The organism is Campylobacter portucalensis (assembly GCF_009690845.1).
In the GTDB taxonomy this organism is placed as follows: Bacteria; Campylobacterota; Campylobacteria; order Campylobacterales; family Campylobacteraceae; genus Campylobacter_B; species Campylobacter_B portucalensis.
Genome location: NZ_VWSJ01000027.1, coordinates 1 through 57,671, shown reverse-complemented (window position 1 = coordinate 57,671; position 57,671 = coordinate 1). Strand labels below are relative to the sequence as shown.

The window sequence follows — 57,671 nt, the reverse complement described above, 5'->3', positions numbered from 1 at the left end:
GATTTTTACTAAGTGCTTCATATGCAAAAATAGCTCCGTTATTTTTATTACTACTTTGTTTTTGCCTATCTCTTTGCATATGAAAAAAACTCTCTATTTTAGGTGATTTAATATAAATTTCTTCATTGTTTATACTAAAAAATTCACCTAAGCTTCTTTTTTTATTCTCATCACCTTGCATAAAACTATCAAAAACAAGGCTTTTTTCTTCTTCATTTTTAGGATATTTATACTTTTCTAAATTTTTAGGCACAGGGTAGTAAATTTTAGAATTTTCAAACAAATATCCATTTTTTACTATCGCTTTTTTTGCAAATTCATCTCTCAACTCTCCACTAAGTTTAGATAAAATCGCCCCTTTTAAGGTAGTAGCTGGGATATATTTATAACTTTTTATATTAAAATTATCTCCCTTTTTTAAAGTTATAGCAGTTGGTTCTTTTAATTTTATAACAATACCATCATCTAAAATATCATCTTCTTGCACATTTTTTTCTTCACAAATTTTACACTCTATTTCGCCAAGTCCTCTATTTCTACTGCTTCCTATTCGCCTTAAATTCCTAAAACTAAGTTCTATTAAGTCTTTAAATTTTCATCTTTTAAAATAATTTTCATCTCAAAAACAAGACCGCTTTTTATAACTCTAAGTTTTCTTAAATATCCATCTTTTGCAACTCCATTATCATCTAATGAAGTTTGATTTAAAATAAGTGAGTTTAAATTTAAAATACTATTTCGACCAAATTCAAGGCTTAATTTTTTATAAAAATCAAAATTTTCTAAATGTGCATCAAAAAGCTCTATTAAGCCATCATTTTTAGCCGTACCAAAAAGAGTATTTATTTGCCTTTCTATCTCGTCGCTAGCTAAATTTTGCATTTCCAAAATTTCAGTTGCACTCTCTCTTAATGCACCTTTTATCCTTTTTGATGGGATATAAAAAATACCAAATTCATCACTAATACTATCTAAATCTATAAGCCCATCTCCGCTTGCATTACTAAATAAAGCATTGCTTAAAAGTTTAATTTTAACTAATTTTGTCATATTTTTCTCCTAATAAAGGGTAAAAATTTAATAGCTCAATAGCTTCAAGCAGCATCTTTTCATTTTCTATTTCGCCATTATTTAAAAGCTTTGAATCACAATAAATTTCAAGATATTTTTGAGTATTTTCTCTACTTTGAAGAAGTAAATCTCTTAATTTCATAATTTTTGTTTTTGAAATTTGTTTTAAATCATTCATTAAATTTAAAAGCTTATTAAAATCATCATCGCTAAAACCTTCATTAAAAAGCTTCGTATCATTTCTAGTGTAATATTTTTCTCTTAAAAAGTCTAAATCACCTAAAATATTGGATGAAGTGATGATAAAATCTAAGCTTGTTTTTATTTTTTCATCTTTTCTTGTGATCTTTTTAGCGCTCGTAGCTAACTCTTCAGCTATCTCATAAGCTCTAAAAAATGGTGTTTTTCCCTTAACGATAGCAACTCCACCACTTGCATATAAAGGCTCATTTTCTTTTCCAAATTTAATTCTTGAAAGCTCATTTATAAAAGTTTTTGCTATCCAAACTCCAAGCCTTCCTTCGCTTACAAAAGTAAAGTCATCACCACTTAAAACAATAGGGCGAAATGGAAGAATCTTATCTTTTATTTCTAAATTTTTAATATCTGCAAAACTAAATTTATCTAAATTTTCTATTAGCTTTCTTACGGTTTCTTTTAAAGCTATTTGCATACCATTATCAATATTTTTTGAAAACTCTTTATAGTCATCTCTTGTTTTTAAATTTTTAACCTTTTTACCTAAATCATTTGCGTCTATATGCCCTACAGCGATAAATGATTTATCATTATGGATGATTTTATCAAGCTCTGTTGAGAATTTATAATCACCCAAAACTTCACTTAATAATTTTGAAAAATTCTTATTACTATCATCTGCCATTTTTTGTTTGATATATGTAGCTTTGCTTATGTGAGAATTTCTTAGCTCATCAAATTTGCCCGTCGCTGGAAAATCACTATTTGGGCAAAGCTCTTCAAGCCCTAACGATAAACCTTGAGATAGTGGATAAAAGCTATTTTTAATATCTTCTAAAATTTGATGAGTTTTACTATTACTTTCTTTAAAGTTACTTTCTTCAAAAACTGGATTTAGCCCAAAATAAACAACCAAAGATGGATAGTTTTTAAGTAGAAATTTAGAATATCTATTTATAAACTCTTTTGCTTCTTTTTCGTTATCAAAGAAAATTAGTGCATTTCCGCCACCAAAATTTCCATCAATTTTATCTAAACTCATTTTTTCTTTTATATAATCTTTATCGGTAACCCTCCTAATAATCTCACTAGCTCCTGCTATATCCCTAAGCTTATTTGAGCTAAAAATATAATTTTGCTTACCAGCGATATCAACTAAAACTGCTGCTTTCATATCTCTCCTTTAAATATAGTCAATCTCTATGCTTCCAAGCCCAAAAGTCGTGCTTTTTCCAGCTCCTATTATTTTGCTAAGTTCAAGTAATTTAATACCCTCATCATCCAAATCAAAAATCTTAAACTCCCCAACAACACCACCAAATTCATATTTTTTTCTTTGCCTGTTGCTATATCTATTTAAATTTACAAATTTTAATCTTTGAGTAAATTCACGAAATTTAGGTATATAATCAACTTTTTCATCTATGTTTTTAATTAAATTATAATGCCTTTTTATGCCCCTTAAAAACTTTGCAATATTTAAATTTTTAGTGATTATTTTACCGTCTTGTTTGATTCTTAGCGGAGTTTTTAAATTTACCTTTATGTTATTTTCCTTAAATTCAGGCATATAATTTAAACTCCTAAACTCTTTTGTTAATAAAACTCTATCTTCATAAATTAACTTTCCATTTAGCAAAATTCTTTTAAACTCAAATTTATCTTTTCTATATCCAAGTCCGATATTTTGCATATTTTCAAAAGCAACTATAAAATATGGTATAAATTCATTCATATCTTCAAATAGATAAAATTTAAAATCGTAAGAATCTTGCGAAATTTCAAGCCTTAAATTTGGTGTTTGATTTGGGGGTTTCGTAAATTTTATAAAAAAGACATTTATAAGCCATATAGCAATTTTGACATTTTGAGTCTATAAAAGGACAAACCACAGCCCTTAAGGCATAACCAAAACACCCTCTAATGGCAGAGCCAGTAAAGATATTTTTGGGTTTTAAATTTATCCCTTCTACACTTAAAAATGCATATCTTAGCATCTTAATTCCTTAAATTTACCTGTATATAAAATTGCAAAATTATTTTAAAACTTTCATTTATTATAAACTTCTCTTATTTTAATATTTTTTTAATAAATTTTATATTAAAAACTGATAAAATATATCATTTTTTAATTATAAACTAAATTTTCAAAACAGTTTTTATCTTTTTGATCAAATTAAGCTCACAAAGAGTCTCTAAATCTCTTTTTGAGACAAATTTTATGCGAGATTTCGGTTAAATTTATTGGCTTATTTAATATTTTATAATCTTTTTTCTCTTCTTTTTAAAGCTCTGTTTTTCTTACCAAGCAAACTTTTTTTAAATTTTAATTTTGATTTTTAAACTCTATTTTTTAGTCATTAAAGCCAAATTTATATCATCAAATGTTGAATTTCTTAAAGCCAAAAACTAGCTTTAAAAATATTATTTAAATCCTTGCAAAACTGGCATATTTTATAAGTTTTAATACACCTAATTTATTTGATTTTTTATCATAAAGCTTAGACCCGCCATCACTCATCAAACAAACCAAGGCTGATAATAATCAACTCCTTTGTCTTTATACTCATTTTTTCTATTTTATAAAAGATCTAAAGCTAAATTTACAGCCTCACCCATCGGAGTTCTGTCATATGCATTTAAATTTGGATGGCTATCATCGATATTAAGCCCTTTAAAATCTCTATTTTGTTGTGCAAAACCACCAAATGTAACAATAAAAATTTCAGCAAAATACAAAGCCATCTCATCTTCTTTTATCGCATTAAAGAAAATCTCTATCCCTTTATTTAACTCATCTATAGGAGCACCTTCCATGGAACTACTTATATCTAAAAACGAGTAAACAAGAGCTCTTGGTGTTGGATTTTCTACTAAATCTACTAATGATTCATTTATTTTTTCTCCTTTTTATTGTTAAATTATAATTCATTTTTCATACATATAATGTCTTTTTACTTTTTAAATATTTTTATTATAGTTATTAAATTTACTTTTTTTGTTTATTTTTCTTATGTTTATGCCAAAATTTATCATTTTTATAAAAGCGTTTTAATCTAGTTGGATAAATTTCATAACTCATATTATCTTTCATATATCCATTTTCTAAGGCAACATATAACACTTTTAAAGATGTTTAGTGATGGTAAAAAGGTGAATTTTATATTCTTAAAATACCCCATATGAAATGAAGTTAGCACTAAAACGATAGAAAGATATATAAAAAGTTCTTTTGATTTTTTAGAAAATAACGGTATAAAAACCATAAAACAAAAAAATTCTAATGGTTATATAGAGAATGAAATTTTTAAACTTAATGAAGCAGATAAAAAACATTTGAAAAAATTTCAGATGATATAAAAACAAGCTATATTTTTTTAAACAAACCCTAAGAAGAGATAAAAATACAAATTTACTAACCAAACTAGAGATCTATAAAAAACAGACAAAAAATTTTGATAAAATACTACAAAAATGACGCCTTTAACGAAAGAATACTGCAACCATACTATATAATATTTATGAATGAAAACTTCTACTTAGACTGCTATTTTCAGAAGAAGAAAATTATCTTAAATGTAGATAAGGATGTAAAGAGATATTTTAAAGCAAAGAAGTTTGTTAATTCAAAAAGAATTTTAAATGAAAAATTTGATGATGGTTCTATAAAAGCAAAATACAATGTTTCTCAAGAATTAGAATTACTCTATTTTACCCTTAATTGGTCAAGTGATCGAAGTTTTAGAGCCAATTAGTCTAAGAAATAAAGTAAAAAGTATTTTACAAGAAACACTCAAAGATATAAATAAAATTTTGCTTTTATTGAAATATTATAAGAAATATAAAGGCTTTTTAACTTACATTGAGCTACGATAGTAAATTAATTAAATCTTAAATTTTGCTATGTTTAAATACAAAAAATTAATTTGCTTAGTCGTTGCTCCACTTGTTTCAATCCCCTTAACTCGGGGCTTTGCTTTTAAATAAAAGATGAGAATTCTAAGCATAAACTTATATGTTTCAATCCCCTTAACTCGGGGCTTTGCTTTTAAATATACATCAGAGTAAGAAGTCTATACAATGGGGTAGATTTGTTTCAATCCCCTTAACTCGGGGCTTTGCTTTTAAATACAAATAGTTCAATATGGTGGAAAATTAAACAAGGAGGTTTCAATCCCCTTAACTCGGGGCTTTGCTTTTAAATTCAGTACCTTACTACATAGGTACTGATAAAACAATGTTTCAATCCCCTTAACTCGGGGCTTTGCTTTTAAATTTCGCGAACTAATCCTAGCAGGAGGCGTCGATGCAAGCGGTTTCAATCCCCTTAACTCGGGGCTTTGCTTTTAAATTTAGAAGCAACTAAAGTATTAAAGGAATTACTAAAGCATTTAATAAAGTTTCAATCCCCTTAACTCGGGGCTTTGCTTTTAAATATATTTTGCCGTGCTAGGTCCATCTAGCGGATATGCGTTTCAATCCCCTTAACTCGGGGCTTTGCTTTTAAATCCAAAATACATAGTCTGCAGCACGACGAGGTAAATGGTTTCAATCCCCTTAACTCGGGGCTTTGCTTTTAAATTTAGAAACTAGTACCGTAATGGTCTCAAATCTTCAGTTACTTTGTTTCAATCCCCTTAACTCGGGGCTTTGCTTTTAAATAGATAATATGGCTGAGGAATTATTCAAACAAATAGGGTTTCAATCCCCTTAACTCGGGGCTTTGCTTTTAAATTAGCATATTCCAAACCAGAATTAGGAAACGTATACTTGTTTCAATCCCCTTAACTCGGGGCTTTGCTTTTAAATTAAGTAGAAATTACTACTAATTAATTAAAATTATAAATTTTGTTTCAATCCCCTTAACTCGGGGCTTTGCTTTTAAATAAAAGCTATGGGATGACTTGTGGATAGGGGTGAAAGGGTTTCAATCCCCTTAACTCGGGGCTTTGCTTTTAAATAGCCTAAATTTCACACCCTAAATCTAAAAGCATTTGGAATTATACTAAAATTTACTTATTGAACCCTTAATATACGGCAATTTAATAAAAAAGTTCGCAAATATAGCAAATTTGAAAAAATGCAACTTAAGGCTTTTTATAAATTTTAACAAACTATGCCCTAAATTTAGGCGTTTTCGTTTATAAAAAAGTTCGCAAATCAAATTTAAAAAAGATAAAATTTCAAAGTTTGCGAATTTTATCAAAATTGATTAATTTTTGAATCCCTTAAAATGGGCATTTGAAAATTAATATAAAATAAAAGTTCGCAAATCATTTTACAAAAAATTACAAATTTATGATTTGCAAATTTTTTATAAACATATAAATTTTAAGCTTTAAGGCTTTAAATTTTACATACAATACCTTAAAATCGCACCTTGTAGCTTTAAAAAATAGAGCCTAAATATTTCAAAAAAAGTTAGCAAATCAAAATAAATAGATTTTGATAAGCTAAATTTAAACATATAAATCTATGCTTTCAAAAATTTCTTCTCTATCACAAATCTCAAAACTCTTATTAAGACAATTTTCACAAATTCTATAAAATCTTATGCTGTCTGTTTTGGGGTTTGCTAAATCGCTAAGCTTTTTTGCAAGTTGATTTAATTTAGTTTGATTTAGCTCACACTCAAAAACGCTTAAATTTACTCTAATGCCGATACCTTCAAGGATATCGGATACTTTTTTGCGAGATTTATTTTTGCAAATGTCATAAGTAACTAGATATTTCATTAAAATTTTCCTATGAATGGTTTGTATGTTTTAGACTTTTCATTAATATAATTAGCCAATGCATAACACTGAGATGATATGATATTTTCTATCTTTTTAGTCTCTTTTTTGTGGGTTATGTAGCTACCAAGCTTTTCATTTATGTTTTGGGCGATTAAATTTCTAGATTTTATAGTTAAAAGACCATCTTTATTTAATGATAGCGGTTCATTTTTATTAAACATAGAGATTATAACTCTATCAACGATAAAGGTTCTAAATTCTTCTATCATATCGTAACTTAAAGTTGGTTTTTGTCCATTTAAAGAGTGCAAAAATGAGATATGCAGGCTAAGTCCTGATAACATTAAATGATAACAAATTTTGCCATATAGTATCGCATAGGCGTAGTTTAGAGATGAATTTACAATATCTTTTGCACCAAATGTAACTCTTGACTCAAAAGGAACATTTAATATAGCTTTTAAACTATCCCAATAAATAACAGACATACTACCTTCAAATCCCATAAGCTCAGATATGGTATTTGCTTTTTTAATCTTGTAGGATATGTCTTGAAATTTAGAAATATTTAAATCAAGATTTTTGTGATATTTATTAAGGTATTTCATATAATTTAACTGATTTTTTGACTTTGAGTATATAAAAGCCCTAGCAAGATAGAGTTGTTTTTGAGTCCCTAAAATCATAGCTTGCTTGTGTATGATTTGAGTTTGGCTAGATTTATAAGTAGTAAAAGTTGCGTAAGGATTAGCAAATTTATCTATAAAATCTATATGGATATTTTCATTCGCACATCTTTTAATAAACTGGGTTGAAAGTGAAATTGAGTCGGAATTTATAATAACTCTTTTAATCTTTAAAATAGGAAATGTTTTGTAAATTTTGCCATACTGCTTTATAGTTATCGTATTTTTGCTAACTCCTAAATAAAGTGATTTTTCATTTATGATAAGAGTTTGATTGAGAGCAAATTTTTTAGCATAAGTGTTTCTTTTGTCGTTGATTTTAGATTTTGTTTGCTTAGCTTCTTTATTAACTAGAACTTTTTCATAAGCTTTATTTAGGATTAGTTTTATAGTGTTATTTATGATTTGCTCGTCAAAAATCAAGTCAAGTTTTATTTGGCTGATGAAATTTATAAGCTCTTTTTTGTTTTTTATATGTTTTTTGTTTTTTTCTAAAAATACTTTATGAGAAATGCTTTTAATCACTTCTTCTTGCAAAAGTAGATGCTGGGGTGAGCTTTTATTTATAACTTTTAAATAGTAGTTTTTTATACCAATAAGTGTGGCGTTAAATTCATCTATAAAGGTTATAAATTTAGTGTTTTTTAAAGATAGTTTTTCTATTTCTTTTATAGCGTTTTCAAATTTAACACTGTTGATTAGGCGATTTTTACCCATAAAATCAATACCTAAAAATGTAAAGCCTTCATTTATATGAATTATTTTAGTTTTTTCTAAATTTAATGATAGATCAAGGCTTTTTAGCATATTTATGAGGCGTGGTTTGAAATTTATAGCTTTTTGTTTATCGTCAAAAAACATAGCAAAATCATCAGCAAAACGAATAAAATTTATAGAGTTTTTGCTTAGAAATTTATCCATTAAATCAAGATAAATATTAGAAAGTAGCGGTGAAATAATATCTCCTTGGTGGATGCCTTTTTCATGTGAAATAAAATCATCTTTTTTAAAGCCACCCGTTTTTAAAAAAAGAGTTATTAGGTTTAAAATATTTTCATCTTTTATGTGGTAATTTAGGATTTTTAAAAGTTTGGTGTGATTTATGTTTTCAAAAAAGTCCTTTATATCAGTTTTAAAGATCCAGACATTTCCCCTATTTATATAATCACTACTTCTATTTATGGCTTGGCTTGTAGATTTGTTTGGGCGATAAGCATAAGAGTTTGATACAAAAAACTTATCAAAATAAAAAAGCAGTTCGCTATAAAGAGTTTTTTGTATGATTTTATCTTTTATGCTTGCTAGAGCTATGGGGCGAGTTTTGCTGTTATCTTTTTTGATATCAATTTTTTTAATAGGCTCTGGCGTGTAGGTATGGTTTAAAACTTCATCTTTTAAAGCGTTTAAATTTTCATCTAAATTTTTTCTAAATTCATCATAGTTTATCTCATCAAGACCTTTTGATGTCGATGAGATAGAGTTAAAGGCTAGTTTTAAATTTGAGATAGTAAAGATTTCATTTAAATTTTTATAAAACATTTTTATCTTTTTTGTCAAAATCACTACTTATAAATTTGCCAAAGCTTTCTAAAAAAGAGTTTAGTTTTTCATAAGGATCTTCTATAATCTCACCGCTATTTGCATGGGCAAGGTTGTTTCTAAAACTATCTAAGTCTTTATAAAATCTTTTTAGTTTTTTGTAGTTTGGCTTTAAATTCAAATAGTCTCTAATTGCTTTGTCAAATTTATAGCTTAAGACTTTTTCAATTCGTTTATTTTTTCTATTAACTTGACCATTTTTTATGAAGCTATAACAAAAATTTGAAAGTAGGTAGTCTTTGTTTCTTGTCTCGCTTTTATAAAATTTTTGTAAAAGCCTCTTAACTTCACTGGATGAATTTGATACAACTTGTATGCTATAAATTCCTGCTGCTTCGTAAAAAATAGTAGTTGCATTTAAAATATAACCTTTACTTGCTAAATCTTTTGAAAATTTATAGAGTCTAATATAAGTAGGATCTTTTTCTAGACTTAAAAGATAGTTTAAATGGTTGATTGTGTTATCAATATTAGAAGAAAAGCAATCAAAAAGCTCATTTTTTGAAATTTGCTCAAGTGAGTTTAGGGTTGATTTTAAAAGCTTTTCTTTGTATAAATTTTGGATTGAGTTTGATAAAATGTTGTGAGATAAATTTTCAAGTCCTTTAGCTAATGCATTATAGGCTTCGTTTTTAAACTCAATTTTAGTTAAAGTATAGTTTTGGTTGAAATTTTCTAAGATAAAAGATAAATTTGCAATATCAAGAAATTCTTTTAAATCTATAATCTCATACTCTTTAAATTTAATTATCTCTTTTGCGAAAAAAATATGTTTAATCTTTATAGAATTTTGTAAATTTTGAGAAAGTATGGAGATAATAGCAAGAATAGGCAAATGTCTAAAACCATGAGATAAATCAACGATAAAATCTTCGTTTGATTCATCAATTGCTCTGTTTATAACCTTAAATGCCATATCAAAATCGTTTTCATTAGATATAAAATATTTTGAATTAAATTTATAAGTTAAGCCTTCATTTTTTATAACTTCTTCTTGTTTGTTTTTAGCTTCTTTTGTATAAATAGCCACAACTTCATCAAAATTTTCTAACAAAAGTGGGAACATATTTGACTTTTTAATTTATAATTTTTAGCTAAATCTAGGCTATAGTAATACTTAGCTTTATTTGTCGATAGCATCCCTAAAATCGTGATTACTTTCATTTAAATCCTTTATCAACATATCATTTTCATTAAAATCAAATTTATCATACTCTTTTATTTCAATAACCAAAACATCTTTTTTGCCTTTTTGTATCAAAAAAATATCATTTAAAAATTCAGGACTTTTAAGATAGCTTATAGTAAAGTTGTGATCTTTTTCAAAATCACTCACAATGCCTTTAATTTCAGCTCTTGTGATATTTTTTCTAAGAATTCTTATAGGGAGTTTTATCTTTTTATCTTTATTAATGATAAAAATTTCTATCTCCTCCATATCTTTTCTTCTAGAAAATAGGTTATAACCAGATGCAAACATTGCACAAAAAGCAAATATAATAGTTATGTAATCAAGATATGTGATAATATTATTAAAATTAAACATTTTTTTCCTTATAAATTTATTCGTATGATAATAAAAAGCATTATAATAAAATAAAAACTAAAAATCTATAAATTTAAATGCTCTTATAATACTCTTTTTTAAATTCTTTTTTAACTTTTTTTATTATACAGCTTTTAGTTTTAAAAATAGCTGTATTTAGCTTAATCTCGCCTCTTTGTGACATCAATACATTAAAATCTCTTTTTTTATTTTGATATTTTTATAAATTTATAATAATTATATCTATAGCTAAAGACATCTTTTGTCTTTTTAAAAATATATATGAAAATTTTATTTTAGTAGAATTTTTTAAGTATTTATTGAAGCAATCTAAATTTTATAAAATCTCTTTATATTTTTCATAATCAACTCCATAAAGCTTAGAGATGTTTTGTGGATTTAAAATTTCATTTTTGCCAAATTCTAAAATTTTGCCATTTTTTAGCATCAAAACATCAAATCCTAAATATTTAATGTGTCTTGGATGATGAGAAGTTAGTATGAAGTTTTTATCTCGTAAATTTTTGATTAAATTTAAAAATTTAATCTGATTTCCAAAATCAAGTGCACTAACTGGCTCATCCATAAAGATTATTTTAGCATTTGTACTTAAAGCTCTAGCTAAATATACAAGTGCTTTTTCTCCACCGCTTAAATTTTTAAAAATTCTATTTTTAAGATGATTGATTCCTAACATTTCTAAATTTAAAGTGCAAATTTCATAATCATCCTTAGAGTAATTCTCAAAAAATTTTTTATGATTAAGCCTTGATAAAAGCACGATATCTAAAACTTCATAATCAAAATTTACATCATAAAATTGAGGAATATAGGCAAAATTTAGTGCTAAATTTGTCCTTGAAAATTTAGTTATATCTTTTTTGTTAAATAAAATCTCGCCTTTAAATTTAACCAAATTTAGCATACATTTCAAAAGCGTGCTTTTACCGCAACCATTTTCACCCAAAATAGCTAAACTATTTTTAAAATCAAAATTTATATCTTGTAAAACCGCTTTTTTATGATATGAAAATTCTAAATTCTTAACACTTATCAAAATTTAACCTTTGATTTAAAAAGAGCTAATATAAAAATAGGAATTCCAAAAAATGAAGTTATGAGTCCTATTGGAACTTCATAAGTGTGTATGCTTTTTGCTATTAAATCGCAAAATAGTAAAAAAATAGCTCCAAAAATAGCCGAAGAAATTATCACATAGCCATTATCGCTTCCATAAATAAATCTACAAATATGAGGAATTACAAGTCCTATCCACCCAATAACGCCTGCTAAAAGCACAGAGATTGAGCTGATTAAAGTCGTAAGAGAGATGAGGATAAATTTTAAAAGAGTTGTATTTATACCTAAACTTTTTGCTTCATCTTCTCCTAAACTTAGAGCATTAAGTTTTTTTGATAGTAAAATTAAAGTGATTGTAGATATTATCATTAAAGGCATAGTTGCTAAAACGCTTGATTTTGTGGCATAACTTAAACTGCCCATCAAAAAATATGTAATATTTGGTAACACATCATTTGGATCGGCTAAATATTTTATGACTGAATTTAGAGATGAAAAAATAGCTCCACTTATGATCCCGCCTAAAACTAGCATTAATATTTTTGAATGATTGTTTATGAGGGATATTAAAACTGAAATCAAAACAGCTATAATGCCAAAAATGAATGTTAAAATTTGCATATAAAATATATTAAGCCCTAAAATCATCGCTAATCCAGCACCAAAACTAGCACCACTTAAAACACCTAAAATACTAGGACTTACTAATGGATTTACAAACATAGCCTGATATGTAGCTCCACTTATAGAAAGAGCAGCACCGATTAAAACAGCAGCCATCACACGAGGGAAGCGAATTTCTGCAATAATCACATTTGCTAAAATATTATCTCCACTAAAAGCTTTTATATAATCGCCAAATTCAAGACTATACTTTCCCACAAAAAGAGCAAAAAAAGATAAAAAAATTAAAATTAAAAATAGTATAAAAATGCTAATTTTTTTCATTTAAAATATCGCTTAAGTCATTGTTGTTTAAATTTAAATATAAGAAAAGTTTATAGAATTCTTTTGCTTCTTGATGAATGTCTAAATTTGCAATTTTGGGATGAAAAATTTGCAAAAGCCATCTAATGCCTAAATATCTCATAAATGAAGCTGGTTTTCCTGCCCAAGAAAACGGCTTTCTAGGGATTAAATAGACCTCTTTATTTTTTACAGCATCCAAAAGTTGCCACTTTTTATCATCAAAAATTTTATCGTAAAATGATTTGTGATAAACTATAATCTTATCTGGATTATAATCTAAAATTTTTTCAAAGCTAATATTGACTCTGCTATTTTGTTTTAAATTTTCACATTTATGGATAAGCTTTCCACCTGCAATTTTTACAAGCACTCCAAAACTGCTTTTATCGCACTCTGTTTGTAAGCCATTATCCCCGTAAGCATAATAAATTTTTGGTTTATTTTTAGCTTTGCTTGAAATTTCTTTAGCTAATTCTAGAGTTTCAAGACCGTATTTATGTAGCTCTTTGCTTCTTTCATTTGCTCCTAAAATTTCACCTAAAATTTGAAAAGAGTTTAAATTTTCTTCTAGCGTTAAAGCATTTATGTATAAGATGGGAATTTTGCTTTTAGAAAAAATATCTTTATAAAGCTCGGTAGTATTTGTGGATGAGATGATTAAATCTGGTTTTAAATTTAAAACTTGCTCTATATTTGGCGTCTTTCCTTGTCCAAAAAATCCACCAACTACTGGCAAAGATGTAACGTTTTTATCTAAATATTTTTTTTCAAGATCCCAAAATTCAAAAACAAGCCCTGCAATTTTGCTTTTATCGATCGCATAAAGTTGATATAAAAGAGCTGGATTTGAAGCATAAACTTTTTTAATGTTTTGTGGTTTTAAATTTTCACAATTTATGCAAAAATGGCTTTTATCTAACTCTCTTGAAGCTACTAAATTTAAAAACAGTAAAAATAAAGCTAAAATTTTCAAATTATATCCTTTAGAAAATTATTCGTTATTATAGGTTTTTTAGTTAAATTTAATGCAAATTTATGCTAGTTATTTTAAATCATATCTTGAATTTAGGAGAAATTTTTTGTCATTATCTTTACAGCTTTTTTATAAGAATAGTGTTTATTCAAGATATTATTAATTTCTAAGTCAAATTTAAAGCGTCATTTAGTTCATAAGATAGCTTTAATTTATAATCATAAATTTAAATCGTATTTTCTATTCAAATATCTAGCCATTACTTTTTACAAGAGTATTTACATATTTTTTAGCAAAGCTATATCTTAAAAATGTTTAATAGTTAAATGCTTTATTATCGTTTTTTAGATACTTATAAATTTATCCTTTTTATTTAAGTGCTGAATTTTTCTAGCATATTGTGTCATAAGAAGCACCTAAAAATCGCTAAAATTATATGTATTGCCTAATGCAAAATACAAAGTGTTATATTTCGCTTCTTGAATTGGATGCCATTTATAAACATCTTTTTATAATTTGATACAATTTAAGCGTGTTGTTACTTTCAATATTCCAAACAAACAATCATTATAAATACCGCCAAATCTTTCCAACATCAAAACTCATCATCTTAAAAATAGAATTTTTAAAATTTAAGTGGCGGAGAAAAAAGCACTTGTATATTTAAAGCACAAATACTAAAATAATCTTTATGAAAGAGCCAGATTTTGGAAATCAGATTAAATTTTTAAATTTAATCAAAAAAATGCAAGAAAGAAATTTTAAAATCATCCTAACTTCTCATCATCCAAGGCATATTAAATATTTAGGATTTGATGTTTTGATGCTAAGAAATGGCAAAATTTTAGAATTTGGCAAAAATGAAATTTTAAATCCACAAAACATCTCTAAGCTTTATGGAGTCGATTATGAAAAATATAAAGAGATTTTATAAAATAAAATTATTTTCAAAACAAATCACACATGTTTGTAGCTTTTATTGGTATTTAAACATATTTAAAGCAGGTATAAATCGATGTTTTAAATAATTTTATGCTTGAAATTAATAGAATAAATTCCAGGCTTAAAGCCTAGAATTTACAACAAGAAAAAGTATGCAAACAACGCTATCACCAAAGTTGAAAATATATTTAAAACTATTCCAGCTTTTACCATATCTTTTTGTTCAAATTTACCAGTACCAAAAACAATAGCGTTTGGAGGGGTTGCAACAGGAAGCATAAACGCACAACTTGCACCAATTCCAATAACTATAACCAACACTTCTTTTGGCATTCCTATTTGAGAAGCAACCCCAGCAAAAACAGGAACCAAAAGTGCTGCAGATGCTGTATTGCTAGTAAATTCGGTCAAAATAATGATAAAAATCGTAACTATAAATATAATCGTAATAGGCGATGAACTTGCAAAAATATTTGCAACCTCTTGCCCAATTACAAGAGAAGCTCCAGTATCTTTTAAAATAGCACTAAGAGTCAATCCCCCACCAAAAAGCAACAAAACTCCCCACTCTGTATTTTTTACTATATCATTCCAAGTACAAAGTCCAAGAACCACAACCAAAATAGCAGCTAAAATCGCAATCAAACCATCGCTAAACACCACACCAGTTAAATTAGTAAGTGGTTTTGCAAATATCCAACAAAAAGCTGTCACGCAAAAAACTGCAATAGTTAAAATTCTTTTTATATTCCAAGGAATTTCTGCTTCATTGTCTAAATTTATTGTTTTACTCAAATTTGGCTTAAATACAAAATACAAAACCATCATCATTAAAGGCCATAAAATAATCACCATAGGCATCCCGACCTTCATCCAATCCCAAAAAGTATATTTAAGCTCGGCTGAAACTATTGCATTTGGAGGAGATCCAACCATCGTTCCAAGCCCGCCAATACTTGCAGAATAGGCAATTCCAAGTAAAACAAAAACAATAGTTCCTTTATCTTTTTGTTTATCAAGCCCCAAAAGCATTCCAATAGCAAGCGGTAGCATCATAGCAGCTGTTGCTGTATTTGAAATCCACATAGACAAAAGTGCTGTAACACCGCATATCGCAAAAGTAACATAACCAAGATTAGAGCCAGAAAGCTTAATAAGTTTCATGGCTATTTTTTTATCAAGTTTTTGAATATGTAAAGCTGTAGCTAAAGCAAAACCGCCAAAAAATAAAAATATCGTAGGGTCTGCAAATTTTTGCAAAAAATACTTTATGGTAGATGGTTTAAAAGTTTCCCCGCTTCCACTTCCAATACCTATTAAAATTCCAATTACAGGTATCATCAATGCTGTAATGGTTATATGAACTGCTTCTGTTAGCCAAAGTATAGCTATAAAAAGCAATAAAGATAGTCCTTTATTTACATTTGACTCATAAGGTAAAAATAAATATAAGCCAAATGATAAAAAAGCAGCAATTAAAATAACAATCAATCCTTTTTTTGTAACAGAATCGATTTCATCATAAGTTTTAGTATCCAACTTCTCTCCTCAGATTAAATTTCAAACTCAGTATAGCAAAATTAAAAAATTTAACAATTAAAATATGGAAATTAAATTAATTTAAATCAATTATGTTACCAAAAGTAAAAAATTATCTCAAAATTTTAAACCAACCATAAAAATTATCTGAAATTTTATCCATAAATAGCAACTTTAAATTTAAATTTATAGATAAATTTTCTAAATTTATAAATTTTTCTGAAAAGAAAATAAGTATATGTGTTACAAATGGTGGCAAATTTTTGATTAAATTTTCACCACCTTCAAACATACAAAATTTATAATTTTTTACTAAATTTATATCGCTTTGTATTAAAATTTTTCTATCTCTTACTTCAAAAAGCGGTATTGTTTTATCAAAATTTTTACTTTTTGAATATATAAATATATCTGGATTTTTAGTGCCATTTATAAGTCTAGTATCCAGTCTTGGTCTATCGATTCTAACGGTATTTCCACCTATTACAAGCAAATCAATTAAGCTTCTAAATTTATGCGTCATTTGTCTTGATTCTAGATTAGTTATAACTCCACCTTTTAACACACCATTTAAGCTAGCGCCTAATTTTAAAAAACTAAAATTTCCATTTTGCCAAGATAAAAATGGCTCTATTAGCTCCTTGCATTTATCTTCTAAAACTCCAAATTTTACACAAATATTACTTCTTTTTAAAATTTCAGCGCCACCTTTAGCGATTTTATTTTCATCCTTATAACCTATAATAACTTCGCTAAATTTCAAAGCAACTAAAAGTTTTGCACAAGGCGGGGTTTTACCTATATGAGAACAAGGCTCTAGTGTAACAAATGCTTTTGAACCTTTTAATAAATTATTATGATTTTCTAAAATAAAGTTATAAATTTCATTGGGGTTTTTTGGGAATATTAAATTTGGATTGATTTTTTTTAAAGCTAAAGCCACACCATTTAGTTCAGCATGCCCACATCCTGCTTTTTGATGAGCAGCTATGCTTAAAATTTTACCAAATTTATCTAAAATAACGCAACCAACAGCTGGATTTGGATATGTAAGTCCTTGAAATTTCCAAGCCTCATTTAAAGCTAAACTCATATAAAATTCATCACTCATAATCTTGCCTTTTTTGTAAATATTTTTTATAAATTTATATAAAATTATTACTTTTCTCTACATGAAAAAATAAAAATCACATAGAACTTGCAATTTTACCAAATTTTAAGTTAAAAATTAAGAAAATGAATTTTAAATTTAAAATATAAGGAGGTTTGCATGAAAAGTAAAATTTTATGGACTTTTGTAGCAATATTGGGAGCGTGGTGCTTTGGAGTTCTTGCACTCCATAAAGGCGAAAGCATTAGTGCTATTTGGCTGGTTGTCGCAAGCGTGTGTATTTACATGATAGGCTACCGCTTTTATGGGCGTTTTATAGCATATAAAGTTTTAGAATTTGATGATAAGCGTGCAACTCCTGCTGTTGTGTTAAATGATGGGCGAGACTATGTCCCAACTAATAAATATGTCTTATTTGGGCATCATTTTGCAGCCATTGCTGGAGCTGGTCCGTTAGTGGGACCTGTTGTTGCTGCACAAATGGGATATTTACCATCAATGATATGGTTATTGGTAGGAGTTGTTATTGCTGGTGCTGTGCATGATTTTGTGGTGCTTTTTATCTCTGTTAGGCGAGGCGGAAAAAGCTTAGGCGAAATAATAAAAGATGAAATGGGAAAAACTACAGGAGCAATTGCTATGATAGGTATATTTTTTATTATGCTTATCATTGTTGCAATTTTAGCAATGGTTGTCGTAAATGCTTTAGCCAACTCGCCGTGGGGATTTTTTACTATTGCAATGACAATTCCAATAGCAATTTTTATGGGTCTTTATATGAGATTTATTAGACCTGGTAGGGTAATAGAGGCTTCAATTATCGGCTTTGTGCTTTTAATTTTAGCTTTAATATATGGAAATCAAGTAGCAGCAGATCCGATTTTATCGACTTATTTTAGCTTTTCAAAAACTAGTTTGGCATATATAATAATAGCATATGGCTTTATAGCTTCTGTTCTTCCTGTGTGGTTTTTACTTGCTCCAAGAGATTATCTCTCAACTTTTTTAAAAATAGGCGTAATTGTTGGTATGGCAATTGCAATTTTAATTGTAGCACCTGATCTTAAAATGCCTGCAATTACAGAATTTACAAATGGAACTGGTCCTGTTTTTGCTGGAAAACTTTTTCCATTTCTTTTTGTAACTATTGCTTGTGGAGCAATTTCTGGTTTTCACGCCTTAATTTCAAGCGGAACGACTCCAAAAATGGTAGAAAAAGAAAGCCAAACTTTATTTATAGGATATGGATCAATGTTGATGGAAAGTTTGGTTGGGGTAATGGCTTTGATTACTGCTTGTATATTGACTCCTGAGATATATTTTGCTATAAATACTCCTGCTTCGCTTCTTGGTTCTACTGCACAAAGTGCAGCTGATTATATAAATGGTCCTCTAGCAGAACTTGCAAAAATAGGTTTTCATATAACACCACAAGATATAACTACTCTTGCAAATAATATAGGTGAAAATACCATTTTAAGCCGAACTGGAGGTGCTCCAACATTTGCTATAGGTCTAACTATGCTCTTGCATGAAATAATAGGCGGAGAGAAAATGATGGGGTTTTGGTATCATTTTGCTATTTTGTTTGAAGCATTATTTATATTAACCGCTGTAGATGCAGGAACAAGAACTGGTCGTTTTATGGTGCAAGATATTTTAGGAAATATATACAAACCTATGGCTGATACATCAAATATGTTTTATGGAATAATAGCTACCTTAATATGCATATCTGGCTGGGGATATTTGCTTTATGCAGGAGTTACTGATCCAATGGGAGGAATTTATACCCTATGGCCGCTATTTGGTGCTTCAAATCAAATGCTAGCAGGTATGGCTCTACTTTTAGCAACTGTTGTTATTTATAAAATGGGTAAATCAAACTATGCTTATGTTACTATAATCCCTGCTATTTGGGTGCTAATAACAACCATGTATGCAGCAGTTCAAAAACTTCTGCCTGCAAATGGAGATAAAATTCACGATGCAGTTAGTCATGTAGCAACTGCACAAAATGCAGTATCCAAACTAGCAACGCTTAGCGATCCAACACTAATAGCAAAAACAGAGGCTATTATTAGAAATAATATTATAGACTCTGTGCTTTGTGCTTTATTTATGTTTGTAACTGTTGTTGTGATAATTCAAACTTTTAGAATCTGCAAAAAGATAAAAGATGGAAATAATCAAGAGTATCCATTAATGGAGGGCAAATACATAGATGCAAATAAATTTAGTATGGGTTAAAATAAAAAATGGCTATAAGAATTTAGATAAAGCCCTATATCCGCTTATAGGGCTTCCAAGTTATGAGAAGTATTTAGAGCATTTTAAAAAGAATCATCCAGATAAAACACCCCTTGATAGAGGGGAATTTATCAGACAAGCACAAATGGATAGGGCTAAAAATATTAAGTGCTGATAAGCTCAAATAGCGTAGGTTACGCTTTACAATTTGTTGAGTTTATTATTATAAAAATTAACTTGTTAAATTACTAACTTCAAGCTAAATTTGTTTTACTGGCTTTAGTGGTGCTTATGCAAATTTTCTTTGCTGATTTTTGCATTTAAATTTAAACAAAAGTGGCTAAATTTATGATGTTTGAAAGAGGCTATAGAAAATTATAAAAATTTAACGACGAGTGAAATTTAACAATGATATTCATCTAGCTAATAGAATTTATAATAGCATATAAAATACGCTTTTATACTCAAATGATTTAGGAGTCTATTAAATATGAGAATAAATTTAAATCGTATAAATAAGATTTTTAAAAACATACTTAAATTTAAAGACATAAAAATAGATAAGAAAATTTTATTTAATTGAGTCTAAAAAATTATTTAATAAGTAACAGTCTTAATCTATTTAAACGCTAATTTTAGGCATCTTTTAATTCATCATTAATTTAATATCTATATCAAACTATCCCTAAGATTCTAATAATTTAAATATTTTAATAGCTTCAATAATCAATTAAAATCATCTCTAAATTTAGTTTTTGAAATTTTTAAGAAAAGCTATTTTTTTTAGAATTTGAATTAAATTTAATTAAGTAAGGATCTAGGCTATCAACTTTTTCTTTTATATCATTTTTCATCCCTTTAAATTTTCAATCTTTAAATGTAATTCAAAATTTATTTAAAAATTTTTATATTTATGATTGCAAGCAAAATGAAATTTTAGTTTTTTAATGGCCCTCAAATAGCTTTTATCTAACTCTATATATATCTCTAAAATAGAAAAATATTTGTTTATAATACTATGATTAATTTGTTTGCAGTATTGATACTAAGAATAAAGCATTTCTATAAACATTTAAAGCATGATTTTTTTAATAAGCGTTATTTTATTATAATGCTAGTTAGGTACTTAATAAATCTAATCTTATTTAATACTCTAAAGTTTGTGATATTTTAATCATTGCAATGACAATATTTTGAGGATACATTCAATTTTATCAAATCATAAATACAAATTTTGCCACTTGAATTACTTTTTATTGTTTGATTTATCTCAAAAGCTTTATAATATCTAAAAATATTTAATAATTTTAAATAAAGCATAAATTGATTAATCATAAAATAGCAAAAACTCATTTAATTTTATTTTGTAAGTTTAAATTTATTTAAAAGATACTAAAATCAGCGAAAAATTTTTAAAAAAGTTAAAAAAAATGATGAGAACAAAATCTCACCATTTTATAGCATAAATCAAGCTAAAGTTTGTTTTAACATCCAAATTGATTTTTCATATTTAGCTATATTTTCATCGCAAATTCCAGCTGTTGCTCTATCATCGGCTTCGTCTGCTAATTCAGCAAGTTTTTTAAATTCTTTTAGTAAATATTCAAAATCAGTTTTGATTAATTCCACAACTTCCATACACTCAAAACAATCTTTTTCTACTTTTGGTGCTTTTGCTTTTTCTAAAATTGCTTGTGGGCATACTAAAGCTTTACCGCCTAGTTGTATTGCTCTTTCTGCAACATCATCAAAAAGTTTAGCCATATCTTCATAAGCCTCTTCTGTATAGTTGTGTATAGAAAAAAATTGCTTTCCTTTTACATTCCAATGATAATTGTGAAATTTAACACTTAATGCAAGTGCATCTGCTTGAAGTTGGTTTAATTGTTCTACTACTTTTGACATTTTGTCTCCTTTAATTAATTTATCAGATTTTAGCATAAAATAATTAATAAAAATTATTATTTATAAACATTTTTGCTAATTTTTTATTATATCATAAATTTATAAAACCGCTATAAAGATGAATTTACCCTCTAATCAAAAGAGTCTTTAATAATCTTTTTCCGATTTCAACTCCTGGCTGGTTGTATGTGTTTATATTTAGCATAATTCCTGTAACGCTAGTTAAGAGCATATAATAATATAATAAATACCCAATATGCCATTCATCAAGACATTCTAATTCTAAAGAATCGACACTGATTCCTTCATTTATAATAGCTTGCATTGTTGCATCGCATTGTAAATTTAAAATTTCACTCATATTAAAACCGTTTACAAAATCGCAACTTTCTAAATATTTAAATGATAAATTTGAAGCTGATTTTTCCTTTGTATCTGCTTTTACTTTAATAAAAGTAACTGTTTTATCCTTAACGCCGTCCATTATAAGTTGCAAAAATGAGTGTTGATCTTTACTTCCAATCAAAGCAACTGGCGTTAGACCAAGCCTCTTATACTCTCTTTTTTTTCCTAAACTTTCAGCCCAAAGCTGAATATACCACTCATTAAAATATTCAAATTTACTACCATAGCTAAAAATTACATTAATTTTTGCACTTTTATGAGTTGTATAGTGATAAGCTTTTTGCAAAATATTATCATTTTTTTCTATAAAAAATTCTCTAGCACAAGCATTAGCTCCATCCAAAATTTCTTTCACATCAAAACCAAAACAAGTAAAAGGCACAAGACCAGCCGCACTTAAAACACTAAATCTTCCACCAACATTTTTTGGGATATTAAATGTTTTTATACCGTGTTCTAAACCAAATTTTTCCAAATTTGAGTCGCCATCTGTAATAAAAATAAAATTTTTAGAAAAATCTTTAACACTAAATTTATCGATTATAAATTTAAAAATAGTGATTGTTTCTATAGTTGTGCCTGATTTTGAGATTATAAAAAAGAGGGTTTTTTTAAAATTTATAGAATTTAATACTTTTTCACACAAACATATATCTAAATTATCCAAAAAATGCACTTTTTTATCATTTTCTAATAAGCCAAAAACAGCCTTTATACCAAGAGAAGAACCGCCCATTCCAACCACAACAAATTCGCTAAATTTTTTACTAAATTCACTCAATTCATTTAAATTTGATAAATCGCTTTTTGGAAGATGAAAATACCCAATCTTTCCATCTTTAAATTCGCTATTTATGCGTTTTGAGTATTCATCTATTAAATTTAAATTAACTTTATTAAATTTAAGTTTATTTGTTACCATCTTTTAGCTTCTCATAAAAATATTTTGTAGCCTCTACAAATCCATCAATCGAGCCACAATCAAATCTTTTGCCTTTAAATTTATAAGCTAGCACTATACCATCTTTTGCCTGTTTAAGTAAAGCGTCAGTTATTTGAATCTCACCATTTTTACCAGGAGTTGTATTATCAAGATGAGTAAAGATATTTGGCGTTAAAATATATCGCCCAATAATAGCAAGATTGCTTTTTGCTTCATCTGGATTTGGTTTTTCAACCATATTGCTTACTATCATTAAATCATCTTCTATATATCTTCCCTCAACTATTCCGTATTTATCAGTATCTTTTCTATCTACTTCCATAACTGCAACTATTGATGAGCGGTATTTTTCATAAATATGAAGCATTTGAGTCATAACTCCATCTCCGCTCTCATTTATACATAAATCATCTGCCAAAACCACTCCAAAAGCTTCATCTCCTGTTAAAACTCTACCTTTATTTATAGCATCGCCTAAGCCTTTCATTTCGCGCTGCCTGGTAAATGAAAACTTGCACGAGTTCATCAAATTTCTAATATCTTTTAATAAATGCTCTTTATTTGTTCCTAAAATTTGATGCTCTAACTCATAACTTGTATCAAAATAATCTTCCAAAGCCCTTTTTCCGCGCCCCGTAACAAAAGCCATATGTTTCATACCAGCTTCTAAAGCTTCATCAACACCGTAGTGAATCAAGGGCTTTGTAAGGATTGGTAACATCTCTTTTGGTAAGCTTTTTGTAGCAGGTAAAAATCTAGTTCCATAGCCAGCTGCAGGAAATAAACAAGTTTGTATCATAAATTTGCCTTTTAATTAAAGTTTTAGATTATATCAAATTTAGTGTTAAAGAACTCTTATCCAATTTTAGCTAAAATACTATTTTATAAAATAACTTAGGATAAAAAATGTTAAAAGTTTATAGTTTTTTATATAATTTGATTTTATGTATTTTAATAATCACTATTTTTTTACTGATTTTATCTATTATAAAATATTTTACTAATATAATTTTTAATTTAAATTTAATCTCTTTTGATGTATCAAAGACCTATTTTTTATTTGATAAATTGATTTTAGCTATTTTAATTGTCTCAGCTTTCTTACTGATTTTAAATTTAAAAAGAAAAATTACCTATAATCTTGCTATTTGCCTACTTTTTATGACATTTTGCTATATTCCTATTTTAATATCTACAGATAGTGGATTTTATAGAGTTTATCTGACTTGCCACGTGGTATTTTTGATATTTGCTTTAGCATTTTTTGATCTGTTTAAAAAAAATAGTTAAAAATTTTTATTTAAATATAATATTTTTTAAAATATCTAACTTGCAACTATTCATAAATTACCACCTAAATTTACTCTACCCCCACATAAGCACTCTCATCTATTTTAAAGTAAATTTCATCACCAACGCTAAATTTTTCATCACTATCTTTTAAAATAAGCTTGATTAAGTAATCTCCATATTTAATTTTGAGCAAAATTTTTTCACCATAAACGCTTGAGATTGAGTGAGCAAGTCCTTTTAAAAATCCATCTTGTTTGAGTTTTGATACTTCTATTAAATTTAAATTTATCGCCACTTCGCTAAAATTAGCTAAATTTGATGGTAAATTTATATCCAAACCTTTTCCAAATTTTATCTTGCCATCACTGATTTTAAAGATATTTTTATACTCAAATTTAGCCAACCTGCCCCCATATAGAAATATGCTCTCATCGGCTATTGCTGAGAGCCATTTTTCATCGTGGCTTGATATGATAAATCCACATTTATAATTATCATTCATATATTTTATAGCTTTTGAGAAATTTTTTGCGGTTGATAAATCAACACTATTTGTAGGCTCATCAAGGATAATTAATTTACTTCTTAAACTCAAAACTATACCAAATGCTACTCTTTGCGTTTGTCCACTACTTAACTCATAATATTTTTTATTTAAAAAACTTTTATCTAAGCCTACAAAATTTAAAGCCTCATAAACTCTATCATTAAATTCATTTAAAGCACCAATACAACCTAAAGCAAATTCAAAATTCTTTTTAACACTTCTTTTTAAAAGAACTGGCTCTGGTAATAAAATAGAGATCTCTTTTGACTTTAAATTTGATTTTATTTCACCTGAAAATGGCTTTTCTATTCCAGAAATAACTCTTAAAAGCGTGCTTTTTCCACTTCCGTTTGCACCCATTAAGGCTGTGATTTTTGAAGTATCAAATTCCAAATTTTCAATATCTAAAATCAAATTTGAATTATATAAATATTTTAAATTTTCAATTTTCATCTATCAAGCCTTTTTAATTCATATATAGACAAATTTACCAAAAAAGCTATACAAACAAGAACTAAAGCAAGTGCGATTCCCATTGCAAATTCGCCCTTATTTGTCTCAAGAGAAATTGCAGTTGTTATAGTTCTTGTGTGCCATTTGATATTTCCACCTATCATCATAGCAACCCCAACTTCAGCCACAATTCTACCATAAGCAGTAGCAATAACAACTAGCAAAGAGTAGCGATTTTCAAATAAAACCGTAAAAATTTGTTTAAAACCTTGCAAATGATAGCTTTTTAAAAGTCTTAAATGCCTGATATCCATATTTTCTATAACGCTCGCTGTAAGAGATATTATAATAGGAAGCGATAAGCAAATTTGACCGATAATTACTGCTTTTAAAGTAAATAAAAGTTCAAGATTACCTAAAGGCCCTCTAGCAGAAAGCAAAGCATATAAAATAAGCCCAATAGCAACAGTTGGTATAGCAAGACCAGTATCGCTAATGAGTCTTAAAAATTTTTTACCTCTAAATTTAAAGTATCCCAAGCAAAATCCAAGAGGCATTCCAATAATTAAAGCAATGATTATAGAAAAACTGGATGAATAAAGTGTAGTTTTGATAGCAAAATACGTCTCTTCATCAAAATTTATCAACAATCTAAACGCTTCAAAAATTCCATCAATTACAAAATCCAAGCTAAACCTTTTTATTGTTTTTAAAATTCTATTTAAATAATATAAAAATGTGCTGAATTTTCATATAAAATAAGCAAATTTAGAATATTTAAAAATTTAATTTGCTATAATGCGACTAATTTTTTAAAAAGGGTAAAAAATGAATAAAAAATTAACTTTTTTAGCATTAAGTTTTATAGTGGCTTTAAATTTAAATGCAAAAGATGCAGATTTAATGATGGCTACAACCACAAGCACAGATAATACTGGTTTATTAGATGCTTTAGCTCCTGTTTATAAAGCAAAAACAGGTGTTGAGCTAAAATGGGTTGCAGTTGGGACTGGTCAAGCTCTTGAAATGGGCAAAAACTGCGATGCAGATGTGCTTTTTGTGCATTCTCCTGCTGTTGAGAAAAAATTTGTACAAGAGGGAAATGGTATAGATAGAACTGCTGTTATGTATAATGATTATATTCTAGTTGGCGATAAAGGTCTAGCTTCTAAATTTAAAAATAAAAATTTAGGTGAAGTTTTTAAAACCATAAAAGATGAAAAAATCAAATTCTTTAGTCGTGGCGATAAAAGCGGAACGCACAATAAAGAAGTAACTGTTTGGAAAAAGGTAACCGGTCAAGCACCTGAAAAAGAGAGTTGGTATAACCAAACAGGACAAGGAATGATATCTACTATCAATATAGCGGCTGAACAAAAAGGCGTAACTTTAACTGATAGAGGAACTTTTATAAAATATGAAGACACAAAAAAAGGTAAATCACCGCTTGCAATAATTAGTCAAGGCGATGAAAATCTTAAAAATTTCTATTCAGTAATAGCTGTAAATCCTAAAAAATGCCAAAATGCTGATTACGAAAATACAAAAGAATTTATCTCTTGGATAACTAGCGATGAGGGACAAAAATTTATAGCAGATTTCAAACTTATGGGAAAACCGCTATTTACTCCAGATGCAAAAGAAAGAATGTCTAAATAAAATCATTTAACCAAATTTAAGGGGATAATTTCCCCTTAAATTTAAATCGCCCAAAAACTTTTAAATTTACCAAATTTAGATAAAATTTAACCAAAATTTAACATAAAAGAAAAGCTAAATGCAAGATTTTAAAAATTATGATTTACATGTAAAATCTAATCAGAAAAAAGATAGATTGTTTTGGACTCTTTTTATTTGTAACGTGCTTTGTTTTTTTATGCTTTTAATTATTTTTAGACAAGCAGATGTGATAAAAGGTGATGGTCCTGGTGGTTTTTTTGAAGGAATAATTAGAATATTTATTGCTATTATTATCTTGGCAAGTTTTATTCTTATGGTCCTTTTTTCAAGTATTGGATATTTTCGTTATATAAAAAAACAAAAAGGCAAAATGTGTCTTATTTTGAGTGCTTTACTTATGCTAGTTATAATAAATTGTGCTTTTGTTATGATATATGATGCTTGCAGTGACGAACTAGGACATTGTAGGCAGTGGAAAATTTATATACATTAAATTTGTTTTAGTTTATTTTATTAGCAAAAGTCTAAATTTACCAAATTTAGCTAATATTTATCAAATTTTAAAAAGGATAAATTTGAAAACAATAAATTTTCATTATTTTGCAAAACAAGAGATTAAAAAATCAAATTTTTTAACATATTTAGTACCATTTGATAAATTTGATGAAACTCATGAAAAACTAAAGCTTGAGCATCCAAAAGCTGTTCATATAGTTTGGGCTTATCGTCACTACAATAAATATTTTCAAATAGTAGAAAATCAAAGCGATGATGGAGAACCAAAAGGAACTAGCGGACCTCCTGCATTAAATGCTTTAAGAGGAGCTGATTTAATAAATGTAGGAGTTTTTATAGTAAGGTACTTTGGTGGCATCAAGCTAGGAACTGGCGGACTTGTAAGGGCGTATAGTAGCAGTGTAAATTTAGCAATAAATGAAGCAAATTTAATAGAATTTGAGATAAGAGATGAGTTAATTTTTTTTGTGCCTTTTGCCTTAATTTCAAGATTTGAACATTTTTTAGAAAAAGAAAATTTTAAAAGTAAGAATAAATTTAACGAATACGGCGTTAATATATCATTAAATATAAATGAGAATGAATTTATTAATTTATATAAATTTGCTAAACCTTTTAAAATAGAAGGAGTAAAATTTCTCTATATTCCTCTTTTTGCAAAAAATATTTTAATTTAGATTGGTAACTTAAATTTACTTACTTTTAGCTCTTCGCTATGCATATCTAAATAATAAAGCATATCAAAAACAACTTCTAGTCCTGCCAAATAGCGAATTGCCAAATTTGCTTCAAACGCTGCTATAAACATAACAATAGGTGCGGCTATTCCGCCTGGGGTTAAATTTTGTTTAACAAAAGGTTCAAAATTAGCCTCTTTTATAAAACAAACCTGTCCGTGAAATTCCTCTACTGCTGCAAAAATCCAAGGCGTAGATTTTGCAAATCTAGAAATTTCGCCTCTAGTTTGTAGATTGTCCGTTGCATCTAAAATTAGATCAAATTTAGTCACATTGCTCTTAGCAAATTGGCTAAATCTCATCAAATAAGAAATAACTTTAACTCCATCAAATCTACTTTCAACTACTTTTTTAAAAACATCAACTTTAAATTTACCCTCATCTTCTAAAGTAAAAATAACTTGTCTGTGGATATTATGAAGTGAAACCTTATCAAAATCAACAATATGAATTTCTCCTATCTCACTTGCTCCAAGACTTAGTGCTAAATTGCCTCCTAAGCCGCCACTTCCAACTATTAAAATACTTTTATCTTTAAGGCTGTTTTTGTTTGGTATCCGTCTGATTTATCTGTTAATGAAATTCCAGCTGTAATTGATGATAAAAGCAAAGATGACCCAAAAATTATAAAATAGTAATCCAAGGAAATTTGGAGTGGGATTTAAATATTACTTTTAAAAAATACTGAGATAATAATAAAATGAGAAATTATGTAAAAGAGTATTGGCGTGTTTGGTTTTATGATTAATTTGCTTGTAATATTAATACTAAAAAGCAGTTTTTTTATAAGCACAACTCTCTTTTATGGGCATTATTGCATTGTAATGTTAGTTTAAATCCTTTTATAAATCACAACACTTATAAATATAAGATAAAAAACTAAGTGAATTTAAATATTTGGAGTCAAATTTACACCACAAGATAATTTAAATAATAAATCGATATTTTGTAAATTTTAAGATTTATTTTTAAGTCACTCAAAATTTTCAAAAGCTAAAACTGCATTTGTTAAATCATTATCGTCAGGATGAGTAGAAGCTTCTTTCCAGTTTCTCTCTTTTTCTTCAGTAATCGTATCTCTTAAATTTTCTCTCATCCAAGATATAAGGTTTGGATCTACTGCACCTTGACAGTAAAACTCACCTAAAATTTCACAACCATTTTCAACAAATTTATTTTTTATTTTTAAAAAACACTCTTTTGCGTGATCGCTATTAGATTTTGAACCAAGCGTCATAAAAAGTCCAATTTTTCGATTTTTAATCATCAAAGCTACACGCTTAGCATCGTCACTCATATCACCCTTATCTACATAAAATCCAAAAATCAACTTATCAACTTCATTTAAATTTCTAATCTCATCAACGCTTTTTAACTCGTATTTTAAGCTTCTTGCTATAGCGATTGCAACTTTTTTTGTATTGCCTGTTTTTGATGCATAAACTACCAAATTCTTCATATTTTTTTCCTATTGTCATAAATTCTTAAAAAATATTTTCTTGCTATTTTTGAAACCTCTTTAGCTATTGTATTTCCCCAAAAAATTCCATCAAAACTAAAATTTAAGCACTGGTTTTCTATTTTTAAATATCCAAATTTTTCACATTCTTTAAAAAATTTAAGTTCTTTTTCAAAACTTTTATCATCCAAATAACTTTTTACTAAATTTAAATCTATATTATTATACTGAAAAAGCGATATAAATTTAGTAAATTTTTGATTAATTTCATCATTAAAAGATATGATTTTCAAATCTTTTTTAATATTAAAAATACTATAATCCCCTATCTTGCCACCAGCACCAACTCCAATTGGCAAAATATCAACACCATCATGAGAAAGTCTTATATATAGATATTTATCTCGGTTAATTTTATTAATTTTTGTGTATTCAAGTAGCTTGTAATTACTTTCTAGCATCTCTTTTAAAAAAGTATTATGAAGTAATTTGTCTGTATTTAAATCATAATAACTTGGATTATATTTTTTTAAAAATTCTGAACCTTCGTGAAATTGCAGTGAATAAAAACTAGAGCTATCAACTTCTAAATTTTTTAAAATTATAGTATCTTCGATTAACTCTTTTAGACTTTGATTAGGATAATTATAAATTATATCCACACAAACTAAGCCATCAAAATTTTCTTTAATTTTACTTAGTTTTTTGATGGCACTATTTTTGTCTCCAACTCTATTTAAAAGTTTTCGTCCCATATTAGAAAACGTCTGAATTCCTATACTATATCGATTTATACCTAAATTTTGCATCAATTTTAATTTACTTAAATTTAAATTATGAAGAGTGCTTTCGCTGCTAAATTCAACATCTTTAGATATATTAAAATTTAAATTTATAGCCGTTAGAATTTGCTCTAATTGTGATTCATTTAGTATAGTTGGAGTTCCGCCTCCAAAATAAATGCTTTTAAACATTTTTTCTTTTATGTAAGGAAATCTAGAGTAATACTCTATACTTTTTAAAATATATTTTGTATATTCTTCAAGCTCATCATTTAACTTAGTTCGATTTAGGTTGCAAAATGAACAAATATTATCACAAAATGGTATGTGAAAATATAAAATCGCACTCTTATCTTTTGGTTTTGTATTTAAAAAACTTTGAAATTCTTCTTCTTTAACTGCAACTGGTTTTATGATTTTATCTACATAATGACCTTTTTCTCTTTTGCTAAACATACTTTTTTATCCAAACAATTATTTTATTAAATTTACTTTATAAAATCTTTATATAATGTTTCTATTTCATAAATAATTCTTGGAGTTCCTCTAAGCAAAGACGATGATTTGATATTTAAAATTTTACCATTTTTATAAGCTTTTGTGTGCCTTAAAACTGGATTTTGCTTAAGCAAATCTTCTAGGCTATTTCCAACAAATAAGATATAATCAAGATCTTGTTCTAATAGATATTCGCTCGTTACAATCGGTGTTTTTCCGCTTAAATTTTTAGCAACATTATCTATTTTCATAAACTCAAAAATATCTCCCACCAAGGTATCTTTTCCAAGAGCCATCAAATTAGTTCCCATATAAAAAAATACTGCTTTTTTGCCCTGCACTTTTGATAAATCAAGAGAATTTAAGCGATTTTTTAAATCATCTATAAGTTTTTGACCTTCATTTTTTTTATTAGTTAAATTTGCAATTGTTTGTATGTTTTTATAAATATCACTTAATTTATTTGATTTTATTTCAATATATTTAATACCAAAACGTTCTAAATCATCAATTATTTCTTTTGAGTGAAAACCAGTAAGCACCATATCAGGCTGAATTTCTATAATTTTTTCTAAATTTGGCTTTACATATGTTCCAACACTTGGTAAAAATTTAATCTTTTCTTGAGGCCATATTTCACTGCTTTGAGTCTTTGCAATAGCTGCTATCTTATCTTCAGCATTTAACATATAAAAAATTTCAACACAAGCTGGATCTAAAACAATAACGCCCTTAGCAAAACAAAAATTTACTAAAAATAAAATTAAAAATTTTCTCATTATTTTTCCTTTTTTGATTTCAAATAGTTACAACGACTGCTCTGTTTTGAAATTCTAAAATTTCACAATCTAAATTATAAATATCTTTTAATATCTCTTTTTTAAATAATTCCTTTGGAGTGCCTCTATAAGAAACCACTCCATTTTTCATCATAAAAATTTCATCACAAATTCCAGAGGCTAAATTTAAATCGTGTATCACAACAACCCCTAAAATATTTAAATCTTTCACTAAATTTTTACAAATTTTTAACATACTTACACTAAAATTTAAATCCAATGCAGAAGTAGGCTCATCTAAAAGTAAAATTTTTGGCTCTCCAACTAAAGCTCTAGCCAAAATAACTCTTTGAAATTCTCCTCCACTTAAAGAAAAAGCGACTCTTTTTTTAAAACGTTCTAAATCGAGTTTTTTTAAAATTTTATCAACTGCTAAATAATCACTTTTTTCATATCCAACAAAGCTATTTTTTAAGTGAGAATATCTACCCATCAATACAATATCTTCAACGCTTAATGGCATAGAAATAGCTGATTTTTGTGGCACAAAACCTATAAGTTTTGATAACTCTTTTAAGCTGTAATCGCTCATTTTTCTGTTTTCAAATTTTATAATTCCAGAATTTGGCTCATAAATTCTTAAAATATTTTTTAAAAGCGTGCTTTTTCCGCACCCATTTGGTCCCAAAATACCTACAAATTTTGATTTCTTGACATTTAAATTTATATCTTTTAAAATTTCAAATTCATCAATCTTAAAATTTAAATTCTTAATTTCTAAACTCATAAACGCCTGCCTTTTAAAGCTAAAAATAGAAAAAAAGGTGCTCCAAAAAATGCCGTTACAACACCAATTGGAATTTCAGTTGGTGATAAAATACTCTTTCCAATACCATCGCAAATCAATAAAAAAAGTCCTCCTATAATCCCACTAAAAGGTATTAAAATAGCGTTATTTGAAGTTTTAAAAAGCATTCTTAAAGTGTGAGGTATAATAAGCCCAACAAATCCTATCATACCAGCAAAAGCCACACTAAAACTAACTGCCAATGCAGAAATTATTAAAAGTCTTTTTTTTGTTTTTTCGACATCAACACCAAGACTTTTTGCCTCATCGTCGCCACTAAGCATTACATTTAACTCATACCTTTTAGAGTAAAAATATATAAAAGTCAAAATTAAAGGTAAAATCATCATAAAAATTTTACTCCACGAAGCAGAGCCTAAATACCCCATCATCCACGCAACTATCTTAAAACTATCTTCACCTATAAGATAGGTTGCAAAAGATGTAAAAGCCCCTAAAAAGGATGAAAATGCAATCCCAATAATCAAAAGTGTAGATAAATTTTTAGCTTTTTTATAAAGATTAAAAATCACAAAAGACAATATTGCAGAAAATATAAAAGCAAATATTGCATAATAAATTTCATTTAGCTTCAAAAAATATGCCACAACAGCTCCAAATGTAGCGGCTGAAGCAATACCAATTATATATGGATCAGCTAAAGGATTTAAAAATACACTCTGAGTTACAACTCCGCTACTTGCCAAAAGCATACCAATTAATAAAGCCATTATTACTCTTGGAATTCTAATCTCTAATAAAATCACTCTTTTTGTTTGACTTATGTCTCCACTAAAAAGCCCAATTATATCATTCAATCCAATATCAACACTTCCTACGCAAGTTAAAACTAAAGCCACAATCAACGTAAAAACACTAAGCATAATAAATTTAAAAGTCATATAAAGTCCATAAATTTTATTTTATAAATATATATTTTCTATCAATCTAATTTAATATATAAATAATGATTATATAATTCATTAACTTAAAAACGTATAAAATAAACTAAATAAAAATTATCTTATTTTTATTAATTTTGCATCTTCTATCTTATAAATTTTATCAGCCATATTAAAAAATTTATCATCGTGGCTTATAGCAAATATGCCAATGCCCCTATCTTTCAAAAGCGGAATTATAAAAGTATAAAAATACTCTCTAAATTTAGGATCTTGATCTGCTGCAAATTCATCAAGCATTAAAAAATCCCTATTTGCAACCAAATTTTGAAGTAAGGCTGCTCTTTTTTTCTGTCCTGTTGATAAATTTGATGTTTTTATGGTTTTATTTTGAAAATCAATCTTATTTTTTATCTTCAAAATATCACTCCAAAATTCAAGCTCACAATCACCTAGTATATCTCTAAACAGATAAAAGTCACTAAAAATCACACTTATTGTATTTTGAAAACTATCTAAATCGCCCTCTTCTAAAATTTTATCATCAACCCATATCTCTCCGCTACTTTGTTTTAAAAATCCACACATTAATAAAAATAGAGTTGATTTTCCAGAACCATTTTTTCCCACCAAAAACACACATTCGCCCTTTTTAATCTCTAAATTTATATTTGACAAGACTAAATTTTCACCATAAGAAAAACTAATATCTTTTAATAAAATTCTTTTCCACTGCATTTTTTTTAAATTTTGTTTTGATAAAGTATTGCTATTTAAATTTAAATCTTTTATCTTCTTTAAAGATATATTTGCAACTAAAATTGATGGAATTGATGAAATCATCATCATAAAAGGAGCTCTTAAAAACATCATAAATAAAGCCATCGTGATAGCTTCATTTATCTTAGCAAATTCCATAATTATACTCAAATATACCAAAAAACCAATCCCACCCAACATCATAACATTTAAAAAATTACTAGATAAAGCACTGTATATTTCAGCATTTATATTTGCATTTTTTTGCAAATTTGCATTTAAAAAGATACTATCTTTGAAAAACTTTAAACGCTTTTTATCCATTTTAAGCTCTTTAAAACCAGTTAAAAGCTCCTCGTAGTCTTGATATAAAAAATCATCAAATTTTCTAGATTCAAAATAATTCTTCCTAGTTTTATTTATAAAAAAATAAACAATAAAGCCTATAATAACAAACCAAAAGATAATAAAAATAGCTAATTTTACAGATAAATACAAAAAATATATAAACGACATTAAAAGAAGAACAATCCCTTGTGTTGCATCACTTAAACGCATAAATCCATTTGAAATATTTGAAATATCTTTAGAAATAGAAGCTAGGATTTTTGATTTTTGATTATCAAAAATCATCCTAGTATTTAAAATCATATTTATAAGTTTTATTCTAAGATCATAAATGAGGGTATTATTTATCTTAGCTATTGTAAATTTTGCAAAATATGTAACCATAAAAAATACAACCAAAAACAACGCAAATAGTCTAAATTTATACAAATTTGAATCGTTTAAATTTACTATAAAATCATTTATAAATGCTAAAATAGCAATATTAAAAGCACTTAAAACTATAGATAATACAAAAATTATAAAAAATTTTAAAATATAAGTATTTTTCAATATAAGCCTTTATAAATTTATCTATTTTTTAAATATTTTTTTATATCATATTCAACTGGCATACTAAAAACTAAAACTCCATTTTTTATCAAATTTTCAGGTGGTTTTGGAAGCGGAGAAGCTTTTTTAAAAAGCTGGGTTGCTGCATTATTTAAACTTTCAAAATTACAACTTTTTTTTATATCAGCTAAAAGTACATTGCCATCTTTATCTAATTTAACCCTAATAATAACCATTCCCTCTTCTTTGTTTAAAATTGAATTTTTGGGGTAATTTTTAAATTTATTTAAATGTGAAAAAACTAAACTTTGATAACTGACTTTTTTGGAATTAGAATTTCCTGTGCTAGGCGATGAAATCTTACTTCCATTTTCATTCATTGGTGCAGATGAGTAGTTATCTTTTGCTACTTGATTAAAATTTCCACTAATCATAGAAACTGGCTTATCAATTTGCTTTTTTTTAATATTTTCATCTTTGATTTCAGATTTTTTTGTAATTTTTTTATTTTTTATTGGTGCATTTTTTATAACCTTATTCGTTTTTTTACTTTTTTTAATTTCAATTTCGCTATTAAATTCCATTTCACTTAAAGTGCTATCTTCTAAAGCTTCCACATTATCAACTACACTAGCCTCTTCATATTCTGGCATCGCTTCATAATTTTGAGTAGCTAAAACAGAATTTACACTAGCTTCTTTTAAATCTCCAATTGGTAAATTTGAAACTATCATAACAGATTCAAACTCATCAACTTCGCCACCATAACCACCCATTTCGCCACTATTTAAATGCTTATAAAAAATTAAAAATACAATCAAAAAATGAAAAAATAAAGATATAGCAATACCATAAAAATAACTTTTATTATTCACTTTTTAACCTCTGATGATAGAGCTATTTTAGAGTACCCAAGAGATTTTATCTCATTTATAGTTTTCATTAAAAGCCCATATTCTACACTCACATCTACATAAAAATATATAATTTCATCGAAATTATTTTTGGTTTTTTGAGCTAAAATTTGAGCTAAATTTTCCTTGTTTATAGCTTCATTATTAACCAAAATTACTTTATCTTTATCTATAGAAATAATAACTAAATTTTTATCATCTTGTTTTGCATTTTGAGTAGATTTTGGAAGCTCTATTTTTGCCGAACTTGTAATAAGGGGAGTTACAACCATAAAAATTATCAACAAAACAAGCATTACATCTATAAAGGGTGTAACATTTATTTGACTTAACGCTTCATCTTGAGATCTTTTTATCATTTATTTCCATCCATTGTTCTATCAAAAATAACAAAAAACATAGTAGCAACCTCATCTAGCAAATCGGTAAATTTAGAATTTAAATAAATAGTATAGTTATAAAAAAGCACAGCTGGAATAGCTGCAACTAAACCAAAAGCTGTAGCAAATAAAGCCTCAGCAATTCCAGGAGCAACTACATCAAGACCTGTATTATTTGATGTAGCTATGCCCATAAAGCTATTCATTATCCCCCAAACTGTCCCAAAAAGCCCTATAAAAGGTGCAGATGATCCAATGCTAGCTAAAATTCCTGTAAATTTTTTGGCTTTGCTTATTATGTTTTGTGATACCGTTTGCAATCTCAAATTTATACGCTCGTTTAAATTTTGCGTAGATTTTGACTTTGAAATTTCATCCCTTATTATCGAAGAAAGAGTAAAGGCTATATCTTTTTGAGAAAAATTTGGTAAATCATTGATAGTATTTGTATCTTTCAATAAATTTAAGCTTTTTGATAACTCTTGATTTAAGCTTTTGTATTGTAAAATTTTGGCTATAAAAATACCCCAAGTTAAAACAGAAAATAAAACTAATATATAAATTACAATCTTAACCACAATATCAGCATTTTCATATAAAGAAAAAAAAGAAAAATCTCTTTTTTCTTTTAAAATATTAGTATTGTTAGATAAATTTAAATCATTTAAATTTGCATCTAAAATCTCTTTAGCATCAGAGTTAAAGAGATTCTCTTTTTTAGATAAAGAGTTGTTTAAATCTGTTAAATTCCCATCTGCTAAACAAAAGCCAATCATCAAAAATAATACTAAAATAATTTTTTTCATTTAATACCTTTAAAATTTATACTCAAAACTTCCTAATACAGTTCTACCTCTTGCTTGGTTGTCAAATAAATAGATATCATTTCCATTTATATCATATGTGTGCTGATTCTCAGTGCCATTAAATGCATTTAAAGCGTCCATATAGTTTTTATCAAATAAATTTTGAATTTCAAATTTAAGCGTTAAATTCTCATTTGGCTTTAAAATCATATAAAAATCATAAATAGTTGGGATATTAGGAAGTTTTTCTTTTAAAAGCTCTGGATACAAGTCATTTGGGTCATTTGTTGGGACTCTATTATCAGTACCAATGGTTACTCTATAAGCATCTCCTGTATATTTTGCTATCATTCCTATGGTTAATTTTTCATCAAAAAGTCTTGTTCCTACATCGATTCTAGCATAGTCTTTAGGAAGTTCTGTTATTTCTGTATATCCACCAAATGAATTTGAATGAGTTCCGCTTGTTTCATTTGTAGTTTGATTGCTAGTTTGCTTTGAATAGCTTCCTTTTACATAAAACATACCTGTATCATAGCTTAATTCTACTTCCCAACCCCTAAATTTAGTAACTTCTGTTTGATTTAAATGAAGCATAAAAGCATCTGTTGTGTAAAAAGATTTGTTATAGATATAATCATCCACATGAGTATTATAATAAAGCACTTTTAAACCAAATCTATCATTATCAAGCATTAAATTTTCTTTAAAACTATTAAATCCAATTTGCCAAGTTTTAGCCTCTTCTGGTCTTAAAAATGGATTAACACCATTTCCTTCGTTTGTTGAGAAAAACATCTCTTGAACATTTGGTGGTCTTGTTGTTTTTGAGTAGCTTACAAATGGAGCAAAAAGATCGTGAATTTTTGCTGATAGTAAAAATGAGTAGTTAAATTCTAAATCATCTTTATCTATATCGGTTGCATGCCTTGGAAAACAAAAATGCCCTATATCACACTTTGGCTTGTGCCCTTTAATGTTCCATTTTTGTAAATTTAAGTTTGCATCAAATTCAAAAATAGAATAATTAAGTCTATTATCCAAATAAAAAGTTACTATTTTTTGCCTACCTTTTGGAGAAAAAGGAGTTGATGTAGCTCCTGGCAAACTCATATTTAAAGTGTTTTTATACTCGTTGTCTAAAAAATTTATTCCAAGCGTTGGAGTGTATGTAAAATTATCAAAATGAAATCTTGATTTATTGCTTAAATTTAAAGTAATTGCTTCATTTATGGTTTTTAAATCGCCCTTATTTGCCATATCAGTTCTACCAAAAAACACTGCATCATCAAGGTATTTTTGCTCACCTTTAGTATAAGCAGCTAAGAATTTGATATCTATTAATTCATTATCGGGATTAAAGTTATAATCAAGTTGATAATTGTTATGAATCATATCTCTGCCAGCTAATAAATTCTCATATCTTCTATAGTTTATTATAGCTTTGTTAAACTCATTGGGCTTAATCTCTACTTTAAATAAATAGCTTTTTGGTTTTTGAGTTAGCTCGTCAGGATTAAATGGGCTTGAGTCTTCAAATGGATGGTTCGACAAACTTATTGGCTGAGTTGGATCAAAGTTTGGATTTGGAGTTCTTTTTTCGCTTATTTTTCCACCACCGCCAACATCATAGTTTTGAGAAATCTTTTTTCTGCTATAGCCAAAAAGTGCTCCTACACTTCCACCGTTATCAAATTTATATTTACCTGCAACGGCGCCCATATAGTTATATCCTATACCATTTGTTCCATGAGAATATCTACCCATAAAACCAAAAAGATTATCATCTCTTACCAAATCATCAACACCTATGGTTCTAAAATTTGCTCCACCCATAAGCCCGCCATGTCCTCCGCTAAATGTTCCTTTTGTAACATCAGCAGCAACTAAAAAGTTTTGATCTATCATAGCACCAAAACCTGAAGTTCCTATATTTCCTTGCCCTGTGTGAAATTTACCATTATCAGCTGAAGTTCCAAAAAATGTCTGAGTTACTCCATCAACCATAGTATTTACTCTACCAACTCCTGTCATTCCGCGGATATTAACTTGAATGGTTCCTTGAGTTTGATCTGTATTTGTATAGCTTCCTGGCATACTTCTAATAATACTATCAATGCTTTGAGTAGAGCTACCAACCCCCCCCCTAGAGCTAACTGCACCAGGTGTTACAAACGATTTATCATCATCTTTTATCTCTTTAGCTGAAATTTTTAAATTATCAAATTCAATCTCATCTGCGTGCATTAAATTTAGTGCTAAACACGAAATAATAGACAATTTAAAAAATTTATTCATTTTATCTCCTTATATATTAATTTTATTTTTTATCTTAAAAATTTATATGAAACATTTATTATAAAAGTTATTCCTCTAGCCAGAAATACAAATTGCTTTTGCTATTTTTATTTCTTTAGTTGAAATTTTTAATTTATTAAACTTAAGCTCTTGAATATTTGTAAATACGCAAAATAAACCGAAATAAAAAGTTAAGTTTAATAAGATTTTTACCATTTTAAACCTTGTTTAAATTCTATAAAATAATCACTCATCAAGCTATTTTCTTCATTTATAATCTCATCGATATCCCCAAAAACAACAACTGCATACTTTTTATTTTTATTAAAATCATCTATATGAAGAGGAGCTCCAAAATTTTTATCAACGTGAAATCTACCTGCTACCAAAACAGATAAAATATCGCTATTTACTAATTTATCTGCCATTCTTCTATCTTTAAATTGCTGAATTTCAACCATTTTTTCTAAAATTTTTTCATCAATTTTATGAGTTCGATTTATGTGTAATTTTATCTTTTCTTTAACATCTTTTGTTGTTGATTTTATGCCATATAGTGGCATAGCACCACTATATATTGTATTTATTTCATCTTTACTTAAATTTCCAGCACTAAATTTTACCCCACCATAAAATAAGCTACTAACCAAATCACCATAATATTTAAAATCCCAACTATCATCCCAATTTAAAGCTTTTTTTAGTTTATTTGGAGAAATTTTATCTCTATTTTTAGTAGCATTATCCCAATCTTTTTGTAAATCAGCACCGCCCATCTCAAATACAACATTTATAGGCTTAAATTTAGCTAAATCAAGTATGATTTTTTTCTCTAAAAAATGATGGTAAGGTGTTTTATGTGATTCTCCCAATAAAATAATATCATTTTCTAAAAGCAAATTTATAAACTCTTCATAATTTAAAATTTCTTTCGTGTTTGAATTTATGACTCTAAAATCATTAAAATCATCGCTAACTTCGAGTTTATTAAAAGAACAACCAAGAAAAATTACAATAAACAATAAACAAAAAATAACTTGCGTAAATTTGACCCTACTAGCACACAATGTAAAATTATTCATAATCTCAACTTTATTATTAATCATCAAGTGAATATTATTATCATTTAACTTAAAATAAGATAAATTTTAATGAAATATTTTATTGCTTGATAAAATTTTCCTTCTATAAAAAACAATAATTAAAATCATTAATAAATTTTTAAATTTTATACAATATAATACAAAATTTTAAATAAAAAAGGTGAAAAATTATGTATAAAAAATTTACAATATTTTTAGTTTTAACTCAGATATTGCAAGCACAAGATGAGTTAATTTTTGATGAGTTTAACATATCTGCTACAAATCGCCCATATCAAGGCGAAGTTTTATTAAAAAATTATCAACAGTCTGGATCTTTTTCTTATTTAGATGGCAAAAATATTTCAAGATTTAGAGGTAGTTCTGTTGGAGATTTTTTAAGTTCAATTCCAGGAGTATTTATCACAAATAAACGAAATAGCGGCGCAATCACAGTAAATATTAGAGGTCTTCAAAATGAAAATAGGGTTCCTATTTATATAGATAATGGCTTAAGGTCTGTTCCATCTTGGCAAGGATATGCAGGATCTAGTACTAGAACATATCTTGATCCTGATTTAATATCTAGTATAGAGATACAAAAAGGAGTAAATTTTGGAGGCGATGGGGTTGGTGCAACTGGTGGTGTTGTTAGAATGCAAACCATAGGATATAAAGATATAATTTTAGATGATAATGATTGGGGTGTAAGAATAAGCGGCGGAATTATGTCAAATACAAGCAAAAAGCCATCTTTATACACTCGTGGAGGCTATAGAACTAAATGGGTTGATAGTTGCAAAGACGAAGATGATGAAGAGTGCAAAGCATATCTACAAAAACATCCTCAAACATACAACACGCCTGCTAGATATCAAAATAAAAATCCTTTTCAAAATTTAGGACAAAGCTGGAATGGAAGCATTGCTTTTGCTAAAAAATGGGAAAATGCTGATATCGTTTTAGCTTATGCAAGAAAATTTCAAGGCAATTATTTTGCTGGAAAATATGGTTCAACTCCACAAATCATAGGAATTAAAACCAGTAAAGCAATATATGATGATGATTATAATATAAAAAACATATTAGAATATGATCCAGATTTAGCAAAAGAGCTAGAAGATCCTAGCAAATATAAAAATTATAACGGCTACTTACAAGCAGTAAGCCATGAAATTATATCTAAGAAGCTAGTTTTTAAACAAGGAAATTACACATATTATAGAGCCAAAGAAGAGGTTTTAAATACATTTTTAGAGAGTAAATCTTATTTAGCAAAACTAAATTTATATGATGAGTTTCAAAATTTTAATCTCACTTATAGCAGATATGATAGCAATTTTGGAGAATTAATGCCATCTCAAACAAGTATTAGAAGCGATGGTGCTTTACAAGGCGAGGGTCAAGAAGTTGTAATTGATTCAATTAGTTCTAGCTATAGATATAATCCTAACAATCCATATCTTGATCTTAAATTTAATTCATATTTTACTAAAAATGACACATCTTTATTTATGCCTTTTGTTGAAGATTTAGTTGATTATGATAAAAACTCTATCCTAACTCCTTTAGATAGCAGATACGCCTCTTTTATAATCTCAAATCAAATAGGATTTAGCTTAGAAAATACAAGCATTTTAGATATAAAAAATAAGCCTTTGAAAATAAATTATGGAATTTCTTATACTTATGAGAGATTTAAACAACCAAAAGATACAGATGAAAGACTTAGAAAGAAAAACTACCCAACATCTACTTCTCATATAGAATTTTTGAAAAAAAGAGGTTATGATCCTGCAAAATTTAGAGTTGCTGATTTTAAAGCTAATGGAAAGCTGTATGAAAGAGATGCAAAAAGAGATGAAGTAAGTGCATTTTTATGGGTTAATTATCCTATTTTTGATAAATTTGAAGCTGATTTTGGATTGAGATATATAAATGCAAAAATAAAAGACAACAATCCTTTGCAAATTCCAAATGGATATGATCATAACAAAAAACTAAAAATCAACAAAATTTTTACTCCAAACATAAAAACAAAAGCTTTAAGTCCAGCATTTATGATGACTTTCAAGGCAAATGAAAACGTCATTTTATACGCAAAATATGCTCAAGCTGTTAGAAATCCTAGTCTTTTTCAAGCCACAAAAGGATGGGGAATTCAAAATCAAGGAGAAGCAAAACATAACTCTTTAAAGCCAGAAAGACATTTTGATTTTGAAATCGGTACAAATTTATTGTATGAAAATTTAGCTAATTTTGATAATGTTTTTGGTTTTAAATTCGCTTTTTATAACAACTATACAAAAGATTATTTAACAAGAACGAATATTTTAAAAAGTAATTTTCAGCAAACAACCAATATCAAAAGTGCTTTATTTAGAGGGTTAGAGGCTTCTATTTATTTTGATAGTGGTAAATTTTATTCAAATTTAGGATTTAATAGAATTTTAAAAACTAATTTTTGTCAAAAATCATCAAATTTAAAGCCAGGTCAAAAACAGTGTTATAATGGTGGCATCGATGGCTCAAATCTCTCAAATTCAGTCCCGCCAAAAACAACACTTTTTGTAAATTTAGGAACAAGACTTTTAAATAATAAATTAGATTTAGGGGCTAGATATAGTTATTATAGCAAAAGGTTTGTATCTATTTGGAATTTTAACGATACACAAAAAGGCGAAACAAATAGTGCTCAGTGGGACCCTTATTCAATTGTGGATTTATATTTAGATTATATGCCTAAAAATAATATAAAATTTTCAATAAGTTTGGATAATCTCACAAATAGATACTATTTAGATTCAAACAATATGGGGCTAACTCCTGCGCCAGGAAGGACACTGCATGCAGGTTTTGAGTATAAATTTTGACAATCTTGACTAAATTTATCACTATATTAATAAATTTAATCGACTCATTTGATTTGATAACAGGTGATAAATTTACTATTTCAAGATACACTACATAAAAATTAAAGGAAATTAAATGAAAAAAATATTTTTATCTTCAGCACTTATAACAAATACTCTGCTGGCTATAAATTGTACTCAAATTTACGGCGATGGAAATTTAGAGCTAAGACTAGCAACTGGAAGCCCTGGAGAACTTGGTTTAGTAGAGGTTTTAGCAAATGAATTTAGTAAAGATAAAGACGCTAAAATTTGCTGGATAAAAGCTGGAAGTGGCAAAACTCTTGAACTTTTAAAAGATAAAAAGATTGATATAGCTATGGTTCATACCCCAAAAGCTGAAATAAACGCAGTTAGTGAGGGCTGGGCTGATAATAGAACCTTAATTGGTTCAAATGAGTTTTATATAATCGGTCCAAAAAGCGATCTTGCTGGTATAAAAGAAGCTAAAGATGTTAAAGAAGCTTATAAAAAAATAGCTGATTCAAAATCACTTTTTTATACTAGAGGCGATAATTCAGGCACTCATAAAAAAGAGTTAAGCATTTGGAAAATGACAAATATAGAGCCAAAAGGCGAGTGGTATCAAGAAAATAAAGACTTTATGCTTGCAACCTTAAAAAAAGCTGATAAAACAAATGGATATTTTATGACTGATAGTAGCACTTATGTGGTTGCAAAAAATGAACTTTTAAATAGTGAAGTTTTATTTAAAGGAGATCCTTATCTTATAAATACCTATTCAGCCCTAACTAGAAATGATGATGGCTCAAAAAATTATAAATTAGCAAAGGAATTTGTTGAGTTTGTAGCTTCCAATAAAGGACAAGAGATTATAAGAAATTATGGCAAGGAAAAATACAAAGATGCTTTATATAAAGATGCAAATTATGCAAAAAAGTATTTTATAGAAAATTAAATTTAAGCCCTAAATTTAGGGCTTCAGATATAAATTTATTTAAAAATACAGACTAAATCTTAAAAATCACTTCAAATAATATTTAAATTTTTATGTGTAAAAAAGTTATAAAATTTTTTATTGCATTAAAAAAGCATCTATTTTTATAATATTTTAAGGATATTTTATGCATTATTTATGAAATTTACTAAATTTAGGAGTTTATATGGAAAAAGGACTTAATAAAAAGCAATTTTTTATAATTTCATTAATGTTGTTTTCTATGTTTTTTGGTGCGGGAAATTTCATTTTTCCGCCTATGGTTGGAAAAGACGCTGGAACTAGCTATTATTTAGCTATTATGTTTTTTTGCTTAACAGCAGTTGTTCTACCAGTTTTAGGAGTAGCTGCAGTAGCAAAAGCAGGCGATTTAAAAAGCCTTGCAAGTAGAGCAGATTCTTGGTTTGCTGTGATTTTTGTAACAGCCATTTATGTGTCAATTGGACCATTGCTTGCGATTCCTAGAGCTGCAAATATGCCTTTTGAAATTTCAATTATGCCATTTATCGACAAAGATTATCACTCTTTATCATTAGCTGTTTATGGAGCAATATATTTTGTATTAAATTGGTATGTTTGTATTTATCCATCAAAAATGGTTGAGCTTTTAGGTAAATGGCTAACGCCTGCTATGCTTATTTTGATTGTTGTATTTTTTGTGGCTGGATATATAAATTTACCTGGAAATTTTGCTACACCTAAGGGCGATTATGCGATTGCTCCTGCTAGTAAGGCATTTGTAGAAGGATATCAGACAATGGATGCTTTAGCTGCCCTTGTTTTTGGTATAATCGTAGCTACTGCTATGAAAGATATGGGCGTTAAAAACGAAGAGTATCTTTCAAATGCAACAATTAAAGCTGGAATGGTTGCTGGTGCGATTTTAATGATAATTTATATTATGCTTGGATTTTTAGGTGCAAGTGCTGGAGGGATGAATGAATTTGCAAATTCACAAAACGGAGCGGCTATTTTATCTGAGTTATCAAATCATCTATTTGGAAATAGCGGTAGAATTATACTTGGACTAGCATTTTTCTTAGCTTGCTTTACAACAACTACTGGTTTGATTAGTTCAGTAAGTAGTTATTTTGAGAGTATTTGCCCTAAGATAAATTATAAAATTTGGGTAGTTATTTGGTGCGTAGTTAGCTTTTTAGTAGCAAATTTAGGACTAAATCAAATTTTAAAATTTAGCGTTCCTGTGCTTATATCTTTATATCCTATTTCTATCATTTTAATAATACTATCTTTAATAAACAAAATGATAGATTCAAATAGACTCATTTATAGAGTTTGTGTTTATGTTTGTGCTTTGATTGGTATCATAAACGCTTTGGATATAACAGGTATCAATATTCCATTTATAACAGATGTTGTAAAACAATTCCCATTTTATAGCTCTATGTTGGGATGGATAGTTCCAACTGCTATTTGTTTTATAATCACGTATCTTTTTTATTTAATTTTTGCAAAAAAAGATAACTATTAAAATTTATTCTTAGGAATTTTTTCCTAAGAAGCATTTAAGGAGAAATTTATGAAAAAAAGATATATATATATATATATATATTAATAATATTTTTTATTAGCATTTATTTAAATATAGGAACTGGTAGAATCAACTTCTCTTCTGGTTTAAATTTCTACACAAACACGCTATATTTAGCTTTTACTATATTTTTATTTTTACATCTTAAGAGATTTTTTTGGATTTGTTTTGCTTTTTGTTGTATATTAGCATTTTATGCACCTACTGGGATTTTGCATGGTGTTGTAAATAAAGATTTTGTAGTTTCAATCTATGCTACTTATGGAAGCGAAGCAAGAGATTTTGCAACATCAATTCCTTGGCAATATATATTCATCTCGATTACTAGCTTAATTTTTTTACTATTTCTATATAAAAAAATGCCAAAGATAAATTTTACTAAAAGATGGCTAGCTGTTTTACTTTTAATTTTTACCACACTTACTGCAACTGGAAAATTATGGAGCATAAGCTCGACAAGTTCTGTTGCTAGGATTATAGAGTATCTAAATTCTGGTTATGAAAATTTAACGCTTCTAAAAAATACAAAAATCGAGCCAAAATGGGAGATTGAAAGTATAGATCCAAAATATAAAAATTTTATCATCATAATTGGCGAAAGTATGAGAAAAGACTACACTCATCTTTATGGATATAATCAAAAAAATACCCCATTTTTAGATGGCGTAAATGGTCTTTTTATAGATGGTTATCAATCAACTGCTATAAACACGATAAAAAATCTAAAAAATTCTTTAAATTACAATCAAGATTTTAATTACAATATAATAGACTTAGCAAATTTAGCTGGTTTTGAGACTTACTGGTTGTCAAATCAAGGATATTTTGGAGTTCATGACACACCAACAACAATATTAGCAAAAAGAGCTGGGGTTCAGTACTTTTTAGAAAATGATCCATCTATACAAGATAAAACCGATGCGAATTTGGTCAAAAAATTTGGGGAATTTTATAAAATAAAGAGTAAAAAAGTTAGAGTATTTTTCTTGCATTTTGTAGGAGAGCATCCAACTTTTTGCAAAAAACTAACAAATAAATCATATCGTAAATATAAAGATAAAAAAACTTTCAATATAAATTGCTATGTAGATTTAATAAAACAAACAGATAATGATTTAGAGAGTGTATATAAAATTTTGCAAGATGCTTATCAAAAAGATAAGAGCGAAAGCTTTTCAATGGTGTATTTTAGCGATCATGGATTAACTCATATTGAAAAATTTTCTAAATTTGAATTAGTAGTGAGAGACTATCCATCAAAACAAGCACTTGAAATTCCGCTATTAAAATTATCAAGTGATGATAAAGATAGAATTTGGATCAAAAATAGAAGCTATAATAACTATTTTAGCGAGAGTTTTTCAAAACTAATAGGAGTTAAAACTAAAAATATTACAAAAATCAACGACATCTTTGAAGAAGGAATTCAAGATGATGTTTTAAATTCCAAAGCTCTAATCAGCAATGAAAGTGATTTTGCTATAGATATATCTAAATTTAAAAATTAATTTAAGCTTAGTAAATTTACTAAGCTTATTAAGATCTGATAAACTCAAAATATAAAGGCAATAGAGCGTGTAAATATTTAAAAGATGGACTACTTATTTAACTAAATTTATTAAATCAAACAATAAAACCTAAACGAAAGATATGAATATAAAATTTGATAAATTATAATATGATATGTTAGAGTAAGGCATTATAAAAATATTTTAGGATATCATAAATCAAACTTAAATTTAAAAATATAAGAATGGTAAATTTTCTTGTATAAAAAAGTGCTAGTTTAGATAATGATTTAGATAGCAAATTTATTAAAACTAATAAGAAAGCTAAATTTAAGCTTAGTAAATTACTAAGCTTATTTGAGTTCGCCCCATTTTTTTGCAATGCTTAAAGAGCTAATTAGTGGCACATTTAATTTATAAATATTTTCCATAATATCTCTAGCTTTTTTGCTAAATTCATCAATCTTTTCATCTTTTACTTCAAAAATAAGCTCATCGTGAATTTGAAGTAGCATTTTTGCATTTTCATCTAAAAGCGGATAAATTTTAAGCATAGCCATTTTTATGATATCAGCTGCTGAGCCTTGAAATTTAGTATTTACCGCTTCTCTTTCATACATAGCAAGTTCTCTTTGATTTGCGTTTGAGAAGTTAAAAAACCTTTTTCTACCTATTAAAGTCTCGGAATATCCTTTGATTTTAGCTTCAGCTTTAAGGTTTTCTAAAAACTCTTTTATACTAGTAAATGCCATAAAATATCTATCTATATAATCTTTTGCTTCGTTTCTTGAGATATTTAACTCATTTGAAAGCTTATTTGCACCCATTCCATAAATTAAGCCAAAATTTATACTCTTTGCAATTGCTCTTTTTTCATTATCACTACTTCCAAATATGCTAATTGCCGTTCTTGTATGAATATCTTCGCCGTTTTTAAATGCTTTAATCAAGGAATAATCCTCGCTAAAATGTGCTAAAAGCCTAAGCTCAATTTGAGAATAATCTAATGAAACTAAGCTATATCCATTTTTTGAGATAAAACAATCTCTCATCTGCTTTGCTAAACGCCCACGTGCAGGGATATTTTGTAAATTTGGGTTTTTAGATGATAGGCGTCCTGTTGCGGTGCCTGTTTGTAAAAAATCTGTATAAACTCTACCTTTTTCATCTTTTAAAGCGTGATTTAAAAGTGGTTCTGTGTAGGTGCTTTGAAGTTTATAAATTTCTCTATATTCTAAAATTTTAGATATAACTGGATGGGTATCAATAAGGGAATTTAAAACGCTCTCATCTGTGCTATAGCCTGTTTTAGTCTTTTTCTTAGCTGGTAAATTTAAGTTTTCAAAAAGCACTACGCCAAGTTGTTTTGGAGAGTTTAAATTAAATCTTTGCTTGCTTAATTTATAAATTTCATTAGTTAAGCTTTTAATATCTTCATTTAGGGCTAAAATCATCTCTCTAAGGCGGTCTATGTCCATTAAAATGCCTTCTTCTTCCATATCTAAAAGCACTTTTATAAATGGAAATTCTAAATTTGAAGCAATTTTTAATAAATCTTCACCCAAAATTTTTGATAAAGCATTATAAAATCTCAGCGTTATCCACGCATCTTCGCTAGCGTATTTGCTAGCATTTTCAAAATTTACATTAGCGAAATTTTCTCCTTTTCTTACAACATCTTCAAATTTAATTGTTTTATAATTAAATAACTTTAAAGCCAAATTATCCATCCCAACACTACTTCCTGGATCCATTAACCACGCCATTATCATAGTATCAGCATAAATTTCAGGTGGATTTATACTAAAATTATTTCTAATAATTCTAAAATCATATTTTAAATTATGCCCTATAACAAAACTTTTGAAAATTTTTTCAATCCCTTTTTTAGCAACTTTGCTTGAAATTTGATCCCCAACTCCTAAAAAGTTATGGTTTATTGGAACGTAGTAGCTAATTTCTTCATCAAAACAAAATGAAAATCCTACTATTTTAGCAACTTTACTATCAAGATCTGTAGTTTCTGTATCAAAAGCTACTTTTGTTTGGGGTGTAATATTTGATAAAATTTCATCTAATTTTTCTTCATCAGTTACTAAAATACTTTCAAATTTAGAACTTTTTTGAATGCTACTTTTATCAAGAGTATTTAAAAGCCTATTTAATGAGTACTCTTCTAGAATGTTTTTAATTTTAAGAAGTGGATTTGTGGTTGGAAATTTTGCACTATTTAAATTTGGAATTTCTAAATCATCATAAAGAGTTGCTAACTTTTTACTAATAAAAGCACTCTCTTTGCCACTTATTAGCATATTTTTCAATCTTAGATTTAAAATTTTGTCTAAATTTTCATAAATTTCTTCTAAACTCTTAAACTCATCAAGTAAATTTTTAGCCCCTTTTTCTCCAATGCCTTTAACTCCTGGGATATTATCGCTAGTATCTCCAACTATAGCCAAAAAATCTCTTATTTGATTAGGATAGACGCCATATTTTTCATAGCAAGCCTCTTCATCATAACTCTCTTTTTTTGCTGGACTATAAATTTCAACTTTGCCATTTTTAATTAGTTGATAAAGATCTTTATCGTGAGTTACAACTCTTATAAAAATGTCATCATTTTCAAATTTTTTAACCACACTTGCAATTATATCATCGGCCTCGTATCCTTCTTTTGCTAAAAAACAAAGCCCCATATCTTCTATCATTTTTATGCAAATTGGAAGTTGAGCTAAAAGAGCTTCTGGTGGAGTTTGACGATTTTTTTTATAGTTTGAATCAATCTTACTTCTAAAAGTTTCGCCTTTGCTATCAAGTGCAAATATTATATAATCACTCTCATACTCTCCTTTTAAACTAGCTATAAAATTTGCAAATCCGTGCACCATACCACTTGGTTTTCCATCTTTTGTTCTTAAAGAACTCATAGCATAATAAAGCCTGAAAAAAAATCCAAATGTATCAATTATCGTTAAAGTTTTCATAAATTTCCTTTTTTATATAATTAATTTAAATTACAACTTAAAATTTTTACTTATATTTTCGTAATATTCTTTCTTATTATCGCCTGTTTTTTTATATTTAAAATTTAGTTTTCTAAAAATTCTATATTTCAAGCCACCTATAAGATATCTCCCCCCCCCCCTATAAGTCTTAAATCCTTTTTTCTAAATTTTTGTTTTTTCTTTTTATCAAGCCAACTCCAATCTTTGCAAATAGATGAATTTTCGCCTGTGTTATCATTTGTTTGAATGATGTTTTTATCTAAACAATAAACATTAAGCCCACAAAGTTTAATAAACTGAACCCAACAATCTGCTTCTAAAAATACTGGGGTGTTTGTTTTTAAGAGTTTTTTAGCTGAATTTTTTGTAATTATATAGCCATAAGCTCCCACTCCTTTTGTAAGTTTATAAAAAGCTAAATTATTATCTAATTTTATTTTATGATTTACGAAAAATTCATGCCCCTCATGCATCAAACAAACCATTTCAAAATATTTTTTATCTTTTAAAAACTCATCAAATTTATTAAAATACTCTAAAAACTCATCACTAAAAATAGCGTCATCTTCTAAGATTAAAGCGTGATTTATATCCTCATCAACCATTTTTTTATAAATTTTAAGGTGGCTTAAAGCACAACCAATTTCGCCTTTTGCTAAAAATCTATCTTTATGTTTATAAACTTTTTGATTTAATTCATCTTCACTTAGCTCTTTACCATAAACGCCTTTTATAAACTCATACTCAAGATTAAATTTACTAAAATTTTTAATAAAAATCTCTTTTTTATGAGTATCTTTTTCTAAATTTATAACAAAAATTTTCATTTATTTCCTTTATTTATGCTTATCACCACTAACTAAAAATTTAGAGTAAATTTTATAATAAAATCTATATTTTAAACTACCAATCATATATCTACCCCCCCCCATTTTTCTCAAGCGACTTTTTCTAGCGCGAGATTTTTGTTTGCCCATTTTGTGTCTTTCATCTCCAATTGATGAATTTAATCCATTAAAATCACTAGTTTTAATGATATTTTTGTCTAAGCAATAAACTTGTAAATCACACATCTTTATAAACTGAACCCAACAATCTGCTTCTAAAATCAAAGGAGTGTTTATTTTTAAAAGTTTTTTGGCTGAATTCTTAGTTATGACATAGCCATAACATCCAACGCCTTTTGCAATTTTATAAATCTTAAAATCATCTATTTTTATGGTTAAGTTTTTAAAATACTCATCATTTTGGTGCATAAAGCAAACCATATCAAATTCTTTTTTATCTTTCAAAAACTCATCAAATTTATTAAAATATTCTAAAAACTCATCACTAAAAATAGCGTCATCTTCTAAAATTAAAGCGTGGCTGATGTCTTCATCTTGCATTTTTTCATAAATTTTAAGGTGGCTTAAAGCACAACCTATCTCGCCATCAGTCATAAAGCAGTTTTTATAATCATATACTTTTTTATTTAACTCATCTTTATTTAGCTCTTTACCATGAACGCCTTTTATAAACTCATATTCAAGATTAAATTTACTAAAATTTTTAATAAAAATCTCTTTTTTGTGAGTATCTTTTTCTAAATTTATAACAAAAATTTTCATTTTTAAGCCTTTAATTCTTTTAACTCATCAACCAAAAATTTACCTGTAAAAGAAAGAGTTTTTTCATGATTTTTTGCTAGCTGTTTTGGAGTGCCACAAGCTATTATTTTACCGCCTTTACTTCCACCTTCTGGCCCCATATCTATGATGTAATCAGCATTTTTTATCACATCCATATTATGTTCAATTACAAAAACTGAGTTTCCTAAATCAACTAAATGCTGCAAAACTCCAACTAATTTTTCTACATCGTAAAAATGAAGCCCCGTTGTTGGTTCATCTAAGATATAAAGCGTATTTCCTGTGTTTGCTCTACTTAGCTCTTTTGCTAATTTTACCCTTTGAGCTTCGCCGCCACTTAAAGTTGTAGCATTTTGCCCTAAAGTTACATATCCAAGCCCTACATCTTGCATTGTTTTAAGCTTTGCATAAATTTTTGGAACCGCTTTAAAAAACTCCAGTGCTTCATCTACGCTCATTTCTAGCACATCAGCAATGCTTTTGCCCTTATATTTAACTTCTAAGGTTTGATCGTTGTATCTTTTGCCTTTGCAAGCATCACATTCAACCATAATATCAGGCAAAAAGTGCATCTCTATCTTTATCTCTCCATCGCCGCTACACTTTTCGCATCTACCACCTTTTACATTGAAGCTAAATCTACCTATTTTATATCCTCTAAGTTTTGCTTCTTTGGTCTGGCTAAAAAGAGTTCTTATATCATCCATCGCTCCTGTGTAGGTTGCTGGATTACTTCTAGGAGTTCTTCCTATTGGGCTTTGATCAAGATAGATTACTTTATCTAAATTTTCTAAGCCTTCAATTTTAGCATTTTTTACAATTTTTACCTTTTTAGCGTGATTTAACTCCTCTAAAGCCGTTGGAAGCAGTGTTTGTAAGATCAAAGAACTTTTTCCACTTCCACTTACTCCTGTAATGCAAACTAAATTTTTAAGTGGAAATTTAGCACTTAAATTTGAAATATTATTTATAGTTACATTTTTTATACTTAGCCAAATTTCTTGCTTTCTATTTTTTCTATAATCAATTTTTTTAATACCATTTATATATTTTGCTGTTAAGCTATCTCCTTTTAAGAGTTCGTCTGAAGTTCCACTAAACACAACTTCTCCGCCACTATTACCTGCTAAGGGTCCAATATCAACTATATAATCAGCCATTTTAATTGTTTTTTTATCATGTTCAACAACTATAACGCTATTTCCTTTATCTCTTAAGCTTATTAAAGTTTGGATTAATTTTAAAGTATCTCTTTCATGAAGTCCGATGCTAGGCTCATCTAAAACATACATAACCCCGCTTAAACCACTTCCTATTTGAGAAGCGATTCTAATTCTTTGTGCTTCGCCTCCGCTTATAGTTCTGCTATCTCTTCCTAAAGTTAGATATCCAAGCCCTACATCATATAAAAACTTAAGCCTTTCTCTAATCTCTTTTAAAATAGGACTTGCAACTTGAGTTAGCTCTTTAGTTAAATAGCTAAAATTTGATTCATCTATAAAAAATTTATATGAGTTTTCTATACTCGTATCTATAATTTCAGCTATTGTTTTATTTGCAACTCTAACAGCTAAGCTTTCAGGCTTTAAACGATGAGCGTTGCAACTATCACAAATTTTTTCACTCATAAAATCTTCAAAATCTCTTTCATTCTTAAGCATTTCATAAACGTATTTTAAAGCTCCTTCAAATTTACGAGTTAATTTATGCTTTTTCCACGTAAAATTTATCTCTTTTTCATTTCCATATAAAATAAGCCTCTTATTATCATCACTTAAATCACCATAAGCGATATTTGTAGGGATATCATTTTGCTCACAAAAAGCTATCATAAATTTATGATAATAGCTTTTATTAAATCCATACATTAGCTTAATAGCTCCTTTTTGGACACTATTTTCTTCATTTGTAATTTTTTTAACATCTAAGCTATATCTTATCCCAAGACCATCACAATTAGGACACGCTCCCTTAACTGAATTAAAGCTAAACGATAGTGGTTCAAGCGGCAAAAATGAAATTTTACAATCAAAACAAGCCATATGCTCGCTATAATGAATATGCTTATTTTCTAAATTTAATTCATCAGCATTTGTTATCTCAATCTCAAGCTCGCCATAGCTTAAATTTAAAGCTTTTTCAACATCTGAAGCTATTCTTTGAGAATTTTCTTCATTTACAACCACTCTATCAATTACTACAAAAATTGTGTGTTTTTTAGTTTTACTTAAAACGATCTCCTCATCAAGTCTAACCATAACTCCATCTATCATCGCTCTAATAAAACCTTGATTTCTAAGGTTTTCTATCGTATCAGCAAAAGTTCCTTTTTTCTCTCTAGCAATTGGCGAATATATAGCGATCTTAGCTCCTTCTGGAAGCTTTAAAATCTCATTTATGATATCGCTTGCACTCATTTTTGAGATGACTTTGCCGCATTTATGACAGTGTTGAACTCCAACTCTAGCGTATAAAAGCCTTAAATAATCATAAATTTCAGTTATAGTTCCAACTGTAGATCTAGGGTTTTTTGAAGTTGTTTTTTGATCGATTGCAATTGCTGGCGTTAAGCCTTCAATCTTATCAATATCAGGCTTTGGCGCTCTATCTAAAAACTGTCTTGCATATGAACTTAAACTCTCCATATAACGCCTTTGCCCCTCAGCATACAGAGTTTGAAAAGCTAAAGTACTTTTACCACTTCCACTAAGCCCTGTCATAACCACAAGTTTATTTTTTGGAATGGTTAAATTTAAGTTTTTTAAGTTATTTTCCCTAGCACCGTAAATTTTTATAAAATTATTCATATTTGTCCTTAAATTTATATTTAATCTAATAATCTAATTAAAAAATATCTGTTTAACCATAAGAATAAACATCACTAAATAAAGCACTAATAATAGCTTTTTTTGCAAATTTTTTTCTACCATATGAGACATTTTAACACCAAAATAAACCCCAACAAGAGAACCAATGCCAAGTAAAAAACCATATTTATAATTTACAAATCCATTTATCATCATCGAAATTAAACCGCTAATAGATGAAAATATCACAAAAAATAGTCCCATCGATACAGCTTTTTTTAAATCATACCCCATAAATCCAACCAAAATCGGCGTTAAAAACATAGCTCCGCCAATGCCCATACTTATAGCAAACATCCCAATCAAAAAACCAATTACAAACAAAAGAAACCTTGAGTTTATCTCATTTTTACCATTTTCTATAGTTACAAAAAATTTTAAAATGCAAATAAATAAAGCAAAAGTAAGCCCAATTTCTAAATAAATTGATGGTATATTTTTAACTATAAAACCGCTAAAAAATGCCCCCACAAGCCCACCGATTCCAACACTCAAACCATCATTAATCTTTAACTTTCCTGCTTTATAATTCACAACTGATCCAAAAACTGAGCTAAAAACCATCTGCATAATAGAAATTCCAATAGCTGTTTTAATATCATATCCAAAAGCAAGCATCAACGGCGATACAAAACTACCCCCACCAATACCAAAAAAACCAGAAATCATCCCAATTGCAATACCAAAAATAGCAAATAAAACTATCTCTAAAAATAAATTTTCCATATCCTGCTCCCAAAACGATAATTCTACCTTAAAAATCTTAAAAATCACCACTCAATCTATTTTCTTTAAGAATTTTTTAGATATAATTAAACATTTTTTAAAAAGGTAAATTATGCTATTTTTAGATCCAATTTTTTATTATAGAAGTATTTTGCAAGATTTCCCAAACAGCTACTTAGCAGAAGATAACTACCAAACTATAATCGGAATTGATTGCAACTATTTTAGTGGCGAAAATTTAAATCAAGTTCAAGTTTTTTTTAACAACTGCAAGCAATCAACCCCAAAAAATTTCCCTAATTTTGCAGGAATTTTTGGAGTTATGGGCTATGAGATAGTTTATAAATTTGAACGCCTAGCAAGCCCTAAAAAAGCTTTATATGATTTTCCAAATTTATACTACGCAAATGCTAAAAACTATCTTCATTACGACAAAATAAGTAAAATTTACTCATTTTATGGCGATGATAAAATTTATAAAAATTTAAAAGAGCTTAAATTTAATGAGCAAGAGAAAAAAGAAAACTATTTTTATAAAATTTCAACAAATTTAGATAATGAGAGAAAAGATTTTATAAATTCCATAAAAAAAGCAAAAGAGTATATAAAAAGTGGCGATATTTTTCAAGTAGTTTTAGCAAAAATTTTAGAAGTAAAAACAAATTTAAACTCACTTGATTTTTATGAAAGACTTAAAATAAACAATCCAAGCCCCTATATGTTTCACTTCCCAACTAAATTTGGTGATGTAGTAGGAAGCAGTCCAGAACTTGTTGCAAGTATAAAAGATAATGAAATTTTTGTAGCCCCAATTGCAGGAACTAGAAAAAGAGGAATTGATGCAAATGAAGATGAGAGATTAAAAAACGAACTTTTAAGCGATGAAAAAGAGTTAAGCGAACATAGAATGTTAATAGATTTAGCAAGAAATGATGTGGGAAAATTTAGCCTACCTGGCTTAGTTAGAGTGGAAAATCCTTTAAATGTCGTATTTTATGAAAGAGTAATGCATATAATTAGCGAAGTTTATGGAAAAAAAGACCCTAAATTTAGCACTTTTGATACCATTAAAACCATCTTTCCTGCTGGCACATTAAGCGGAGCTCCAAAAATTCGCGCTATGCAAATTATAAATGAACTAGAAACCTCATCTCGTGGCGTTTATGGTGGAGGGCTTGGATTTTGGCATTTTAATGGAGATATGCAAATGGCGATTTTAATTAGAAGTGCCATATTTTGCAAAAATTTAAAAGAATTTTCAGTTTTTATCGGAGCTGGTGCAGGCATTGTTTATGATAGCAACGAAGAGAGCGAATACAATGAAATTTTAAATAAAAGAGACTCTTGCCTAAAAGTTATAAAAGAGCTTTGTGAAAATTTTAATAATGGTGGCGAAAATGAATAAAATAGAAAATTTAATTAATAAATTATGTCCAAATGGGGTGGAATTTAAAGAGTTAGGCGAAGTTTGCGAGATATTAAGAGGTAAAAGATTAACATCAAAAGAATTATTTGAAAATGAAAAATATCCTGTAATTCACGGCGGAACAACGCCAATGGGATATTATAACAAAAGCAACCGAAAAGCTGGAACTACAATTGTAATAAATACTGGAAACGCTGGAAGAGTGTTTTTTATTGATGAAGAATTTTGGTCATCTGATGCTTGTTTTTCTTTATATCCAAATAAATTTTTAATGGATAAATTTTTATATTACAATGTAATTTCTATGGAGTATCTATTAATATCTAAAATTCGCACAGGTGCAATGCCTACAATTGACGCTAATGCTATAAAAAATTTAAAAATCCCCATCCCTCCACTTGAAATTCAAAATGAAATAGTAAAAATTCTTGACGCGTTTTCAGAGCTTACAGCAGAGCTTACAGCAAGAAAAAAGCAATATGAATATTATAGAGATAAA

General features: G+C 27.8%; 51 protein-coding genes and 1 CRISPR repeat array (1 of these 52 running past the window's edge). Of the genes, 13 read left to right on the top strand and 38 right to left on the bottom strand.

Annotated elements, in window-relative coordinates; genetic code table 11:
• The 7 genes from F1B92_RS06990 to F1B92_RS09385 form a co-directional block, all read right to left on the bottom strand.
• A protein-coding gene (locus F1B92_RS06990; protein WP_154571146.1) for an RAMP superfamily CRISPR-associated protein crosses the window boundary here: on the bottom strand, positions 1-487 show its start. 953 nt of this gene lie to the left of the window's left edge; 487 of the gene's 1,440 nt are visible here — the first part of the coding sequence; its start codon is at positions 485-487; the stop codon falls past the left edge of the window.
• A gap of 92 nt (positions 488-579) precedes the next feature.
• Entirely contained in the window at positions 580-1,050 is a 471-nt protein-coding gene (locus tag F1B92_RS06985) for an RAMP superfamily CRISPR-associated protein (protein ID WP_154571145.1), read from the bottom strand.
• Positions 1,034-2,443, bottom strand: coding sequence for a Cas10/Cmr2 second palm domain-containing protein (locus F1B92_RS06980; RefSeq protein ID WP_154571144.1), 1,410 nt, complete (start codon positions 2,441-2,443; stop codon positions 1,034-1,036). The genes F1B92_RS06985 and F1B92_RS06980 overlap by 17 nt, the downstream gene beginning before the upstream one ends.
• 9 nt (positions 2,444-2,452) lie before the next feature.
• Positions 2,453-3,004, bottom strand: coding sequence for a CRISPR system precrRNA processing endoribonuclease RAMP protein Cas6 (cas6, locus tag F1B92_RS06975; RefSeq protein ID WP_154571143.1), 552 nt, complete (start codon positions 3,002-3,004; stop codon positions 2,453-2,455).
• A gap of 46 nt (positions 3,005-3,050) precedes the next feature.
• Complete coding sequence (locus F1B92_RS06970) at positions 3,051-3,266, bottom strand: hypothetical protein (RefSeq protein ID WP_154571142.1); 216 nt, start codon at positions 3,264-3,266, stop codon at positions 3,051-3,053.
• A gap of 583 nt (positions 3,267-3,849) precedes the next feature.
• Complete coding sequence (locus F1B92_RS06965) at positions 3,850-4,086, bottom strand: vWA domain-containing protein (protein ID WP_154571141.1); 237 nt, start codon at positions 4,084-4,086, stop codon at positions 3,850-3,852.
• A 172-nt stretch (positions 4,087-4,258) separates the two neighbouring features.
• Positions 4,259-4,393, bottom strand: a complete 135-nt coding sequence (locus F1B92_RS09385) for a hypothetical protein (RefSeq protein WP_268233930.1) — start codon at positions 4,391-4,393, stop codon at positions 4,259-4,261.
• A gap of 310 nt (positions 4,394-4,703) precedes the next feature.
• Here F1B92_RS09385 and F1B92_RS08835 point away from each other — a divergent pair, with 310 nt between their 5' ends.
• Positions 4,704-5,024, top strand: a complete 321-nt coding sequence (locus F1B92_RS08835) for a WYL domain-containing protein (RefSeq protein WP_456064402.1) — start codon at positions 4,704-4,706, stop codon at positions 5,022-5,024.
• Positions 5,025-5,217: 193 nt separating this feature from the next.
• A CRISPR array of direct repeats spans positions 5,218-6,230; the repeat unit is 37 nt; unit sequence GTTTCAATCCCCTTAACTCGGGGCTTTGCTTTTAAAT.
• Positions 6,231-6,728: 498 nt separating this feature from the next.
• Here the strand turns inward: F1B92_RS08835 and cas2 are convergent.
• The 7 genes from cas2 to F1B92_RS06930 all read right to left on the bottom strand — a co-directional run bounded on the left by cas2 (position 6,729) and on the right by F1B92_RS06930 (position 13,860).
• Positions 6,729-7,004: a CRISPR-associated endonuclease Cas2 gene (cas2, locus tag F1B92_RS06960; RefSeq protein WP_154571140.1), complete on the bottom strand. Its 276-nt coding sequence runs from the start codon at positions 7,002-7,004 to the stop codon at positions 6,729-6,731.
• A complete protein-coding gene (gene cas1 / locus F1B92_RS06955; protein WP_154571139.1) occupies positions 7,004-9,250 on the bottom strand; it encodes a CRISPR-associated endonuclease Cas1 in 2,247 nt (748 codons plus the stop codon). The genes cas2 and cas1 overlap by 1 nt, the downstream gene beginning before the upstream one ends.
• Positions 9,222-10,358, bottom strand: a complete 1,137-nt coding sequence (locus F1B92_RS06950) for a TM1812 family CRISPR-associated protein (RefSeq protein ID WP_154571138.1) — start codon at positions 10,356-10,358, stop codon at positions 9,222-9,224. The genes cas1 and F1B92_RS06950 overlap by 29 nt, the downstream gene beginning before the upstream one ends.
• A 57-nt stretch (positions 10,359-10,415) precedes the next feature.
• Entirely contained in the window at positions 10,416-10,838 is a 423-nt protein-coding gene (locus tag F1B92_RS06945; RefSeq protein ID WP_154571137.1) for a hypothetical protein, read from the bottom strand.
• A gap of 337 nt (positions 10,839-11,175) precedes the next feature.
• Positions 11,176-11,895, bottom strand: coding sequence for an ABC transporter ATP-binding protein (locus tag F1B92_RS06940; RefSeq protein ID WP_154571136.1), 720 nt, complete (start codon positions 11,893-11,895; stop codon positions 11,176-11,178).
• Positions 11,892-12,866, bottom strand: coding sequence for a FecCD family ABC transporter permease (locus tag F1B92_RS06935; RefSeq protein ID WP_154571135.1), 975 nt, complete (start codon positions 12,864-12,866; stop codon positions 11,892-11,894). The genes F1B92_RS06940 and F1B92_RS06935 overlap by 4 nt, the downstream gene beginning before the upstream one ends.
• Positions 12,853-13,860: an ABC transporter substrate-binding protein gene (locus tag F1B92_RS06930; protein WP_195836316.1), complete on the bottom strand. Its 1,008-nt coding sequence runs from the start codon at positions 13,858-13,860 to the stop codon at positions 12,853-12,855. The genes F1B92_RS06935 and F1B92_RS06930 overlap by 14 nt, the downstream gene beginning before the upstream one ends.
• A 691-nt stretch (positions 13,861-14,551) precedes the next feature.
• Here F1B92_RS06930 and F1B92_RS06925 point away from each other — a divergent pair.
• On the top strand, positions 14,552-14,794 hold the full coding sequence (locus F1B92_RS06925; RefSeq protein WP_154571134.1) for an ATP-binding cassette domain-containing protein: 243 nt from the start codon (positions 14,552-14,554) through the stop codon (positions 14,792-14,794).
• Between the two features lie 143 nt (positions 14,795-14,937).
• On the opposite strand, the gene F1B92_RS06920 is transcribed toward F1B92_RS06925, so the two are convergent.
• Together F1B92_RS06920 and ribD are read right to left on the bottom strand one after the other, a co-directional pair.
• The gene (locus F1B92_RS06920; protein ID WP_326833124.1) at positions 14,938-16,317 is read right to left on the bottom strand and encodes an SLC13 family permease; all 1,380 of its coding nucleotides are present in this window, start codon (positions 16,315-16,317) and stop codon (positions 14,938-14,940) included.
• 136 nt (positions 16,318-16,453) lie between these two features.
• Positions 16,454-17,452, bottom strand: coding sequence for a bifunctional diaminohydroxyphosphoribosylaminopyrimidine deaminase/5-amino-6-(5-phosphoribosylamino)uracil reductase RibD (gene ribD / locus F1B92_RS06915; protein ID WP_154571132.1), 999 nt, complete (start codon positions 17,450-17,452; stop codon positions 16,454-16,456).
• 159 nt (positions 17,453-17,611) lie between these two features.
• On the opposite strand from ribD, the gene F1B92_RS06910 reads away from it, so the two are divergent.
• Positions 17,612-19,702 carry a carbon starvation CstA family protein gene (locus F1B92_RS06910; protein WP_154571131.1) on the top strand — a complete coding sequence of 697 codons (2,091 nt, stop codon included), beginning with the start codon at positions 17,612-17,614 and terminating at the stop codon, positions 19,700-19,702.
• Positions 19,677-19,877: a CstA-like transporter-associated (seleno)protein gene (locus F1B92_RS06905; RefSeq protein WP_154571130.1), complete on the top strand. Its 201-nt coding sequence runs from the start codon at positions 19,677-19,679 to the stop codon at positions 19,875-19,877. The genes F1B92_RS06910 and F1B92_RS06905 overlap by 26 nt, the downstream gene beginning before the upstream one ends.
• A gap of 1,292 nt (positions 19,878-21,169) precedes the next feature.
• Here the strand turns inward: F1B92_RS06905 and F1B92_RS06900 are convergent.
• From F1B92_RS06900 to tupB, 5 genes are all read right to left on the bottom strand, one after another.
• Entirely contained in the window at positions 21,170-21,607 is a 438-nt protein-coding gene (locus F1B92_RS06900; RefSeq protein ID WP_154571129.1) for a Dps family protein, read from the bottom strand.
• A gap of 124 nt (positions 21,608-21,731) precedes the next feature.
• Positions 21,732-22,934: a glucose-6-phosphate isomerase gene (locus F1B92_RS06895; protein WP_154571128.1), complete on the bottom strand. Its 1,203-nt coding sequence runs from the start codon at positions 22,932-22,934 to the stop codon at positions 21,732-21,734.
• The gene (gene galU / locus F1B92_RS06890) at positions 22,921-23,754 is read right to left on the bottom strand and encodes a UTP--glucose-1-phosphate uridylyltransferase GalU (RefSeq protein WP_154571127.1); all 834 of its coding nucleotides are present in this window, start codon (positions 23,752-23,754) and stop codon (positions 22,921-22,923) included. Before galU ends, F1B92_RS06895 begins: the two co-directional genes overlap by 14 nt.
• 561 nt (positions 23,755-24,315) lie before the next feature.
• A complete protein-coding gene (gene tupC / locus F1B92_RS06885; protein ID WP_154571126.1) occupies positions 24,316-25,248 on the bottom strand; it encodes a tungstate ABC transporter ATP-binding protein TupC in 933 nt (310 codons plus the stop codon).
• Complete coding sequence (gene tupB / locus F1B92_RS06880; RefSeq protein ID WP_154571125.1) at positions 25,245-25,937, bottom strand: tungstate ABC transporter permease TupB; 693 nt, start codon at positions 25,935-25,937, stop codon at positions 25,245-25,247. The genes tupC and tupB overlap by 4 nt, the downstream gene beginning before the upstream one ends.
• Before the next feature lie 139 nt (positions 25,938-26,076).
• Here tupB and tupA point away from each other — a divergent pair, with 139 nt between their 5' ends.
• The 3 genes from tupA (at position 26,077) to F1B92_RS06865 (ending at position 28,121) form a co-directional block, all read left to right on the top strand.
• A complete protein-coding gene (tupA, locus tag F1B92_RS06875) occupies positions 26,077-26,907 on the top strand; it encodes a tungstate ABC transporter substrate-binding protein TupA (RefSeq protein ID WP_154571124.1) in 831 nt (276 codons plus the stop codon).
• Positions 26,908-27,025: 118 nt separating this feature from the next.
• Positions 27,026-27,421: a hypothetical protein gene (locus F1B92_RS06870; RefSeq protein ID WP_154571123.1), complete on the top strand. Its 396-nt coding sequence runs from the start codon at positions 27,026-27,028 to the stop codon at positions 27,419-27,421.
• 82 nt (positions 27,422-27,503) lie between these two features.
• Positions 27,504-28,121, top strand: a complete 618-nt coding sequence (locus F1B92_RS06865) for an IMPACT family protein (protein ID WP_154571122.1) — start codon at positions 27,504-27,506, stop codon at positions 28,119-28,121.
• Here F1B92_RS06865 and F1B92_RS06860 read toward each other — a convergent pair.
• The 12 genes from F1B92_RS06860 to F1B92_RS06805 all read right to left on the bottom strand — a co-directional run bounded on the left by F1B92_RS06860 (position 28,118) and on the right by F1B92_RS06805 (position 40,587).
• Positions 28,118-28,699, bottom strand: a complete 582-nt coding sequence (locus F1B92_RS06860) for a HesA/MoeB/ThiF family protein (RefSeq protein WP_326833123.1) — start codon at positions 28,697-28,699, stop codon at positions 28,118-28,120. The genes F1B92_RS06865 and F1B92_RS06860 overlap by 4 nt on opposite strands.
• Before the next feature lie 455 nt (positions 28,700-29,154).
• Positions 29,155-29,640 (bottom strand): flavodoxin family protein, encoded by a 486-nt coding sequence (locus tag F1B92_RS06855; RefSeq protein WP_154571121.1) that lies wholly within the window; start codon positions 29,638-29,640, stop codon positions 29,155-29,157.
• The gene (locus F1B92_RS06850) at positions 29,637-30,878 is read right to left on the bottom strand and encodes a radical SAM protein (RefSeq protein WP_154571120.1); all 1,242 of its coding nucleotides are present in this window, start codon (positions 30,876-30,878) and stop codon (positions 29,637-29,639) included. The genes F1B92_RS06855 and F1B92_RS06850 overlap by 4 nt, the downstream gene beginning before the upstream one ends.
• 32 nt (positions 30,879-30,910) lie before the next feature.
• Positions 30,911-31,699, bottom strand: coding sequence for an ABC transporter substrate-binding protein (locus tag F1B92_RS06845; RefSeq protein WP_154571119.1), 789 nt, complete (start codon positions 31,697-31,699; stop codon positions 30,911-30,913).
• A gap of 19 nt (positions 31,700-31,718) precedes the next feature.
• A complete protein-coding gene (locus F1B92_RS06840) occupies positions 31,719-32,486 on the bottom strand; it encodes an ABC transporter ATP-binding protein (RefSeq protein WP_154571118.1) in 768 nt (255 codons plus the stop codon).
• Entirely contained in the window at positions 32,483-33,448 is a 966-nt protein-coding gene (locus F1B92_RS06835) for a FecCD family ABC transporter permease (protein ID WP_154571117.1), read from the bottom strand. The genes F1B92_RS06840 and F1B92_RS06835 overlap by 4 nt, the downstream gene beginning before the upstream one ends.
• A 117-nt stretch (positions 33,449-33,565) precedes the next feature.
• The gene (locus F1B92_RS06830; protein ID WP_154571116.1) at positions 33,566-35,107 is read right to left on the bottom strand and encodes an ATP-binding cassette domain-containing protein; all 1,542 of its coding nucleotides are present in this window, start codon (positions 35,105-35,107) and stop codon (positions 33,566-33,568) included.
• Positions 35,108-35,124: 17 nt separating this feature from the next.
• Entirely contained in the window at positions 35,125-35,982 is an 858-nt protein-coding gene (locus F1B92_RS09465; protein ID WP_154571115.1) for an energy transducer TonB family protein, read from the bottom strand.
• A complete protein-coding gene (locus tag F1B92_RS06820) occupies positions 35,979-36,380 on the bottom strand; it encodes an ExbD/TolR family protein (protein WP_154571114.1) in 402 nt (133 codons plus the stop codon). Before F1B92_RS06820 ends, F1B92_RS09465 begins: the two co-directional genes overlap by 4 nt.
• Positions 36,377-37,207 (bottom strand): MotA/TolQ/ExbB proton channel family protein, encoded by an 831-nt coding sequence (locus tag F1B92_RS06815; protein ID WP_229770965.1) that lies wholly within the window; start codon positions 37,205-37,207, stop codon positions 36,377-36,379. The genes F1B92_RS06820 and F1B92_RS06815 overlap by 4 nt, the downstream gene beginning before the upstream one ends.
• A 9-nt stretch (positions 37,208-37,216) precedes the next feature.
• Complete coding sequence (locus F1B92_RS06810; RefSeq protein ID WP_154571113.1) at positions 37,217-39,505, bottom strand: TonB-dependent receptor domain-containing protein; 2,289 nt, start codon at positions 39,503-39,505, stop codon at positions 37,217-37,219.
• Between the two features lie 209 nt (positions 39,506-39,714).
• Entirely contained in the window at positions 39,715-40,587 is an 873-nt protein-coding gene (locus F1B92_RS06805; RefSeq protein ID WP_195836315.1) for a ChaN family lipoprotein, read from the bottom strand.
• A 191-nt stretch (positions 40,588-40,778) separates the two neighbouring features.
• On the opposite strand from F1B92_RS06805, the gene F1B92_RS06800 reads away from it, so the two are divergent.
• From F1B92_RS06800 to F1B92_RS06785, 4 genes are all read left to right on the top strand, one after another.
• Positions 40,779-43,460: a TonB-dependent receptor domain-containing protein gene (locus F1B92_RS06800; RefSeq protein WP_154571111.1), complete on the top strand. Its 2,682-nt coding sequence runs from the start codon at positions 40,779-40,781 to the stop codon at positions 43,458-43,460.
• Positions 43,461-43,575: 115 nt separating this feature from the next.
• Entirely contained in the window at positions 43,576-44,418 is an 843-nt protein-coding gene (locus tag F1B92_RS06795) for a substrate-binding domain-containing protein (protein WP_154571110.1), read from the top strand.
• A 205-nt stretch (positions 44,419-44,623) separates the two neighbouring features.
• Entirely contained in the window at positions 44,624-45,949 is a 1,326-nt protein-coding gene (gene brnQ / locus F1B92_RS06790; protein ID WP_154571109.1) for a branched-chain amino acid transport system II carrier protein, read from the top strand.
• Positions 45,950-46,221: 272 nt separating this feature from the next.
• Positions 46,222-47,517 carry a sulfatase-like hydrolase/transferase gene (locus F1B92_RS06785; protein WP_154571108.1) on the top strand — a complete coding sequence of 432 codons (1,296 nt, stop codon included), beginning with the start codon at positions 46,222-46,224 and terminating at the stop codon, positions 47,515-47,517.
• Positions 47,518-47,870: 353 nt separating this feature from the next.
• Here F1B92_RS06785 and polA read toward each other — a convergent pair whose 3' ends face one another.
• From polA to F1B92_RS06760, 5 genes are all read right to left on the bottom strand, one after another.
• Positions 47,871-50,501 (bottom strand): DNA polymerase I, encoded by a 2,631-nt coding sequence (gene polA, locus F1B92_RS06780; RefSeq protein WP_154571107.1) that lies wholly within the window; start codon positions 50,499-50,501, stop codon positions 47,871-47,873.
• A gap of 137 nt (positions 50,502-50,638) precedes the next feature.
• A complete protein-coding gene (locus tag F1B92_RS06775) occupies positions 50,639-51,349 on the bottom strand; it encodes a glycosyltransferase family 25 protein (protein ID WP_154571106.1) in 711 nt (236 codons plus the stop codon).
• Positions 51,350-51,358: 9 nt separating this feature from the next.
• On the bottom strand, positions 51,359-52,132 hold the full coding sequence (locus F1B92_RS06770; protein WP_154571105.1) for a glycosyltransferase family 25 protein: 774 nt from the start codon (positions 52,130-52,132) through the stop codon (positions 51,359-51,361).
• Positions 52,133-52,134: 2 nt separating this feature from the next.
• The gene (gene uvrA / locus F1B92_RS06765) at positions 52,135-54,960 is read right to left on the bottom strand and encodes an excinuclease ABC subunit UvrA (protein WP_154571104.1); all 2,826 of its coding nucleotides are present in this window, start codon (positions 54,958-54,960) and stop codon (positions 52,135-52,137) included.
• A 33-nt stretch (positions 54,961-54,993) separates the two neighbouring features.
• Entirely contained in the window at positions 54,994-55,746 is a 753-nt protein-coding gene (locus F1B92_RS06760) for a sulfite exporter TauE/SafE family protein (protein WP_154571103.1), read from the bottom strand.
• Positions 55,747-55,858: 112 nt separating this feature from the next.
• Between F1B92_RS06760 and F1B92_RS06755 the strand changes: the two genes are divergently transcribed.
• Positions 55,859-57,151, top strand: a complete 1,293-nt coding sequence (locus tag F1B92_RS06755; protein WP_154571102.1) for an anthranilate synthase component I family protein — start codon at positions 55,859-55,861, stop codon at positions 57,149-57,151.
• Positions 57,144-57,671: restriction endonuclease subunit S (locus tag F1B92_RS06750; protein ID WP_195836314.1), on the top strand; the 528-nt coding region annotated here is incomplete at its 3' end. The genes F1B92_RS06755 and F1B92_RS06750, both read left to right, overlap by 8 nt.

Excerpts from the sequence above, each read along its gene's own strand:
- F1B92_RS06985 (WP_154571145.1), bottom strand. The coding sequence starts at position 1,050 with ATGACAAAATTAGTTAAAATTAAACTTTTAAGCAATGCTTTATTTAGT.
- F1B92_RS06980 (WP_154571144.1), bottom strand. The coding sequence starts at position 2,443 with ATGAAAGCAGCAGTTTTAGTTGATATCGCTGGTAAGCAAAATTATATT.
- cas6 (WP_154571143.1), bottom strand. The coding sequence starts at position 3,004 with ATGAATGAATTTATACCATATTTTATAGTTGCTTTTGAAAATATGCAA.
- F1B92_RS06970 (WP_154571142.1), bottom strand. The coding sequence starts at position 3,266 with ATGCTAAGATATGCATTTTTAAGTGTAGAAGGGATAAATTTAAAACCC.
- F1B92_RS06965 (WP_154571141.1), bottom strand. The coding sequence starts at position 4,086 with ATGGAAGGTGCTCCTATAGATGAGTTAAATAAAGGGATAGAGATTTTC.
- cas2 (WP_154571140.1), bottom strand. The coding sequence starts at position 7,004 with ATGAAATATCTAGTTACTTATGACATTTGCAAAAATAAATCTCGCAAA.
- F1B92_RS06950 (WP_154571138.1), bottom strand. The coding sequence starts at position 10,358 with ATGTTCCCACTTTTGTTAGAAAATTTTGATGAAGTTGTGGCTATTTAT.
- F1B92_RS06945 (WP_154571137.1), bottom strand. The coding sequence starts at position 10,838 with ATGTTTAATTTTAATAATATTATCACATATCTTGATTACATAACTATT.
- F1B92_RS06935 (WP_154571135.1), bottom strand. The coding sequence starts at position 12,866 with ATGAAAAAAATTAGCATTTTTATACTATTTTTAATTTTAATTTTTTTA.
- F1B92_RS06925 (WP_154571134.1), top strand. The coding sequence starts at position 14,552 with ATGAAAGAGCCAGATTTTGGAAATCAGATTAAATTTTTAAATTTAATC.
- ribD (WP_154571132.1), bottom strand. The coding sequence starts at position 17,452 with ATGAGTGATGAATTTTATATGAGTTTAGCTTTAAATGAGGCTTGGAAA.
- F1B92_RS06910 (WP_154571131.1), top strand. The coding sequence starts at position 17,612 with ATGAAAAGTAAAATTTTATGGACTTTTGTAGCAATATTGGGAGCGTGG.
- F1B92_RS06905 (WP_154571130.1), top strand. The coding sequence starts at position 19,677 with ATGCAAATAAATTTAGTATGGGTTAAAATAAAAAATGGCTATAAGAAT.
- F1B92_RS06900 (WP_154571129.1), bottom strand. The coding sequence starts at position 21,607 with ATGTCAAAAGTAGTAGAACAATTAAACCAACTTCAAGCAGATGCACTT.
- F1B92_RS06895 (WP_154571128.1), bottom strand. The coding sequence starts at position 22,934 with ATGGTAACAAATAAACTTAAATTTAATAAAGTTAATTTAAATTTAATA.
- galU (WP_154571127.1), bottom strand. The coding sequence starts at position 23,754 with ATGATACAAACTTGTTTATTTCCTGCAGCTGGCTATGGAACTAGATTT.
- tupC (WP_154571126.1), bottom strand. The coding sequence starts at position 25,248 with ATGAAAATTGAAAATTTAAAATATTTATATAATTCAAATTTGATTTTA.
- tupA (WP_154571124.1), top strand. The coding sequence starts at position 26,077 with ATGAATAAAAAATTAACTTTTTTAGCATTAAGTTTTATAGTGGCTTTA.
- F1B92_RS06870 (WP_154571123.1), top strand. The coding sequence starts at position 27,026 with ATGCAAGATTTTAAAAATTATGATTTACATGTAAAATCTAATCAGAAA.
- F1B92_RS06855 (WP_154571121.1), bottom strand. The coding sequence starts at position 29,640 with ATGAAGAATTTGGTAGTTTATGCATCAAAAACAGGCAATACAAAAAAA.
- F1B92_RS06850 (WP_154571120.1), bottom strand. The coding sequence starts at position 30,878 with ATGTTTAGCAAAAGAGAAAAAGGTCATTATGTAGATAAAATCATAAAA.
- F1B92_RS06845 (WP_154571119.1), bottom strand. The coding sequence starts at position 31,699 with ATGAGAAAATTTTTAATTTTATTTTTAGTAAATTTTTGTTTTGCTAAG.
- F1B92_RS06840 (WP_154571118.1), bottom strand. The coding sequence starts at position 32,486 with ATGAGTTTAGAAATTAAGAATTTAAATTTTAAGATTGATGAATTTGAA.
- F1B92_RS06835 (WP_154571117.1), bottom strand. The coding sequence starts at position 33,448 with ATGACTTTTAAATTTATTATGCTTAGTGTTTTTACGTTGATTGTGGCT.
- F1B92_RS06820 (WP_154571114.1), bottom strand. The coding sequence starts at position 36,380 with ATGATAAAAAGATCTCAAGATGAAGCGTTAAGTCAAATAAATGTTACA.
- F1B92_RS06815 (WP_229770965.1), bottom strand. The coding sequence starts at position 37,207 with ATGAAAAAAATTATTTTAGTATTATTTTTGATGATTGGCTTTTGTTTA.
- F1B92_RS06810 (WP_154571113.1), bottom strand. The coding sequence starts at position 39,505 with ATGAATAAATTTTTTAAATTGTCTATTATTTCGTGTTTAGCACTAAAT.
- F1B92_RS06805 (WP_195836315.1), bottom strand. The coding sequence starts at position 40,587 with ATGAATAATTTTACATTGTGTGCTAGTAGGGTCAAATTTACGCAAGTT.
- F1B92_RS06800 (WP_154571111.1), top strand. The coding sequence starts at position 40,779 with ATGTATAAAAAATTTACAATATTTTTAGTTTTAACTCAGATATTGCAA.
- F1B92_RS06795 (WP_154571110.1), top strand. The coding sequence starts at position 43,576 with ATGAAAAAAATATTTTTATCTTCAGCACTTATAACAAATACTCTGCTG.
- brnQ (WP_154571109.1), top strand. The coding sequence starts at position 44,624 with ATGGAAAAAGGACTTAATAAAAAGCAATTTTTTATAATTTCATTAATG.
- polA (WP_154571107.1), bottom strand. The coding sequence starts at position 50,501 with ATGAAAACTTTAACGATAATTGATACATTTGGATTTTTTTTCAGGCTT.
- F1B92_RS06775 (WP_154571106.1), bottom strand. The coding sequence starts at position 51,349 with ATGAAAATTTTTGTTATAAATTTAGAAAAAGATACTCATAAAAAAGAG.
- F1B92_RS06770 (WP_154571105.1), bottom strand. The coding sequence starts at position 52,132 with ATGAAAATTTTTGTTATAAATTTAGAAAAAGATACTCACAAAAAAGAG.
- uvrA (WP_154571104.1), bottom strand. The coding sequence starts at position 54,960 with ATGAATAATTTTATAAAAATTTACGGTGCTAGGGAAAATAACTTAAAA.
- F1B92_RS06760 (WP_154571103.1), bottom strand. The coding sequence starts at position 55,746 with ATGGAAAATTTATTTTTAGAGATAGTTTTATTTGCTATTTTTGGTATT.
- F1B92_RS06755 (WP_154571102.1), top strand. The coding sequence starts at position 55,859 with ATGCTATTTTTAGATCCAATTTTTTATTATAGAAGTATTTTGCAAGAT.